This is a genomic window from Shinella yambaruensis, assembly GCF_022899355.1.
GTDB classification, from domain to species: domain Bacteria; phylum Pseudomonadota; class Alphaproteobacteria; order Rhizobiales; family Rhizobiaceae; genus Shinella; species Shinella yambaruensis.
Genome location: NZ_JALJCK010000010.1, coordinates 223,573 through 279,990, shown reverse-complemented (window position 1 = coordinate 279,990; position 56,418 = coordinate 223,573). Strand labels below are relative to the sequence as shown.

General features: G+C 66.6%; 50 protein-coding genes and 1 riboswitch (2 of these 51 cut by a window edge). Of the genes, 22 read left to right on the top strand and 28 right to left on the bottom strand.

The window, feature by feature from the left end; genetic code table 11:
* On the bottom strand, nt 1-1,076 hold the 5' portion of the coding sequence (locus tag MUU56_RS23335; RefSeq protein WP_244769656.1) for an ABC transporter permease. 109 nt of this gene lie to the left of the window's left edge; 1,076 of the gene's 1,185 nt are visible here — the first part of the coding sequence; it begins with the start codon at nt 1,074-1,076; the stop codon falls past the left edge of the window.
* Between the two features lie 98 nt (nt 1,077-1,174).
* Here MUU56_RS23335 and dgcA point away from each other — a divergent pair, with 98 nt between their 5' ends.
* Nucleotides 1,175-2,158 (top strand): N-acetyl-D-Glu racemase DgcA, encoded by a 984-nt coding sequence (dgcA, locus tag MUU56_RS23330; protein WP_244769655.1) that lies wholly within the window; start codon nt 1,175-1,177, stop codon nt 2,156-2,158.
* On the opposite strand, the gene MUU56_RS23325 is transcribed toward dgcA, so the two are convergent.
* Together MUU56_RS23325 and MUU56_RS23320 are read right to left on the bottom strand one after the other, a co-directional pair.
* A complete protein-coding gene (locus MUU56_RS23325) occupies nt 2,128-3,345 on the bottom strand; it encodes an MFS transporter (protein ID WP_244769654.1) in 1,218 nt (405 codons plus the stop codon). The two genes, dgcA and MUU56_RS23325, sit on opposite strands and share 31 nt — an antisense overlap.
* A 107-nt stretch (nt 3,346-3,452) precedes the next feature.
* Nucleotides 3,453-4,289, bottom strand: a complete 837-nt coding sequence (locus MUU56_RS23320; RefSeq protein WP_244769653.1) for a UDP-2,3-diacylglucosamine diphosphatase — start codon at nt 4,287-4,289, stop codon at nt 3,453-3,455.
* Nucleotides 4,290-4,524: 235 nt separating this feature from the next.
* On the opposite strand from MUU56_RS23320, the gene MUU56_RS23315 reads away from it, so the two are divergent.
* Nucleotides 4,525-6,837 carry an NADP-dependent malic enzyme gene (locus MUU56_RS23315; RefSeq protein WP_244769652.1) on the top strand — a complete coding sequence of 771 codons (2,313 nt, stop codon included), beginning with the start codon at nt 4,525-4,527 and terminating at the stop codon, nt 6,835-6,837.
* Nucleotides 6,838-6,950: 113 nt separating this feature from the next.
* Here the strand turns inward: MUU56_RS23315 and MUU56_RS23310 are convergent, their stop codons facing one another.
* The gene (locus MUU56_RS23310) at nt 6,951-7,313 is read right to left on the bottom strand and encodes a winged helix-turn-helix transcriptional regulator (RefSeq protein ID WP_244769651.1); all 363 of its coding nucleotides are present in this window, start codon (nt 7,311-7,313) and stop codon (nt 6,951-6,953) included.
* Between the two features lie 110 nt (nt 7,314-7,423).
* On the opposite strand from MUU56_RS23310, the gene MUU56_RS23305 reads away from it, so the two are divergent.
* Complete coding sequence (locus MUU56_RS23305; RefSeq protein WP_244769650.1) at nt 7,424-8,131, top strand: glutathione S-transferase family protein; 708 nt, start codon at nt 7,424-7,426, stop codon at nt 8,129-8,131.
* Nucleotides 8,132-8,290: 159 nt separating this feature from the next.
* On the opposite strand, the gene MUU56_RS23300 is transcribed toward MUU56_RS23305, so the two are convergent.
* Both MUU56_RS23300 and MUU56_RS23295 read right to left on the bottom strand, forming a co-directional pair.
* Nucleotides 8,291-9,877 (bottom strand): ABC-F family ATP-binding cassette domain-containing protein, encoded by a 1,587-nt coding sequence (locus MUU56_RS23300; protein ID WP_244769649.1) that lies wholly within the window; start codon nt 9,875-9,877, stop codon nt 8,291-8,293.
* 151 nt (nt 9,878-10,028) lie between these two features.
* Entirely contained in the window at nt 10,029-11,090 is a 1,062-nt protein-coding gene (locus tag MUU56_RS23295; RefSeq protein ID WP_244769648.1) for a phytanoyl-CoA dioxygenase family protein, read from the bottom strand.
* A 267-nt stretch (nt 11,091-11,357) separates the two neighbouring features.
* On the opposite strand from MUU56_RS23295, the gene MUU56_RS23290 reads away from it, so the two are divergent.
* Nucleotides 11,358-12,464 carry a DUF2865 domain-containing protein gene (locus MUU56_RS23290; RefSeq protein WP_244769647.1) on the top strand — a complete coding sequence of 369 codons (1,107 nt, stop codon included), beginning with the start codon at nt 11,358-11,360 and terminating at the stop codon, nt 12,462-12,464.
* On the opposite strand, the gene bluB is transcribed toward MUU56_RS23290, so the two are convergent.
* From bluB to MUU56_RS23265, 5 genes are all read right to left on the bottom strand, one after another.
* Nucleotides 12,457-13,149, bottom strand: coding sequence for a 5,6-dimethylbenzimidazole synthase (gene bluB / locus MUU56_RS23285; protein WP_244769646.1), 693 nt, complete (start codon nt 13,147-13,149; stop codon nt 12,457-12,459). The two genes, MUU56_RS23290 and bluB, sit on opposite strands and share 8 nt — an antisense overlap.
* A gap of 46 nt (nt 13,150-13,195) precedes the next feature.
* Nucleotides 13,196-13,416, bottom strand: a riboswitch (cobalamin riboswitch).
* A 56-nt stretch (nt 13,417-13,472) separates the two neighbouring features.
* A complete protein-coding gene (locus MUU56_RS23280; RefSeq protein WP_244769645.1) occupies nt 13,473-14,291 on the bottom strand; it encodes an SDR family oxidoreductase in 819 nt (272 codons plus the stop codon).
* A 231-nt stretch (nt 14,292-14,522) separates the two neighbouring features.
* On the bottom strand, nt 14,523-15,983 hold the full coding sequence (locus MUU56_RS23275) for a sensor domain-containing diguanylate cyclase (protein ID WP_244769644.1): 1,461 nt from the start codon (nt 15,981-15,983) through the stop codon (nt 14,523-14,525).
* A 150-nt stretch (nt 15,984-16,133) separates the two neighbouring features.
* Nucleotides 16,134-16,481 carry a hypothetical protein gene (locus tag MUU56_RS23270; RefSeq protein WP_244769643.1) on the bottom strand — a complete coding sequence of 116 codons (348 nt, stop codon included), beginning with the start codon at nt 16,479-16,481 and terminating at the stop codon, nt 16,134-16,136.
* A gap of 3 nt (nt 16,482-16,484) precedes the next feature.
* Nucleotides 16,485-18,164 carry an NAD+ synthase gene (locus tag MUU56_RS23265; protein WP_244769642.1) on the bottom strand — a complete coding sequence of 560 codons (1,680 nt, stop codon included), beginning with the start codon at nt 18,162-18,164 and terminating at the stop codon, nt 16,485-16,487.
* A 313-nt stretch (nt 18,165-18,477) separates the two neighbouring features.
* On the opposite strand from MUU56_RS23265, the gene MUU56_RS23260 reads away from it, so the two are divergent.
* Complete coding sequence (locus MUU56_RS23260; protein WP_398431432.1) at nt 18,478-20,406, top strand: LTA synthase family protein; 1,929 nt, start codon at nt 18,478-18,480, stop codon at nt 20,404-20,406.
* Nucleotides 20,407-20,518: 112 nt separating this feature from the next.
* Here MUU56_RS23260 and MUU56_RS23255 read toward each other — a convergent pair whose 3' ends face one another.
* Entirely contained in the window at nt 20,519-22,393 is a 1,875-nt protein-coding gene (locus MUU56_RS23255; RefSeq protein ID WP_244769641.1) for a L,D-transpeptidase family protein, read from the bottom strand.
* Nucleotides 22,394-22,866: 473 nt separating this feature from the next.
* On the opposite strand from MUU56_RS23255, the gene fumC reads away from it, so the two are divergent.
* The 3 genes from fumC (at nt 22,867) to MUU56_RS23240 (ending at nt 26,505) form a co-directional block, all read left to right on the top strand.
* Nucleotides 22,867-24,315 carry a class II fumarate hydratase gene (gene fumC / locus MUU56_RS23250; protein WP_317633302.1) on the top strand — a complete coding sequence of 483 codons (1,449 nt, stop codon included), beginning with the start codon at nt 22,867-22,869 and terminating at the stop codon, nt 24,313-24,315.
* 167 nt (nt 24,316-24,482) lie between these two features.
* A complete protein-coding gene (locus tag MUU56_RS23245) occupies nt 24,483-25,553 on the top strand; it encodes a GGDEF domain-containing protein (RefSeq protein WP_244769639.1) in 1,071 nt (356 codons plus the stop codon).
* Nucleotides 25,554-25,857: 304 nt separating this feature from the next.
* The gene (locus tag MUU56_RS23240; protein ID WP_244769638.1) at nt 25,858-26,505 is read left to right on the top strand and encodes a L,D-transpeptidase; all 648 of its coding nucleotides are present in this window, start codon (nt 25,858-25,860) and stop codon (nt 26,503-26,505) included.
* A gap of 35 nt (nt 26,506-26,540) precedes the next feature.
* On the opposite strand, the gene MUU56_RS23235 is transcribed toward MUU56_RS23240, so the two are convergent.
* The 4 genes from MUU56_RS23235 to MUU56_RS23220 form a co-directional block, all read right to left on the bottom strand.
* On the bottom strand, nt 26,541-27,302 hold the full coding sequence (locus MUU56_RS23235) for a M15 family metallopeptidase (protein ID WP_244769637.1): 762 nt from the start codon (nt 27,300-27,302) through the stop codon (nt 26,541-26,543).
* 121 nt (nt 27,303-27,423) lie between these two features.
* The gene (locus tag MUU56_RS23230; RefSeq protein ID WP_244769636.1) at nt 27,424-27,810 is read right to left on the bottom strand and encodes a hypothetical protein; all 387 of its coding nucleotides are present in this window, start codon (nt 27,808-27,810) and stop codon (nt 27,424-27,426) included.
* A gap of 78 nt (nt 27,811-27,888) precedes the next feature.
* Nucleotides 27,889-28,497: a pyridoxamine 5'-phosphate oxidase family protein gene (locus tag MUU56_RS23225; protein ID WP_244769635.1), complete on the bottom strand. Its 609-nt coding sequence runs from the start codon at nt 28,495-28,497 to the stop codon at nt 27,889-27,891.
* Nucleotides 28,498-28,570: 73 nt separating this feature from the next.
* Nucleotides 28,571-29,479 carry an alpha/beta hydrolase gene (locus MUU56_RS23220; protein ID WP_244769634.1) on the bottom strand — a complete coding sequence of 303 codons (909 nt, stop codon included), beginning with the start codon at nt 29,477-29,479 and terminating at the stop codon, nt 28,571-28,573.
* A 47-nt stretch (nt 29,480-29,526) separates the two neighbouring features.
* Between MUU56_RS23220 and MUU56_RS23215 the strand changes: the two genes are divergently transcribed.
* On the top strand, nt 29,527-30,006 hold the full coding sequence (locus MUU56_RS23215) for a MarR family winged helix-turn-helix transcriptional regulator (RefSeq protein ID WP_244769633.1): 480 nt from the start codon (nt 29,527-29,529) through the stop codon (nt 30,004-30,006).
* A gap of 99 nt (nt 30,007-30,105) precedes the next feature.
* Here the strand turns inward: MUU56_RS23215 and MUU56_RS23210 are convergent, their stop codons facing one another.
* The 3 genes from MUU56_RS23210 to MUU56_RS23200 form a co-directional block, all read right to left on the bottom strand.
* Nucleotides 30,106-31,317, bottom strand: coding sequence for a low temperature requirement protein A (locus tag MUU56_RS23210; RefSeq protein ID WP_244769632.1), 1,212 nt, complete (start codon nt 31,315-31,317; stop codon nt 30,106-30,108).
* Nucleotides 31,318-31,501: 184 nt separating this feature from the next.
* The gene (locus tag MUU56_RS23205; protein ID WP_244769631.1) at nt 31,502-33,328 is read right to left on the bottom strand and encodes a monovalent cation:proton antiporter-2 (CPA2) family protein; all 1,827 of its coding nucleotides are present in this window, start codon (nt 33,326-33,328) and stop codon (nt 31,502-31,504) included.
* Between the two features lie 57 nt (nt 33,329-33,385).
* Nucleotides 33,386-33,760: a gamma-butyrobetaine hydroxylase family protein gene (locus tag MUU56_RS23200; RefSeq protein ID WP_244769630.1), complete on the bottom strand. Its 375-nt coding sequence runs from the start codon at nt 33,758-33,760 to the stop codon at nt 33,386-33,388.
* Between the two features lie 200 nt (nt 33,761-33,960).
* Here MUU56_RS23200 and moaA point away from each other — a divergent pair, with 200 nt between their 5' ends.
* Together moaA and MUU56_RS23190 are read left to right on the top strand one after the other, a co-directional pair.
* Nucleotides 33,961-34,947, top strand: coding sequence for a GTP 3',8-cyclase MoaA (moaA, locus tag MUU56_RS23195; RefSeq protein ID WP_244769682.1), 987 nt, complete (start codon nt 33,961-33,963; stop codon nt 34,945-34,947).
* A 22-nt stretch (nt 34,948-34,969) separates the two neighbouring features.
* Entirely contained in the window at nt 34,970-35,617 is a 648-nt protein-coding gene (locus MUU56_RS23190) for a DUF1176 domain-containing protein (protein ID WP_244769629.1), read from the top strand.
* Between the two features lie 333 nt (nt 35,618-35,950).
* Here MUU56_RS23190 and MUU56_RS23185 read toward each other — a convergent pair whose 3' ends face one another.
* Nucleotides 35,951-38,494, bottom strand: coding sequence for a methyl-accepting chemotaxis protein (locus tag MUU56_RS23185; RefSeq protein ID WP_244769628.1), 2,544 nt, complete (start codon nt 38,492-38,494; stop codon nt 35,951-35,953).
* A 384-nt stretch (nt 38,495-38,878) separates the two neighbouring features.
* Between MUU56_RS23185 and MUU56_RS23180 the strand changes: the two genes are divergently transcribed.
* The 3 genes from MUU56_RS23180 to mobB all read left to right on the top strand — a co-directional run bounded on the left by MUU56_RS23180 (nt 38,879) and on the right by mobB (nt 41,004).
* Nucleotides 38,879-39,787: a DMT family transporter gene (locus MUU56_RS23180; protein ID WP_244769627.1), complete on the top strand. Its 909-nt coding sequence runs from the start codon at nt 38,879-38,881 to the stop codon at nt 39,785-39,787.
* 63 nt (nt 39,788-39,850) lie between these two features.
* Entirely contained in the window at nt 39,851-40,486 is a 636-nt protein-coding gene (gene mobA / locus MUU56_RS23175; protein WP_244769626.1) for a molybdenum cofactor guanylyltransferase MobA, read from the top strand.
* Complete coding sequence (gene mobB / locus MUU56_RS23170) at nt 40,483-41,004, top strand: molybdopterin-guanine dinucleotide biosynthesis protein B (RefSeq protein ID WP_244769625.1); 522 nt, start codon at nt 40,483-40,485, stop codon at nt 41,002-41,004. Before mobA ends, mobB begins: the two co-directional genes overlap by 4 nt.
* Nucleotides 41,005-41,063: 59 nt before the next feature.
* On the opposite strand, the gene MUU56_RS23165 is transcribed toward mobB, so the two are convergent.
* On the bottom strand, nt 41,064-43,040 hold the full coding sequence (locus tag MUU56_RS23165; RefSeq protein ID WP_244769624.1) for an OmpA family protein: 1,977 nt from the start codon (nt 43,038-43,040) through the stop codon (nt 41,064-41,066).
* 183 nt (nt 43,041-43,223) lie between these two features.
* Nucleotides 43,224-45,371 carry an OmpA family protein gene (locus tag MUU56_RS23160; RefSeq protein WP_244769623.1) on the bottom strand — a complete coding sequence of 716 codons (2,148 nt, stop codon included), beginning with the start codon at nt 45,369-45,371 and terminating at the stop codon, nt 43,224-43,226.
* Nucleotides 45,372-45,710: 339 nt separating this feature from the next.
* Between MUU56_RS23160 and MUU56_RS23155 the strand changes: the two genes are divergently transcribed.
* From MUU56_RS23155 to MUU56_RS23140, 4 genes are all read left to right on the top strand, one after another.
* Nucleotides 45,711-46,493: an ABC transporter substrate-binding protein gene (locus tag MUU56_RS23155; protein WP_244769622.1), complete on the top strand. Its 783-nt coding sequence runs from the start codon at nt 45,711-45,713 to the stop codon at nt 46,491-46,493.
* A 169-nt stretch (nt 46,494-46,662) separates the two neighbouring features.
* Nucleotides 46,663-47,466 (top strand): ABC transporter permease, encoded by an 804-nt coding sequence (locus tag MUU56_RS23150; RefSeq protein WP_244769621.1) that lies wholly within the window; start codon nt 46,663-46,665, stop codon nt 47,464-47,466.
* On the top strand, nt 47,463-48,293 hold the full coding sequence (locus tag MUU56_RS23145) for an ABC transporter permease (protein WP_244769620.1): 831 nt from the start codon (nt 47,463-47,465) through the stop codon (nt 48,291-48,293). Before MUU56_RS23150 ends, MUU56_RS23145 begins: the two co-directional genes overlap by 4 nt.
* 144 nt (nt 48,294-48,437) lie before the next feature.
* Nucleotides 48,438-48,704: an usg protein gene (locus tag MUU56_RS23140; RefSeq protein WP_244769619.1), complete on the top strand. Its 267-nt coding sequence runs from the start codon at nt 48,438-48,440 to the stop codon at nt 48,702-48,704.
* A 13-nt stretch (nt 48,705-48,717) separates the two neighbouring features.
* Here MUU56_RS23140 and MUU56_RS23135 read toward each other — a convergent pair whose 3' ends face one another.
* Nucleotides 48,718-49,446, bottom strand: coding sequence for a DUF2270 domain-containing protein (locus MUU56_RS23135; protein ID WP_398431444.1), 729 nt, complete (start codon nt 49,444-49,446; stop codon nt 48,718-48,720).
* A 131-nt stretch (nt 49,447-49,577) separates the two neighbouring features.
* Between MUU56_RS23135 and MUU56_RS23130 the strand changes: the two genes are divergently transcribed.
* From MUU56_RS23130 to MUU56_RS23120, 3 genes are all read left to right on the top strand, one after another.
* On the top strand, nt 49,578-50,393 hold the full coding sequence (locus tag MUU56_RS23130) for a class I SAM-dependent methyltransferase (RefSeq protein WP_244769618.1): 816 nt from the start codon (nt 49,578-49,580) through the stop codon (nt 50,391-50,393).
* 164 nt (nt 50,394-50,557) lie between these two features.
* On the top strand, nt 50,558-51,448 hold the full coding sequence (locus MUU56_RS23125) for an NAD(P)-dependent oxidoreductase (RefSeq protein WP_263193708.1): 891 nt from the start codon (nt 50,558-50,560) through the stop codon (nt 51,446-51,448).
* Between the two features lies 1 nt (nt 51,449).
* Nucleotides 51,450-51,824 carry a hypothetical protein gene (locus MUU56_RS23120; RefSeq protein ID WP_244769616.1) on the top strand — a complete coding sequence of 125 codons (375 nt, stop codon included), beginning with the start codon at nt 51,450-51,452 and terminating at the stop codon, nt 51,822-51,824.
* Between the two features lie 27 nt (nt 51,825-51,851).
* Here the strand turns inward: MUU56_RS23120 and MUU56_RS23115 are convergent, their stop codons facing one another.
* From MUU56_RS23115 to MUU56_RS23105, 3 genes are all read right to left on the bottom strand, one after another.
* A complete protein-coding gene (locus MUU56_RS23115) occupies nt 51,852-52,340 on the bottom strand; it encodes an Lrp/AsnC family transcriptional regulator (RefSeq protein ID WP_064329937.1) in 489 nt (162 codons plus the stop codon).
* Nucleotides 52,341-52,406: 66 nt separating this feature from the next.
* The gene (locus tag MUU56_RS23110) at nt 52,407-53,051 is read right to left on the bottom strand and encodes a uracil-DNA glycosylase family protein (RefSeq protein ID WP_244769615.1); all 645 of its coding nucleotides are present in this window, start codon (nt 53,049-53,051) and stop codon (nt 52,407-52,409) included.
* A gap of 81 nt (nt 53,052-53,132) precedes the next feature.
* Entirely contained in the window at nt 53,133-53,696 is a 564-nt protein-coding gene (locus tag MUU56_RS23105) for a thermonuclease family protein (protein ID WP_244769614.1), read from the bottom strand.
* Nucleotides 53,697-53,968: 272 nt separating this feature from the next.
* Between MUU56_RS23105 and MUU56_RS23100 the strand changes: the two genes are divergently transcribed.
* A complete protein-coding gene (locus tag MUU56_RS23100) occupies nt 53,969-55,504 on the top strand; it encodes a sensor histidine kinase (protein ID WP_244769613.1) in 1,536 nt (511 codons plus the stop codon).
* A 181-nt stretch (nt 55,505-55,685) separates the two neighbouring features.
* Here MUU56_RS23100 and MUU56_RS23095 read toward each other — a convergent pair whose 3' ends face one another.
* Nucleotides 55,686-56,063: a diacylglycerol kinase gene (locus MUU56_RS23095; protein ID WP_244769612.1), complete on the bottom strand. Its 378-nt coding sequence runs from the start codon at nt 56,061-56,063 to the stop codon at nt 55,686-55,688.
* A 100-nt stretch (nt 56,064-56,163) separates the two neighbouring features.
* Nucleotides 56,164-56,418, bottom strand: the 3' end of a protein-coding gene (cobT, locus tag MUU56_RS23090; RefSeq protein WP_244769611.1) for a nicotinate-nucleotide--dimethylbenzimidazole phosphoribosyltransferase. Its footprint extends 762 nt past the window's final position; the window shows 255 of its 1,017 coding nt (coding positions 763-1,017); its start codon lies off the right edge, out of view; its stop codon occupies nt 56,164-56,166.

Sequence of the window (56,418 nt, the reverse complement as noted above, 5' to 3'; positions counted from 1 at the left end):
CTGCCGCCCACCTTCAGCCCCTCGACCGAGGCGACGATGCCGATGATCAGCGCCATGAACGGCGCCTTGATCATGCCGGACACCACGGTAGACAGGTCGATCGCCTCGCGAAGGCGCGACAGGAACGTGTCGAAGGTGATGCCGGAATAGGACCAGGCGACGAAGGCTGCGCCGCCGAGGGCCGCGAAGTTGGCGATGATGGTGAGGAGCGGCAGCGCGACGGTCAGCGCCACGAGCCGCGGGAAGACGAGGACGCCGACCGGGCTGAGGCCCATGACCTTCAGCGCGTCGATCTCCTCGCGCATCTTCATCGAGCCGATCTCGGCCGTGATCGCGCTGCCCGAGCGGCCGGCGATCATGATGGCGGTGAGCAGCACGCCGACCTCGCGCAGCTGGAGAATGCCGACGAGATCGACGACGAAGACTTCCGCGCCGAAATAGCGCAGCTGGAAGGCGCCCTGCTGGGCGATGATCGCGCCGATGAGGAAGGACATCAGGAGGATGATCGGCACGGCGCGCACGCCCATATGGTCGATCTGGTGCACGATCGCCGAGGGCGACACGCCGCTGCGCCGCCCGAGCTTCAGTTGCGCGCCGCGCACCGCCGAGCCGAGGATGAACATGGCGGCGACCGCATCGTCCCAGATCTCCATCACGTTGCGGCCGATCGGCTCGAAGACGCGCTCGAACAGCGTGCCTTTCCCGCCGCTCTCGTCGCGCGGCTCGGCAAGCTTTTCCGGCAATGCCGAAATCAGGTCGGCATAGTGCGTCCCCTCGCGGTCGGTGAAACTCACCGCGCCGCCCTCGCCCTGCCGCTCGGTGATGGCCCGGCGCAGCAGCCAGGCGCCGGCCGTATCCATGGCCGCGACGCCGCCGAGGTCGATTTCCAGCGCGCCGCCCTGCCCGCGGCCGATATCCGCAAGCCGCTTGCTCGCGGCAACCGCGGTCGTGTTCACCCATTCGCCGGAAAGGCGCCAGACCTCCCCGTCCTTGCCGGGCAGCGTTTCGATCGCGATGTCGAGGGGGGAACGGGCGCCGGTCAAGTCTCTTGCATCTTCCCGTGCTTGGGCCAACATGCGCCTGTCTTACCGGCTCGCCGCCCGTCTGTCACCGAACGAACCCGCAAAAGCGGCCTTCCCGCCTCGATTTTTTCAAGCCTGCCAGGATCACTCCCATGCGCCGCACATTGCTTGCCACCACCGAAAGCTTCCCGATTGCCGGCACTTTCACCATTTCCCGCGGCGCCAAGACGACGGCGGAGGTGGTGACCTGCACGATCGGCGGTTCCGGCCTTTCCGGGCGCGGCGAGTGCGTTCCCTATGCGCGCTACGGCGAATCGGTCGCCGGCGTGCTTGCCGCCATCGAGGACATGCGCGGCGCCGTGGAGGACGGCATGGGCCGCGAGGAACTGGCGCGGATCATGCCCGCGGGCGCGGCGCGCAACGCCATCGACTGCGCGCTGTGGGACCTCGAAGCGAAGCTTTCCGGCGTGCCGACCTCACAGGTGATCAACGCCGCGCCGCCGCGGGAGCTCATCACCGCCTACACGCTCTCCCTCGGCGAGCCCGAGGCGATGCAGCGGCAGGCGGCGCAGGAGGCCGCCCGCCCCCTGCTCAAGGTCAAGGTCGGCACGGCGGACGACGCCGCCCGCATCCGCGCGGTGCGCGCCGGTGCGCCGGAAAGCGCCATCATCCTCGATGCCAACGAGGGTTGGACCCTGGAAAACCTCGCCCGTCACTTCGCCATCTGTGCCGAGGCGCGCATCGCCCTCGTCGAGCAGCCGCTTCCGGCGGGCAACGATTCGGCGCTGCGGGGCGCGGCCCGCCCCGTCCCAGTGTGTGCCGACGAGAGCGTGCACCAGGCGCAGGACGTCCGGGAACTTGCCGACCGCTACGACGCCATCAACATCAAGCTCGACAAGGCCGGCGGACTGACGGAGGCGCTGGCGCTGCGCGAGGCGGCGAAGGAGAACGGGCTGAAGATCATGGTGGGCTGCATGGTCGGCACGTCGCTCGGCATGGCGCCGGCCGTTCTGCTGGCGCAGGGCGCCGATTTCGTCGATCTCGACGGCCCGCTTTTGCTCGCCCGCGACCGGGAGCCGGGCCTCACCTACGAGGGCTCGACCGTCTATCCGCCGGATGCCGCGCTCTGGGGCTGAGCGCGCGGCGCGACGATGCGGCCGGCGACGACCGAGACGAGGCCGGCCGCGGCGACGAACGACATCAGGTAGAAGCCGTGAACGCCGTACCAGCTGAAGGCATAGCCCGAAACGAAGGTGGCGAGCGCCGTGAAGACGCCGGTATAGAAGAAATAGAGCCCCTGCGCCGCCGCTTCCTGCTCCTCCGCCACGCGCTCCACCAGCCGGCTCTGCGCGCTCATGTGGATGAGCGCATAGGTGAAGGCGTGCAGACATTGCAGCGCGAAATAGCCGGAAAAGGACATCTCCATCGGGAAGAGGATCCAGCGGCCGACCGCCACGGCACAGCCGACCGTCATCATGGACCAGAGATTGAAGCGCCGCCGCAACTGGACGGCGAAGAGGAAGAAGACCACCTCGGCAAGCACGCCGGCGCTCCACAGGATGCCGACGTCCACGCCGCTGAAACCCATCTTCTGCCAGTAGATCGCCGAGAAGGCGAACAGCATGGCGTGGCTCGCATTGACGAGCGAGACGCCGATCAGCATGAGTTGCACATCCGCCTGCCGCAGCGTGCTCTTCGTCGGCATGGTGGCGATCGCGGCGATCGGCGACGGGCGGCGCGGCTTGCCGATCCTGGGGGCGATCACCGCGCCGAGCACCGTCAGCACGAAGGCCACCGCCATCGCCGGCAGCACCATGGCACCCCCGTAGAGACCGGCAAGCCAGCCGCCGATCATCGTCGCGACGATGAAGGCGAGCGAGCCCCACAGGCGCATCTTGCCGTAATCGAAATTCCAGCGCCGCACGCCCGAGAGCATGATCGCCTCGGTGATAGGCACATAGGGCGAATAGACCGCGCCCTGCAGCGTGTAGAGCAGCAGCACCGGCCAGAAGGACCCGGTCGCAAAGAGCGCGAGCGCCGTCGAAAGCGACAGCAGCGCCGACCAGAGCAGCACGATCGAACGCTCGCCGATCCGGTCCGCGATGATGCCGGCCACCGGCGCGGTGAAGACGCGCACGAACATCGGCACGGCAAGGACGATGCCGATCTGGAAATCGCTCATCGACAGCGTTTCCAGCCAGACCGGGAAGAACGGCAGCGCAATGCCGTTGACCATCATCGGCGCGCAGAAGACGAGAGCGATGCGCGCGGCGAAGAACGGCGGCGCGCCGGCGGTCACGGTAAACCCGGAGGGGGCATTCATTGGCGGGGAACCTGCGTTGGAACGCCCCGGCTCTAGCATGCCGACGTACGTACGCCAATGCGCTATTTCTGCCCGCGGGCCGGAAGGCCGAACAGGTGAAAGCCGGCTTACGCCGCCTCCGGCTCCCGGGCTTCGATCGCCAGCATCCGGCGCGAGACCGGAACCACCTCGGCAGGGCTCGATGCGAGCATCTGCCAGGTGATCAGCTCCATCTCGCCGTCGTGATGCTCGGCGATCGCCGTGCAGCTCTCCACCCAGTCGCCGCTGTTGATGTAGCGGATGCCGTCGATCTCGATGATGACGGCGTGGTGGATGTGGCCGCAGATCACGCCGTCGGCATCGTGGCGCCGCGCCTCCTCGACCACCACCTTCTGGAACTCGCCGATGAAGTTCACCGCCGTCTTCACCTGCTGCTTGGCCCAGGAGGAGAAGGACCAGTACGGCAGGCCGAGCCGGCGGCGGATGGCGGCGAAGACGACGTTGATGGCGATGGCCGCGTCATAGGCCCAGTCGCCGAGATAGGCGACGACGCGGGCATGGCGCACGACGACGTCGAACTCGTCGCCATGCAGCACGAGGTAGCGCTTGCCGTCGGCAGCCTCGTGGATGATGCGGTCGGCCACTTCCACGCCGCCGAAATGGGTGCCCGGGAAGTCGCGCAGGAACTCGTCGTGGTTGCCGGGAATGTAGATGATGCGCGTGCCCTTGCGCGCCTTGCGCAGAAGCTTCTGCGTGACGTCGTTGAAGGCCTGCGGCCAGTACCAGTTGCGCTTCAGGCGCCAGCCGTCGACGATGTCGCCGACGAGCACGATCGTCTCGGCTTCGTGATGCCGCAGGAAGTCGATCAGGAAGTCCGCCTTGGCCGCCTTCGATCCCAGATGCACGTCCGAGATGAACAACGTGCGGAAATGGCGGACATTCGGGTCGGCGAGGGTCGCGGTCATGCGTCTGTCTCCGGGTGGCCGGCCGCCGCGGTGGTCGTCGTAAGGGGCGGCTTTCACCCCGTTGAAAACCAGACTCCTGTTTCAGATTGATGACACACCTATGCCTTTTTCGATGGCAAATAGGCATTGCACAGACCGCTGATTGCGGCTTTATGGAAGACTCGGAAAACCTCACGTCGCGGCGGTTTCGTGCAAAGAAGGGCCGCAACGAAAACAGCATATGGCAGGGAGCATCATGAGCACGGGTGACAAATCGCGGACGCAGGACGGTCCGGCAAGCGGCGACATCGACCAGCAGGCCCTCTTCTTCCACCGTCACCCCCGCCCCGGCAAGCTCGAGATCAACCCGACCAAGCCGCTCGGCAACCAGCGCGACCTGGCGCTCGCCTATTCGCCCGGCGTCGCCGCGCCCTGCCTCGCCATCCGCGACGACGCCAACACGGCCGCCGACTACACGGCGCGCGCCAACCTCGTCGCCGTCGTCTCCAACGGCACGGCCGTGCTCGGCCTCGGCAATATCGGCCCGCTCGCCTCCAAGCCCGTGATGGAAGGCAAGGCGGTGCTCTTCAAGAAGTTCGCCGGCATCGACGTCTTCGACATCGAGATCGACGCCCCGACCGTGGACGAGATGGTCAATGTCGTCTCCGCGCTGGAGCCGACCTTCGGCGGCATCAACCTGGAAGACATCAAGGCGCCGGAATGTTTCGAGGTGGAGCGCCAGCTGCGCGAGAAGATGGACATCCCCGTCTTCCACGACGACCAGCACGGCACGGCGATCATCGTCGCCGCCGCGGTCCTCAACGGCCTGGAGCTCGCCGGCAAGGCGCTTTCCGACGCCAAGATCGTCGCCTCGGGCGCGGGCGCGGCCGCGCTTGCCTGTCTCAACCAGCTCGTCTCGCTCGGCGCGAAGGTCGAGAACATCTGGGTGCACGACATCGAGGGCCTCGTCTACAAGGGCCGCGAGGCCCTGATGGACCAGTGGAAGAGCGTCTATGCGCAGGAGACGGACAAGCGCCAGCTCTCCGAGACCATCGACGGCGCCGACGTCTTCCTCGGCCTTTCGGCCGCCGGCGTCCTGAAGCCGGAACTGCTCGCCCGCATGGCGGAGAAGCCGCTGATCATGGCGCTCGCCAACCCGACGCCGGAGATCATGCCCGAGGAGGCGCGCGCCGCTCGCCCGGACGCGATGATCTGCACCGGCCGCTCGGACTTCCCCAACCAGGTCAACAACGTCCTCTGCTTCCCCTACATCTTCCGCGGCGCGCTCGATTGCGGCGCGCGCACGATCAACGAGGAGATGAAGATGGCCGCCGTGCGCGCCATCGCCTCCCTCGCCCGCGAGGAAGTGTCCGACGTCGCCGCCCGCGCCTATTCCGGCGATACGCCGAGCTTCGGCCCGAACTACCTCATCCCCTCGCCCTTCGACCAGCGCCTCATCCTGCGCATCGCGCCGGCCGTCGCGCGCGCGGCGGCCGAAACCGGCGTGGCGATGCGCCCGATCACCGATTTCGACGCCTATCTCGACCAGCTCAACCGCTTCGTCTGGCGTTCGGGCTTCATCATGAAGCCGATCTTCGCCGCCGCGAAGAACGCTGCCCGCAAGCGCGTGATCTTCGCCGAAGGCGAGGACGAGCGCGTGCTGCGCGCCGCCCAGGTGCTGCTGGAGGAGGACATCGCCAAGCCGATCCTCATCGGCCGCCCGCAGATCATCGAGACGCGCCTCAAGCGCTACGGCCTGCGCATCCGCCCGCAGACCGACTTCGAGGTCGTTAACCCCGAGGACGATCCGCGCTACCGCGACTATGTGGACGACTATTTCCGCATCGTCGGCCGCCGCGGCGTCATCCCGGAAGCCGCGCGCACCATCGTGCGCACCAACCAGACGGTCATCGGCGCGCTGGCCCTCAAGCGTGGCGAGGCCGATGCGCTGATCTGCGGCGTCGAGGGGCGTTATGCCAAGCACCTGCGCGACGTCAGCCAGATCATCGGCAAGAAGGAGGGCGTGCTCGACTTCTCCGGGCTCAGCCTGCTGATCTCGCAGCGCGGCGCCACCTTCTTCACCGACACCTATGTCACCTTCGACCCGACGGCCGAGGAAGTGGCGCAGATGACGGTGATGGCCGCGCAGGAAATCCGCCGCTTCGGCATCACGCCGCGCGCCGCCCTCGTCTCCCATTCGAACTTCGGCTCGCGCGATTCCGACAGCGCCTTCAAGATGCGCCGCGCCATGGAGATGGTGCACGAGATGGACCCGACGCTCGAGGCGGACGGCGAGATGCACGGAGACGCCGCGATCTCCGAGGCCCTGCGCCAGCGCGTCATGCCGAATTCGACGCTGTCCGGCGAAGCCAACCTCCTGGTCTTCCCCAATCTCGACGCCGCCAACATCACGCTCGGCGTGGTCAAGACCATGACGGACAGCCTGCACGTCGGCCCGATCCTGCTCGGCGCCGCCATGCCCGCCCATATCCTCTCGCCGTCGGTCACCTCGCGCGGCGTGGTGAACATGGCCGCGCTTGCCGTGGTGGAAGCCTCCAACCCGGCCTGACCGATCTAGAGCAATTCCAGCAGAAGTGCGTAGCGGTTTTGCGTCCGGAATTGCGTAAAAACAAACAGATAGATCGTTTTCGCGATTCGAAGAAAAGCGGAAATGCTCCAGCCTTACGAAACGGTCGCCGCCTCGGCGGCCGTTTTCGTTTGCGGCGCCGGGCGCCCGGCATCCCGCGCCTCCCACCAGTCGCCGAGCGCGTCGACCAGCGGCAGCAGCGTCAGGCCGGATGGCGTGAGGTCGTATTCGACCCGCAGCGGATAGCCGTCGAAGACCGTCCGCCGCACGATGCCCGCCTTTTCCAGCTTGCGCAGTTCCAGCGTCAGGATGCGGTGCGAGACGGTCGGGTTGTCGCGCCTGAGGTCGCTGAAGCGCTTCGTGCCGTCCTTCAGGTAGTAGATCAGCAGGGTCGGCCAGCGGCCGCTCAGCACCTGCATGACCTCCTCGATCGGGCAGCGGGAAACGAGATCCTTCATGGCGGGCTCCGGCATGGTGACAAAAATGTGCGTAATTTACATGGGGGCAGGCAAGGCTTAGGTCCAGTGTCGCTGCGCAGCGTGGTCAACAGAAATCACGGAGAAGAACATTGGAACCGATCCTCGTCTACGGCTTCCCCGCCGGAAGCTCCATGGGCCTCGTCGCCGCGCTGGAATGGCTGGGAAAACCCTACCGCCTCTGCCGCGTCGACATGCTGGGCGAAATGCGCGACCCGTCCTATGCCCGCCTCAACGCCCGGCACGAAACGCCGGCCCTCGTCACCGATGACGGCCGGGTGATCACCGAGACCATGGCCATCGCCCACTGGATCGCCGCGCGCGACACCGAACGGCGCATCAGCTTCGATCCCGCAACGCCGGAGGCCGACCGCATGGTCCAGCTGATGGCCTATCTCAACACCGGATTCACCGGTGCCTTCAGCCCGCTCTGGGCGGCGCTCGAACTGGAGACGCCGGACCCGGTGCTGGAGGAGTCGCTCCGCCGCTGGGGCCACGAGGGCGTCATCGAGCGGCACGACAAGCTGGAGGCGATGCTCGGCGACACGCCCTACCTTGTCGGCGACCGCCCGACGCTTGCGGACGGCGTGCTCATCGGCGTCGCCCGGTGGCTCGATTACCACGCGGTCGCGCCGGCAAGCCGCTGGCCCCGCATCGCGGCCATCCGCGGCCGGCTGGAGGCCGACCCCGCCGTCGCGTTCGCCACCGCAGTGGAAAGCGGCGAGACACCAGCCGGCTCAGGCGCCTTCAAGGGCCACGTGCCGCTTGCCGAGGTCATTGCGCGTTTCGGCCGGAGCTAGGCGGAACGCGACTCGAGACCGGGTTGAGGACTGCAAGGCCTTCCCCCGCACGCCTTCGTCATCCTCGGGCTTGCCCCGAGGATCCACGCTCCGGGTGCGGCGTGGATGGCCGGGTGAGAACCGACCTGACGGAGGAATGGGCGGCGGCCCGGCATCATCTCATATCGCCGAAAGCGCCAGCCGGCGCGTCATGCCGATCGCCGCAAGAAACGCCTCGTCGTGGCTGACGACGAGGAGCGCGCCGTCATAGGCCCGCAGCCCCGCCTCCACCGCCTCGATCGAATCGATGTCCAGATGGTTCGTCGGCTCGTCGAGGATCAGCAGCGCCGGCGGCCTGTCGCCGCCGAGGACGCAAGCAAGGCCGGCGCGCAGCAGCTGCCCGCCCGAAAGGCTGCCGGTGGCCTGCAGGGCGGCATCCGCGCGGAACATGAACCGCGCCAGCGCCGCCCGACAGGCATTCTCGCCGGCCTCGGGATTGATCCGGCGAAAGTTGTCGCGGATCGACAGGGCCGGATCGAGCAGGCTCACCTTCTGGTCGAGCATGGCGGCGTCCGCAAGGAGGCGCACGCTGCCCTGCCAGGGGTCAAGCGCGCCGGTGACGAGCGCCAGAAAGGTCGTCTTGCCCGCCCCGTTCGGCCCCGTCACGGCCACCCGCTCCGGCCCGGTCATGGTGAAGGACAGGTCGCGGATGACCGGGTGATCCGCCCGGTAGCCGGCGGTGACGCCGTCCATCCGGAGCACCGTCCTGCCGGCGGAAAGATGCGTCGGCGGCACGGCGACGGTCAGCGGCTGGAGGATCTCGATGCGCTCGCGCGCCGCCGCCACCGCCTCGCCCGCCTGCGCCTGCCGGTTTTCCGCCAGCCGCGCATTGGCGCCGCCCGTCAGCTCGCTGCGCTCCTTCATGGCGCCCAGCATGATGCGCGGAATGTCGCCGCGCGCCCTCTTGCGGCGGCCGGCGCGGTCCTTGCGCGCCTTGCGCTCGGCGACGACCTGCATGGTGCGCGCCACCTCGGCGGCGTGCTTTTCCGCATCCGCAAGGTCGCGATGGGCGGCGGCAAGCTCCAGCGCCTTGCGTTCTCGATAGGCGCTCCAGTTGCCGCCATAGCGGGTCGCGCCGAGTGTCGTCAGCTCGACGATGGCATCCATGGTCTCCAGCAGCGCGCGGTCGTGGCTGACGACGATCGCCCCCGCCCGCCAGCCGGCAAGGAGATCGATGACCGCCTGCCGCCCGTCGCGGTCGAGATTGTTCGTCGGCTCGTCAAGCAGCAGGAAGTCGGGCTCGCGGAAGATGAGGGCGGCGAGCGCCGCACGGGTGCGCTGTCCGCCGGAAAGGGCGGCAAGCGGCGTCTGCGGCTCCGCCTCCAGCCCGACGCGGGCAAGTGCGGCGGCAAGCCGCGCCTCCAGCGTCCAGTCCGCATCGGCAAGGGCGTCGGCATCCGCCTCCCCGCGCGCGGCGCGGGAAAGCAGGTCGAGCGCCCCGGCGATGCCGAACAGGCTGGCGACGGTTTCCTGCGGGCTGACCTGCACGCTCTGGCGCAGGAGCCCGAGCGTGCCGTTCACGGTGACGCTGCCGGCCTGCGGCACCAGCGCGCCGGTCACGAGCTTCAGCAGCGTCGTCTTGCCGACGCCGTTGCGGCCGATGAGGCCGGCGCGCTCGGCGCCGAAGGTCAGGTCGAGATCGGAAAGGAGGGCGTGGCCGTCAGGCGTGGACCACCGGATTTTCGAGAGGGTGATGGAATGCGGCATGGATACGGATTTCCCCGAGGACAAAACGAAGTCGGTTTGCGGTCGGGTTGAAATCCATGGTGCACCATCCGGTCGGCATTGCGTTGCCGGAAATCTAGGGACGAACCGGCCGCGTTGCAAGGGCGGCGGCCGGGTCGTCCGGTCTCGAGGCTCAGGCCGAGGGCTGCTTCAGCCGCTTCGACCACTCATCGGCCTTGCCCTGGCCGGCATCCTTCCAGGGCGAGCCCTTGAGGCCGAGCTTTGCGCGAAAACCCATGGCGGAGATGATCAGCCGGTTCATGCCGGAGGCGATGAAGGGCAGCGAAGCGATGTGCAGGCCGGTGAACGGCAGGAAGGGGTTGCGGCGCAGCGAGCCGTAGATCTCGATGCGCGTCGTCGTCTTGTAGCTCGGGCTGCGGGCATGGAAGCCGTGCGTGTCGGCGACGACCAGGGTGTTCGCCTTCACCGTCATCTTGACTGGCTGGCCATAACCCAGCGCCGTCAGCTCGTCCGGCATGATGCGCAGCGAGCCGCGCGCGGAATACTTGTTCTCGATCGCATCGGCATTCTCGCTGATGCGGCGCTCCCAGGCGAGGCGCTGCGGTGTCATCTCGTGCGAGCCCGGCACATAGGCGAACGGACCGTCCTCCTCGCCGACATCGCGCAGGAAGAGCCATGCCTTGGCCGTCGGCTGGAACGTGTCGCTGTGCAGCGCGGTCTGCGGATCGGTCGAGCCCTGCGTGACGACGGACGGCAGCGCCATCACCACCTGCACGACGAGCAGCGGCTGGCCGGCATGGGACGAGACGTAGCGCAGGAGGTTTGTGATGCGCGGGTCGTTGCGCGCCGCCTTGAAGCCCGGCAGGCTTTCGAGGTCGCTGTCGTCGATGATCGCGCGGCGCGTGACGGTATCGCCCTGCAACATGTCGTAGCGCTCGAAATCCCGCTCGGCGATCTCGCGGATGACCGCCTCGAAGACCTCCGGCGACAGGAAGTTCTCGATCTTCACGAACCCGTTCTCGGCATATTGCCGGCGGTATTCCGGGGCGACGAGGTTCTCCAGCTTCCTGCGGCGCCAGGCGGCCATGCGCATGGCGAGCGAGACGCGCTTTTCGTGCAGGCCCTTCCGGTTCAGCCATTTGCTGCCGATGATGGGATTGTCCGCGAAGGATTTTGCGCCGGACGCGAGCTGGAGCGCGTACCAGGGGCTGAGCAAGATGGACGAAATGCGCATGATGACCTGCCTGCAAGGGCCGGTTTCCGCCAGGGGCGGTTGCGCGGCAAGGGCGCAGACCGGCTGTTGAGTTTGACGAGAGTGCTACACCAAGGCCCAGGGGAGATCAATTGCGGGGCACGACCAAAAAGATGAATACGCAACTCATATTTTATGACCGGCGTTAATCACAAATCCGGGAGCGCGTTGCGCTTCCCCCGCCACGGCCTATGATAGGGTCGTACGTGCGGCCGATCGCGGCCCATCCACATTCACGGGATCGATGATTTGAAAGGGTCTGTCCGCCTCCTCCTTGCCATTGCGACCGGGCTGACGCTCGCCTTTTCGGGCGGCACGGCGGCGGCGGGCGTGTGCGAGCGGCTTCAGGCGGAGCTTGCCAACCTGCCCAAGGTGGTGGTCGACACCGCAAGCGCCCGCAAATATGCCGGCGCCATCGCCCGCCAGAACATCCAGCTGCGCAAGGCCAGGAGCGACCAGCGCCGTCTCGGCTGCTCGAGCGGCAGCATCATCGTCATCGGCGGCGCGAATGCGGAGGCCTGCGGCACGCTCGCGACGGTCATCGGCAAGATGGTGCGCAACCTCGAAATCCTCGACAAGAAGCGCCGCGAATTTGCCGGCGGTACGTCCTCGCAGGGCAAGCGCAACCGCCTCACCGCCCTCCTGGAAAGCAATGGCTGCGGCGACGAGGCAAGGGTCATGCCGGTCGCGGCGACGGAAACGCTGCGCACGCTCGACGACAGGCGCACCCTGCCGCTCGGCACCGCCCCGGAAGGCAGCGAGCGCCTGCAGCTGCGCACGCAAGGCGGCAGCAACGGCCATGGCAACCTGCGCACCGTCTGCGTGCGCACCTGCGACGGCGGTTTCTTCCCGATCTCCTCCGGCGCGACGCCGCTCGACTTCCGGCGTGACCAGAAGGTCTGCGCGATGATGTGCCCGCAGACCGAGACGGAATTGTTCTACCAGTCGATGACCAGCGGCCAGGAAACCGAGCAGATGACCTCCACCGTCACCGGCCGGCCCTATTACGAGATGCCGAACGCCTTCTCCTACCGCACGCGCGACCTCTCCAAGCCCGGCACCTGCGGCTGCAATCTTTCTGCCTATTACCAGGAGATGATCAAGCGCGAGAAAGCGCTGAAGGGCGAGGGCGAGACGGCCCGCGCCGGCGCGGGAGACGAGGCGGAGACCGGCTCGATCACCACCATCCGCACCCTGCCCAAGAAGGTGGAAACCCCGGTCAAGGTGCCGGCGAAGGTCGAGGAACGCGACTACGACCCGGCGAACAGCAAGGTGCGCACGGTCGGCCCGGTCTTCCTGCCGGCCAACGAATCCGCCATCGACCTCGGCCGCCCGGTGGATGCCGGCGTCAACTGACGCCCTCCCCCGGCCAGCGCTCCTCGAACACCAGCTCTTCCAGCGGCAGGCGCTGCCGCCATCCCTTCACCGCCAGTTCCGGCTCGCCATAGAGCCGGTCGACGAAGCCGACGCAGAGCCAGGCGACGATCTCGACATGGGCGGGGATGCCGAGGATCGAACGGATGTCGCTGTCGTGGAAGATGCTGACCCAGCCGACGCCCACGCCTTCCGCCCGCGCCGCCAGCCACAGGTTCTGCACGGCGCAGACGGTGGAATAGACATCCATGCGCGGATTGTGCGTGCGGCCGAGCACCACGCCGCCGCCGCGGGTCGGATCGCAGGTGACGCAGATCGACAGCGGCGCCTTCAGGATGCCCTCGAGCTTCAGCGCGCGATACTGCGCCTGCCGCTCCCCTTGGAACATCGCCGCCGCCTCGCCATTGGCCTTCAGGAAGGCCGCATGCACCGCCCGCCGTGTCTCAGCGCCACGCACCAGAAGGAAGTTCCACGGCTGCATGAAGCCGACGGACGGGGCGTTGTGGGCGGCCTGCAGCAGGCGGCCGACGAGATCGTCCGGCAGCGGATCGGGCAGGAACTGGTCGCGCACGTCGCGGCGCGTTTCGATGGCACGGTAGACGGCCTGCCTTTCCTCGCGGGAAAAGGCGCCCGCCCGGACCAGAGGGTCCAAGGGTTCGCTTCGCATCGTCATCTCCCCAACAATGCGTCACGACCTGCCGCCGTCCGCGCGGTTCGGTCTATCGTGCCAGGCCGGTCTTCTGACTTCGGGTCACGCGGCCGACGCCTGCCTTCCCGGTTGAACAACCAGTGGCAAAAGCTTGAATCGATTCAAGCTTTCATGGCGCAGACCATCCCCGTCACAGCGTTGGGCACGTTCCGGACCTGGGCCTTCCGCCCGCACCGGATTCCCGATTCTCCCGCCGGAGCGGGCACCTGACGCGAAGGATATGCGCACGACGCGCGGGCGCGATCAAGCCCGTCCGCGCCACACGTCGCCGCGTCTGCGCCTCAGAGCGGGGCCTCCGGATGGGGCGAGCCGTCATAGGCGCCCCAGACCGACTGGTCGAAGCAAATCACCGAGCCGGTCATCAGACCGGATTCCGGCGAGGAGAGATAGGCGCAGGCCCGCGCCACCTCGGCCGGATCGACGAGCCGCCCGAAGGGCTGGCTTGCCGCGGCCTTGGCCAGCCAGTCGTCGGCCGCGCCGTGGAATTCGCGCTGGATGCGGTCCTCGCCCTCCGAGGCCATCCAGCCGATATTGAGGCCGTTGACACGGATGCGGTTGCGCAGCACGGCATAGGCCGTGTTCTTGGTCAGCGTCTCCAGCGCGCCCTTGGAGGCGCAATAGGCGGAAATGAAAGGCTGGCCGGCCTTGGCCGACATCGAGCCGATATTGACGATGGTGCCCTCGGTCTTCTCGCGCCGCATCACCTTGATCGCCTCCTGCATCAGGAAGAACGGCGCTCGCACATTGACCGCGAACATGCGGTCGAAGAGCTCGGGGCTCGTATCGAGGATCGTGCCGCGGTCTGTGATGGCGGCGGCATTGACCAGCGCATCCACGCGGCCGAAGGCCTCGTCGCAGGCGGCAATGACCGCGCGCGCATCCTCGACCGCGCCGAGGTCGGCCTTCACATAGAGCGTCGCCACACCCGTCGCGCCGGAGATCTCCTTCGCCTTCGCCTCGCCCTTGGCGGCATTGCGCCCGCAGATGACGAGGCCCGCCGCGCCCCGCTCGGCAAAGAGCCGGGCGATCGTCGCGCCCAGTCCCTGCGTTCCTCCCGTGACGACGGCGATCTTGCCGTCCAGCCGCGCACCCTCGCTCATGCCATGCCTCCCTTGCAAACCGGCCGGCGCTTCCCGGCGAACCGCAAGAAGCCGACCGGCACCTGACTCACTCAGCAAGCAAAGCCTCTATCCAACTGTTTCTCAACTCATTTCTGGAGGCCGAAGCGAACCGGCCCGATTGCCCTTGCCGAAGGTCAGCCGCAATGTGAGACACCCCTGACCAGAAAACCTGTGGAAACAAGGCGCTAGGGAGCTTCAGCACAAGCGGCCTCAAGCCGCGCGCGCCGTGCCGGCCTCGGCAACCGCATCGCGGCCCATATCGCCCGCATGCACGGCGCGATTGCGCCCGCCATTCTTGGCCGCATAGAGCGCGGCATCCGCCATCACCATCACGTCATGCAGGCTGCCGCCGTGGTCGGGGAACTGGGCGATGCCGGCGCTGCCGCCGATCGCCAGAAGCTGCCCGTCATGCGCGATCGGCGTCTGCGCATCCCGCACGAGGCTTTCGGCGAGATCGAGGAGCGCCTCCCGGCTGAAGGCGCCGGTGAGCAGCACGGAAAACTCGTCGCCACCGAGGCGCACCACCGAGCCGAGCGTGCCGATGCGCTCGGAAAAGCGCCGGGCGACGGTCTGCAGCACCGCATCGCCCGCCGCATGGCCGTACCGGTCGTTGACGGCCTTGAACCGGTCGAGGTCGAGCGCGAGGATCGAGAAGGGCCGGCTCTCGCCCTTGCGGATCGCGCGGCGCACCTCCTCGTCGAAGCCGCTGCGGTTCTTCAGCCCCGTCAGCGGATCGTGCCGCGCGAGGAAGGCGTTCTGCGCCTCGCTGCGCTGCAGCGCCTTGACGAGCGCGGAAAAGCGCAGCGTGACGAAGAGCATGACGCCGGCAAAGACCAGCACGAACATCGCGATCTGCGGCAGCGCCGATTTCCACACGAAGGTGCCGGGCATATTCGGCCGCCAGGAGGCGACCATCGGATTATAGGTGTCGGCGCCGACCGGCGTCATCACCAGCCCCGGCTCCTGCGTCACGATGGGCGTGAAGCCGAGATCGTGCACGCCGAGCCGCCGCTCGGTGTTCAGAAGCATCTTCTGCGAGACGGGCTTGACCGTGATCAGCAGCGTCGGCTGCATCCGGCTTGCGGGAATGTAAAGCGACTTCGGAATGACCGCCTGCACGACGACGATGCTCATGACCCGGTCGATGAGGCGCATGCCGGAGACGTGGATTTGCGGCAGCGCCGGCGTCAGGAGGTCGGGATCCTCCTTGGCGCCCTCGACCTGCCAGCCGCCGCGATCGGGCGACAGTGCCTCCCGGTAGGCCCGCTCCGCCTTCAGCGTGAGGTCGCTCACCCAGTGCAGCTTCTCGCGTGCCTTGCGTTCGGAGACCTTGTCGCCGCGATGGACGCCGAGCACCTTCTCGCCGCCCGGCGTGGTGAAGATCATCCAGGAGAACCCGAAGTCGGCCCACATCCAGTCGCGGATCTGGTCGCGCACGAAGGCATCGCCCGGCATGCCGTCCTTCAGTTCGTCGAAGGTCTTGTCCCAGAAGGAAATCTGGCTCTGGTACTGCACCACCTGGTCGATCTGGTGGCTGAACTCGTTGCGCACCAGCGTGCGTTCCGTCTCGGCGACGAAGCTGTCGGCCCGCTCGATCGCATAGTCGAGCACGAGATAATTGGCGGCCCCGAAGAGCAGGACGATCATCACCGCCGCCGTGCGGATCGCCAAACCAACCCCGCGTCGCCGCGTCGCGCGGCCCCCTTGCGCCTTGCCCGTCATTGTTTCCCTGCCTGTCCCCCGCCGGTTTGCCCGGCTTTGTTGAACGAAGGCTAGCTGACAGACGGCAAAATTCGCTTAAGCGGGCTGGTGAGCGAAAACTTAACTCCGGCTGGCCGGATCTGGGAAGCCCTCAGGCCCCCTCTCCTCGCCCGCCGAGAGTTTCCGGCAGATCGACTGCATCAGGACGAGGTTGCGCTGGTCGCGCCAGGTGGTGACGAACCCCCAGGCGAGGAGAAGCAGGATGGAGAGGAAGGCGACGCCGAGGACGACGAGGCCGCCGGTCGCAAGGCCGTAGAGGCCGAAAACCGCCGGCGTCGCGAAATAGGCGATCTGCGCCAAAAGCTGCCGTCCGGCTGAAAGGTCGCTCAGCGACCACAGCCGGATCAGCCGGATTTCCTCCTCGGTGAAGGCCGGGCGAGCGGCCGGCGCGTCGGCAGGCCCGTCCACGCCCTACCCCCGGTCGCGATAGCGGTTGGTGATCGGGTAGCGCCGGTCGCGGCCGAAATTCTTCTTGGTAATCTTCACGCCTGGGGCGGACTGGCGGCGCTTGTATTCGGCGATGTAGAGCAGGTGCTCGATCCGGTGCACGGTCGCCGCGTCATGCCCGCGTGCGACGATCTCCTCGGTGCTCATCTCCAGCTCCACCAGGCATTCGAGGATGTCGTCGAGCACCGGATAGGGCGGCAGCGAATCCTGGTCGGTCTGGTTGGGGCGCAGCTCCGCGGACGGTGCCTTGTCGATGATGTTCTTCGGGATCACCTCTCCCGTCGGCCCGAGCGCGCCCGGCGGCACATGTGCGTTGCGCCAGCGCGAAATGGCGTAGACCTGCATCTTGTAGAGGTCCTTGATCGGGTTGAAGCCGCCGTTCATGTCGCCGTAGAGCGTCGCATAGCCGACCGACATCTCCGACTTGTTGCCGGTCGTGACGACCATCGAGCCGAACTTGTTGGAGACCGCCATGAGGATGGTTCCGCGCGCGCGGCTCTGGAGGTTCTCCTCGGTAATGCCTTCCTCGGTGCCCTCGAAGAGCTCCGAAAGCGAGGAGAGGAAGCCGGTCACCGGCGCCTCGATCGGCACGATGTCGTAGCGGCAGCCGAGCAGCCGGGCGCAATCGGCCGCGTCCTTCAGCGAATCCCTCGACGTATAGCGATAGGGCATCATGATGCAGCGCACCCGTTCCTCGCCGAGCGCATCGACGGCGATCGCCGCGCAGATCGCCGAATCGATGCCGCCGGACAGGCCGAGCACGACGTTCTTGAAGCCGTTCTTGTTGACGTAGTCGCGAAAGCCGAGCAGGCAGGCGCGGTAGTCCGCCTCCTCCTTCTCGGGAATGCGCGACGTCGGCCCGCCGTCGCAGACCCAGCCGTCCGCACGCTTCTTCCAGGTGGTCAGCGCGATCGTCTCCTCGAACTGGCTCATCTGGAAGGCGAGCGACTTGTCGGCGTTGAAGGCGAAGCTGGCGCCGTCGAAGACCAGCTCGTCCTGGCCGCCGAGCTGGTTGGCGTAGATGAGCGGCAGGCCGGTCTCGATGACCTGCTTCAGGGCGACCTGGTGGCGGATGTCGACCTTGCCGCGATAGTAGGGCGAGCCGTTCGGCGACAGCAGGATTTCCGCGCCGCTCTCGGCCAGCGTCTCGCAGACGCCGAGATCGCCCCAGATGTCCTCGCAGATCGGGATGCCGAGGCGCACGCCACGGAAATTGACGGGACCCGGCATCGCGCCCTGGTCGAAGACGCGTTTTTCGTCGAATTCGCCGTAGTTCGGCAGGTCCACCTTGTCGCGCACCGCGATCACCTTGCCGCCGTCGATGACGGCGACCGCGTTGTAGCGCCCCGTCTCGTCCTGCCTTGGAAAGCCGATGATGACGCCGGGGCCGCCCCTGGCGGTATCGGCAGCGAGATCGTCGACGGCGCGCCGGCAGGCCTTCAGGAAGGCGGGCTTCAGCACGAGGTCTTCCGGCGGATAGCCGGAGATGAAGAGTTCGGTCAGGAGCAGCAGGTCGGCGCCCTGCCGGGCGGCATCCTCGCGGGCAGCGCGCGCCTTGGCGAGGTTGCCGGCGACGTCGCCGACGGTCGGGTTCAATTGCGCAACCGCGATGCGCAGCGTCGCCCTGCCCTGATCTGAGGTCATGTCTTGATCGGAAGTCATGTCTGCGGACCCATCTCCTGCTGGTGCCCGAGCCTGCGGCCGCGCGTCGCTGTCGCACTCTCGAACGGTCGACAAGCTCTTTAGAGCATGGCGGGCGTTTTGGGAATGAAGGGCGGAACCTTTGCCGGCGCTTTCGGCGGAAATGTCCGGTTTTCAAGGGGTTCGGCGCGCCACCGCAGCCCTGCGGCGCAGGAACCAAAACAGGGGAAGAACGTTGCAGAAAACGTTCATCTCCTGTTCAAGATGACAACCGTATGACAGATACACGAAACTTTCATGAAATCTGGAGACGGCCTTGGCCCTGCTCACCTCCGCCACCGTGGCGATCAATGCAAACGAAGAGATCGCCGCCGAGGCAGGCTTCTTCGCGCGTCACGCCAAGGCGCTCGCCGTCCTGCGTTCGCTTGCCGTTTCCGGGCTTCTCGCGCTCCTCACCGTCGTCGTCGTCGAATTCGTCACGCGCGGCTCGCTCGACCAGACATGGAGTTATTTCACCAATCCCGGACAGCCGGCCTGGACGACGACCGGCGTCTTCTTCCTGCTCTATCTCGCCATCGACGCGCTGATCGGCCGCCAGCACAAGGCCGTCCTGCTCGTCTCGCCGCTCGTCGTGCTGATGGGCGTGATCTCCCAGCAGAAGCAGGTCTTCCTCACCGATCCGCTCTATCCGACGGACCTTCTCTTCGGCCGCCAGATCCTGGAGCTGATGCCGGTGCTGGTGCAGGACCGGCCGTGGACGGCCGCCCTCCTCGCGCTCGCCGTGCTTGCCTCGGTCGTCGGCCTTGTCAGCCTCTGGGTCTTCGCCTGGCGCCGTTTCCGGCCGCTGACGAAGAAGGAGCGCCTGACGCGGCTTGCCGTCGCGCTGCCGCTTCTGGTCGGCTTCGTCTCCGTCATGGACTACAACGAGTTCTCCTGGGTCCGCGACCGGCTGAAGGTCTTCCCGATCATGTGGGACCAGGCGGAGAACTATCGCCACAACGGCTTCGTCATGGCCTTCGCCATCAACCTGCCGATGGCCAACGTGCAGACTCCTGCCGGCTACATGACCGAGGCGATCGACAAGATCCCGTCCAAGCCCATGCCGGTCGGCACGAGCCACCGCGGCAAGCCTGACGTCATCGTCGTCATGAGCGAATCGCTGTGGGACCCGACACGCCTTGAAAGCGTGAAGCTCTCGGCCGACCCGATGCCGGTGATCCGCGAGAACCAGGGCGGCGGCGTCTTCTCCCCGGAATTCGGCGGGCTGACCGCCAATGTCGAGTTCGAGGCGCTGACGGGCTTTTCCAACGCCTTCCTGCCGATGGGCTCGATCCCCTACCAGCAATATGTGCGCAAGCCGATCCCTTCGCTCGCTACCTTCTTCCGGGCGGAAGGCTATACCGCGCGCGCCATCCACCCGTTCTCCGGCTGGTTCTGGAACCGCACGAGCGTCTACAAGGCCTTCGGCTTCGAGACCTTCAAGGACGTCGAGAAGATGCCTCCGCTGGAAAAGCGCGGCAACTTCACCTCCGACGAGGCGCTGACGAAGGAGCTCATCCGCCAGGCGGACATGCAGGATGACCCGTTCTTCTTCTTCACCGTCACCCTGCAGGGCCACGGCCCCTATGACGACGGCCGCTACGCGAAGACCGACATCAAGGTCGACGGCAGGCTCGACGCCCGCGACAACCGCATGCTGGCAAGCTACGCCCAGGGCGTCAAGGAAGCCGACAGCAGCCTGAAGATGCTGATGGACTGGGCGAAGCAACGCGACCGCGAGACGATCATCGTCGTCTTCGGCGACCATCTTCCGCCGCTCAACACGGTCTACAGGAATTCCGGCTACATGAAGGGCATCACCGCCTCGCGCAAGGGGTCTCCCGAGCAGATGAAGAAGGAGCACGAGACCCCGCTCGTCATCTGGTCGAACAAATCCGGCGCGCAAAAGGAGATCGGCACGATCAGTCCGGCCTTCCTGTCCTACTACATCCTCAAGGAAGCCGGCTTCGAGCATCCCTACTACACCGGCTTCCTCGGCGCGGTGCACGACAAGCTGCGCGTCATCGACCGCTACATGCTGATCGACGCCAAGGGCAACGGCACGGCCGGCTGGGCCCGCAAGAAGGCGATCGACCCGCTGGTGCGCGACTTCCGCTTCCTGCAGCACGACATCATGTTCGGCAAGCAGTACGGCCTCGAGCGCTTCTTCAATTCCCATGCGGAACTGATGGCGGCAGGCTCCTGATTTCCCGGCCAATCGGCTTTCAGGACGATCGCTCAACGAAAGAGGCGCCCGATGAGGGCGCCTCACATTCCATTGCCGGGAAGGATCCGCTGAGCTGAAGCGGAGGGCTCGGTCAGCCCTCCCCCTGCCGCGCCTTCTGCGTGGCGGTGAAGGCCTTGCGCATGTAGCTGTCGCGGTCATAGACGTCGTCGAAATACTCGACCACGCCGTCCTTGTTCGGCCAGGCGGTGAAATAGGCGATGTAGATCGGGATATCCGCCTTGACGTTCAGCGCCTTGTTGCGGCCGGCGGCGATTTCCTTGCCGACCTCCGCCTCGCTGATGCCCAGCACGGCGGCCGCCATCTTGCGGGGCTCGGCAAGGCGCACGCAGCCATGGCTCAACGCCCGCATGTCCCTCTTGAAGAAGCTCTTCGACGGCGTGTCGTGCATGTAGATGGCATGGCTGTTCGGGAACAGGATCTTCAGTTCCCCCAGCGCATTGTCGCCGCTCGGCGGCTGGCGAACGGAAACGCCGGCGGTCGATCCGTACCAGTTGACCGAGGACGACGCCACCGCGCGGCCGCCGACGGCAACCTCGTAGCCCATGCGGTCGAGATAGGACGGATCGTTCCGGAGCTTCGGCAGCATCTCGTTGATGATGATCGACTGCGGCACGCCCCAATAGGGGTTCACCTCGACGGTCTGCACCTTGTCCTCGAAGAAATAGGTCTGGTTCGATTTCGAGCCGACCACCGTGCGCATCGAGAACTTCTCCGCGCCGTCCTCATGGTAATAGACCTGGAAGGCCGGCTGGTTGATGAAGACGTGGCGGGCGCCGAGATCGACCGGCAGCCAGCGCGCCTGTTCCAGCGCCACTTCCAGCTTGGCGATCTTGTCGGCGACCGAATCGCCGCCCGTGAGCTTGCGGATCGATGCCTTGCCGACGACGCCGTCCGGCTTCAGCCCGTTCTCCTTCTGGAAGGCCTCGACGAGCGCGACCAGCTCGGGCGTGTATTCCGGCGTGTCCTTGTAGGTGGCGATGGCAAGCGAATGATCGGTCTTCAGCGCATCCGAGCCGTGCTTGACGATGCCCTTGACGACATTGGCAAGCTCCGGGTTGCTCTGGCCCGGCTTCAGCAGCGTGTCCTCGGCGATGACGACGCGGTCCTCGCCCGACGTCTCGGCCCTCAGCTTGGCGAGCTCCGCCTTCAGCGCCCGGAAATCGCCGCTCGCCGGCGAGCGGCTTTCGAGATAGCCCCTGACATTGCTGCTCATCGCCACGTTCTTCAGCGCCGCGACGAGGTTGACCTCCTTGCGCTTGAAGTCGTGGTAGCCGGAAATCCGGTTCGGATCGATGCGGCCGCGCACGGCGTCCTGCACATAGGTGGCGACGGCGGCGGAAAGGCCGACCTCGAAGGCGGCGAGCTCGCTGTAGCGCGCATTCATGTCGGCGCCGTCGAAGCTTTCCGCCGGAATCTTGACCGCATAGTCCCAGGGGTCGAGGCCCACGGACGCCGCATCGGCCAGCACCGCGATGGCGGTCTTCGCCTTGTCGTTGATGCCGGTGCCGTCGATCCAGACGAATTTCCTCTGCGTACCGTAGAAGGTCTCGACCGCCTTGGCGGCATCCGGCGTCGCACGCACGTCGACGGTGGAGAAGGCGGCGCGCACGCCCGCATCGCCGGCCGGCGCCACATCGGCCGAAATGGAGCTGGTGACGACCGGGTCGGCGAGCGTATCGACGGCGACGCGCTTCAGGGCGTCCGCCTTGTAGGTGTAGTAGCGCGGGCCGGTGACGCGCGGCAGCGGCTTTGCCGCCTGCTTCGTCTCGGCGCCGGGCAGCGCCACGCCGGTCGTGACGCCGGGGAGCGGCTCGGCCTTCTGCTTCTTCTTGCCGTTCAGCCATTCCATGACGGTAAGGGCGTTGGCGGGTGTCGCATGGAGCGAAATGGTGGCGCAGGAGAGAGCCAGCGTGGCGGCCAGCATGGCAGTCTTGGTAAGCTTCATCTGTATTCCATTCCCCGAATGAACCGTACGTCACGGTCTCTGGCGGCGCCCGAACCAGCAGGCCGGTAAGTTATAGGAAAGGATGGTTGATGAAAAGGAAACGCCCCTTCCCGCCCTCTCCGCAAAACCTCACGAATCCGTGACGCCTGACCTGGCAAGCCAGACGGATGAGGCCCGGTAAAAATTTGAATTGCCGGCGATTTTTTCCGCGGGAAGCGCAAATCCCCGAGGACGCGCCCGGAGCGCGAAAAAAAACGAGCGGACGATTGTGATGGAAAAGGCACAGCGCCGGAAGCCCCGGCCGGGCCTGCCGGCGACCGCGCGCCGGCCTAATCGATTTTAACCCAAAGTCTCGTCCCGCACGGTCATTCCGCCCCTTGCAACCCCGTCGCAGATGGGCCAGAGATTTGCGCGATTTTTTCGCGCCAGCGCGGGGCCTTGGGGGCACGCGCGTGCCCGGCCTGCCGCCTCCCATGCGGCGGCATCGCCGGCGGCTCACCGAAGCGCATGGGTATTTAGCGGGAAGCACAATGACATCGACGCGCACGGAAACGGATACATTCGGCCCCATCGAAGTGGAGAACAGCCGCTATTGGGGCGCGCAGGCCCAGCGCTCGCTCGGCAACTTCAAGATCGGCTGGGAAAAGCAGCCGCTGTCGGTCGTGCGTGCGCTCGGCATCGTCAAGCAGGCCGCCGCCCGCGCCAACATGGAGCTGAACCGCCTCGACCCCGCCATCGGCAAGGCGATCACGGAAGCGGCCCAGGAAGTCATCGACGGCAAGCTCAACGATCATTTCCCGCTCGTCGTCTGGCAGACGGGCTCGGGCACCCAGTCGAACATGAACGCCAACGAGGTGATCTCCAACCGGGCGATCGAGATGCTCGGCGGCGTCATGGGCTCGAAGAAGCCGGTCCATCCGAACGACCACGTCAATATGAGCCAGTCGTCGAACGACACCTATCCGACGGCCATGCACATCGCCTGCGCCGAGCGCATAGTCCATGACCTGCTGCCGGCGCTGAAGCACCTGCATGCGGCCCTCGAAGCCAAGGTGAAGGCCTTCGACCACATCATCAAGATCGGCCGCACGCACACGCAGGACGCCACCCCGCTGACGCTCGGCCAGGAATTCTCCGGCTACGCCGCGCAGGTCGCCTCCTCCATCAAGCGCGTCGAGATGACGCTGCCGGGCCTGTGCGAGCTCGCCCAGGGCGGCACCGCCGTCGGCACCGGCCTCAACGCCCCGGTCGGCTTCGCCGAAAAGGTCGCCGCGCACATCACCGCGATCACCGGCATCGACTTCAAGACCGCGCCGAACAAGTTCGAGGCGCTGGCCGCCCACGATTCTATGGTGTTCTCGCACGGCGCGATCAATGCGGCCGCCGCCGCGCTGTTCAAGATCGCCAACGACATCCGCTTCCTCGGCTCCGGCCCGCGCTCGGGCCTCGGCGAGCTGGCGCTGCCGGAAAACGAACCCGGCTCGTCCATCATGCCCGGCAAGGTCAACCCGACCCAGTGCGAGGCCCTCACCCAGGTCTGCGCCCAGGTCTTCGGCAATCACGCCTCCCTCACCTTCGCCGGCAGCCAGGGCCATTTCGAGCTGAACGTCTTCAACCCGCTGATGGCCTACAACTTCCTGCAGTCCGTCCAGCTCCTCTCCGACGCCGCAATCTCCTTCACGGACAATTGCGTCGTGGGCATCGAGGCCCGCGAGGACAACATCAAGGCCGCGCTCGACCGTTCGCTGATGCTCGTCACCGCGCTCGCCCCGAAGATCGGCTACGACAACGCCGCCAAGATCGCCAAGACCGCGCACAAGAACGGCACCACGCTGCGCGAGGAAGCCGTGGGCGGCGGCTATGTCACGAACGAGGAATTCGACGCGGTTGTACGCCCGGAAAAAATGATTATGCCGGGTTGAGGCAGAATTTTCGAAAATTCTTCTACAAGGGCCGCAGATCATTGAATCTGCGGCCTTTTTTGATGTCCGCCTGCCGTTGCGGCACCTGCAACCGTTAATCATTCCCAAAGCATTTATGTCTAATTTTGCGGGTCGGGAGCCAACGAAGGAAATCAGGAGCAGCCGACATGAACACGGCCGTTGCGCAAAAGGTCCAGGTGCCGGATATCGCCGCGCAAGTGACCTATGCGATGCGCATAATGGGGGTCTCTCCCATCCCGCGGAACTACGAGCTGTTCTATGAGGCCTACATCGGTTCCAACCCCAAGCTGACGCGGGAGCTCGCCGCGCTCGGCAGCAAGGCCTCGCAGGAGGAACTGGACGAGATCGGCGCCCAGTATTTCGGCCATCACCACGGCGCCACCGCCATCGACGGCGTGCACACGCGGATCGCCGGCGAGCTCGAGGGCCTGCTGCGCCTCCTCAAGCAGGAGCAGACCTCGCTCGAAAGCTACAACAGGCTGCTCGACGAGACCTTCGTGCGCATCAGCGGCAAGAGCGCCACCAGCGTCGACATCATCAAGAGCGTCATCGGCGTGCTGACGGAGGCGACCGGCGACACCATCAGCCAGGGCAAGGAGATGGTGCAGAACGTCGCGCAGAAGTCGATCGAGATGGACATCGTGCGCAAGGAACTCGACGAGTACAAGCGCATCGCCAACACGGATTCCCTGACGCAGCTTTCCAACCGCCGCGCCTTCGACGACAAGCTCTCCGCCATCTACAACTCGACCTTGTCGCGCAACGTCACCGCGCTGATCCTCGCCGATATCGACCATTTCAAGAAGATCAACGACACCTATGGCCATCCCGTCGGCGACAAGATCCTCGCCTCCGTCGGCAGCCTGATCCGCGCGAACGTGCGCAAGGACATCCTCGTCGCCCGCACCGGCGGGGAGGAATTCGCGATGATCGTCGAGGGCAATACCGAGGAAGAGGCCATGGCGATCGCCGAGCGCATCCGCATCGCGCTGGAGCACACGCCCTTCAAGAACTCCAAGACCGGCGTCAACTACGGCCCGATCACCATCTCGCTCGGCTTCTGCATGGCCTCCTGGGCGGAAGGCCCGGGCGAGCTCTATTCCAAGGCCGACATCGCCCTCTATTGCGCCAAGAACGGCGGGCGCAACCGCACCATGCCCTTCGAGGACGGCATGAAGAAGGATTTCACCAAGAGCTGGCTGATCTACCGCAAGTAGGCGGCCCGCACTTCCCGAAAACGGCGCCTGCGGGCGCCGTTCCGCATTCTGGCCTCCCGGGTGGAACCGCCGCGCCCGCCACGCGTTCCAGACGCGGGAGGAACACGCCATGTAGACCGGATTTTTCGAACTGACGATGCTGACCGTCCTGATGCTGAGCAGCCTCATCTGGATCCAGCCCTTCTGACAGGGCGAGAGGCCTGTTCCCGCCGGAACATCGCGGCCGGCACCGCTGTCCTACAACGTCCCCATCAGAACAAGGCGCCGGGCATAAAGCCGCCGGCCGGAAACAGGGACCAGGACAATGAAAACGCTCGCCATCGCACTCTTCGCAGGCCTCCTTTCCACCGCAGGCGCAGCCGTCGCCGCCGACAGGGCGGTCGATCCGGTCGAGGTCGCCTCGCTCTCCTCCTCCACCCAGAAGACGGGCTGGCTGCAGGTCCTTTCGGGCGGCAAGCCGGTGAAGTCGGAGAAGAAGATCGCCGCCGTCTCCCGCGCGCCGATCGCCCGCGAGCTCGTCGCATTCGGCGAGAAGGTCGCGCCGGGCACGATCATCATCGACAATTCGGAGCGCCGCCTCTATCATGTGCTCGGTTCCGGCCTCGCCATGAAATATGCCGTCAGCGTCGGCCGCGAAGGCTTCCTGTGGACCGGCTCGGAAAAGGTGACGCGCAAGGCCGAATGGCCGATCTGGACGCCGCCGGAGGACATGCGCGCCCGCGAGGCGAAGAAGGGCAAGATCCTGCCGGTCTCGATGAAGGGCGGCCTCGAAAACCCGCTCGGCTCGCGCGCCATCTATCTCGGCTCGACCATCTACCGCATCCACGGCACCAACCAGCCCTCCTCGCTCGGCAAGGCGCAGTCGTCCGGCTGCATCCGCATGGCGAACGAGGATGTCGAGCACCTCTATGCCCAGGTCACGACGGGCACGACGGTCATCGTCCGCGATTGATGTCCCGGAAGAGGTGGGCGGCCCCCACGACCCCCTCAGCGGCAGGCGGAAGCGCCTGCCGCTTTCGCGATGGCGATGAGGTCCGGGCGATATTCGAAGTGCATCGTATCGTAGTGATACCAGCGCCCGCCCCAGACGAAGCCGTGCCGCTCGAAGATCTCGACGATCTCGAGCGGATATTTGTTGGCGTATCCCGGCACCTTGCCGGGCTTGCCGCCCGACCAGACCCAGTAGTCCGCGAATTTCGTGTTGAGATCGAGCGCCGCGCCGAAACTGTGCACGGACATGTTCTTCGCGCCGGAAACCTTGCGCCAGTTGAAGACGCCCGCCGAGGGCGAGAGATAGCGCTTCAGCTCCGGCCTTGCGGCAAGCGCGTCGCGCACCTTTTCCAGCGCCGCCGCGGCCCCCTGGCGCTTCGTCACGCGCAGCGTCTCGCCGAACCATTCCACCGGCACGAGATCGGCCGAGACCGCCCTCGCCGAGGCCCCGTAGAGCCGCATCATCAGCGCATCGCTGCGGATGCGGCCGGGGTCGAAATCGACCTCCGGCGTCCTCTCGCAGGCGCCGAGCGGGTAGATCTGCCGAAGGCTGTCCTCGACGTCGCCGGTGGCCAGCGCGGTCTGGTGGTCCTTCGTCCTGCCGTCGTCGATCTGAAGCGGCGGGCCGCCGTCCTTGAAGAGGAGCGTGTTTCCCTCGACCCCGGCAAGGCTTTCCGGATAGGCGGCCACCAGCAGCTCCAGGCGGGCCGCAAGATCGGGCTCCGCCGCACCGGCCGGCGACGCGGCCAGCAGGAGCACGGCCGCAGCGAGGCGGCGGCTGGAGCATTTCCAGCAAAAGTGCGAAGCGGCTTTGCGTCCGGAAATGCGGAAAAACAAAGGGTTAGAGCGTTTTCGCGATTCGGAGAGAAGCGGAAATGCTCTAGTTGACCGAGATGTTGATATAGTCGCCTCCCGCGCCGCGCCAGATTTCGACATGGATCTGCACATCGCCGTCGAGCAGCCGGCGGGCGGCGCTGCGCTCGATGCGGCCGGCGCGGATCATGCGCTCGGCAAGCTCGCGGTTGCGCGGGGACGCGAAGAAGCTGTCGAGGTCGTCGCCCGGCTGGCGCACGCCGAAGCGGTGCACGTTGGCGCGGTCCTGGCGGATGACCTGCCAGGGCTGCGTCAGCCGCTCGTTGCTGGAATTGTAGAGATCGTCCTGGCCGATATAGGCGCCGTAGCTCTCGATCAGCTCATCCGCCCTGGCCGCGCCGGCCGAAACCGCAAGCACAGCGGCAAAAGCCGCCGCAAGAAGTCCTTTTCGCATTCCCTGCTCCACTTTCCGGCCGAGGCCGATCATTGTCGAAGACAAGACGGGCGACGACGGCTGGATATTCGCCGGCGTTCACCACATGGACTTGGCGGCGCGGCCCGGCCATTCCCGGTCATAGGCAGCGCCGTCAAAACCCTTCCTGGCCGACGCGAGCATCTGCCCGACCGTCGGCAGGCACGCCGTATCGCGGAACTTTTCCGGATTCCAGAGGTCGGCGCGCAGCACGGCGCGGGCGCATTGCGAATAGACCTCCTCGATGGTGATGACGACGACGGAGCGCGGATGTTTCCCGTCCATCACGAAGCGCCCGGTGATCTCCGCATCGATGCGCACCACGGCGCGGCCGTTGAGGCGCATGGTCGTGTTGGAGCCGGGAATGAGGAACATCAGCGCGACGCGCGGATCGCGCACGATGTTGGAGAGCGAATCGATCCGGTTGTTGCCGCGCCAGTCGGGCAGCATCAGCGTGCGCTCGTCCTCGATATGGATGACGGCGCCGGCATCGCCGCGCGGCGAGCAATCGAGCCCTTCCGGCCCGACGGTGGCGAGCGCCATGAAGGGTGAAGCCTCGATCATCGCGCGGTATTCCGGCAGCAGGTAGTCCGTCACCTTGACGAGCGAGGCCTCGCCCGGCGCGCCGTAAAGCGCGTTCAGTTCCTCGACCGAAGTGACGATGCTCATGCCTGTCTCCCGTGCTGTGCGCCCGCTGCGGCGCTTCGCACCCTTGCATGACAGGCGCGTGACGGAAAGCCCGTCAGGCGGCGATGCGCGCCGCATCCTCGGCAAGGAATTGCACGATGCGGTCGATCACCGGCTCGGCGGAGACGATGCGGCGATGGCCGAAACCGTTCGCCCATTCGAGCGTGACATTCGGGCCGGAGGCGGCGTAGCGCCGGGCGTGCAGCGCCGGCACCTCCTTGTCGTCCTCCGCATGGAGGACCAGCATGGGGGATTTCAGCCGCCCTGCCCCGTTGGCCGCGTCGAAGGCCGAAAGCGGCGCACCGGCGATGCGCTCCACATGGTTCTCCAGCGCGACCTGCGCCTTCGGCCCGAGCTTCAGGAAACGGCCGAGGTCCTTGAACAGCCAGGTCATCTCGCTCGGCGAGCCGATCGTCACCAGCCGGCGCGGCCGGTGCGCCGGCACCGACGGCACGAGGCCGCTCGCCGCACAGGCGAGCGAGGCCCCGCCGAAGGAATGGCCGCAGAAATAGTCGAAGCCGCCGAACCGTTGCCAGGCCGCGTCGATCGCCCGGACGGCCATCGGCAGCGTCAGCGTGCGCCCGCGCGCGGCACCGTGCCCCGGCAGGTCGAGCGCCACGACCTCGTGGCCGGCGGCCACGAGCGCTTCCGTCAGCGCCGAAAGATAGGCCGCGCGCGAGCCCCAGCCGTGCACCACGAGCACCCGGCCGGAAAAGCTCTGGCACGGGCGCGCGGCGAAGCGGTGCGCAATCGCCCTGCCGCCGGCAAAGGCGAGCGGCACGCGCTCCGCCTGCCGCATCCACCCCTCGGAACGCGCGAAAAGCTCCTTCTCCTTCGCCGTGCGCGGCCGGCGGCCGGGCGTCGTCGCAAAGAGGCGGAAAGCGGCGCGGCCGGCCGCATCCGGGGAAAACCGGGCGACGCCGGACAGCGCCAGGCGGATGACCTTCAATCCAAAGGATGCCATAGTGGGAATCCATAAAAATGTTCAATACTGAACAATAAAGTACAATGATGAACAAAAATCAAGCCTTCCCCTGGGATCATCCGCGCTTTCGCAGCTGGATCGGCGTGGCGCGCGCCTGCCAGCTCATGCAGCAGGCGATGAGCCGGGCGATCGCCGGTCTCGGCATCAAGCCGCCGCATCTCGACATCCTGGTCAACCTCTACCGCTTCGACGGCATTTCCCAGCAGGAATTGGCGCGAAAGCTGCTTGTCGGCCGCTCCAACATGAGCATGCTGCTGCCGCATCTCGAAAAGCGCGGCCTGATCGAGCGCAGGGCCGATGCGAAGGACAAGCGCGTGCTGCGCCTGTCGCTGACAGAGGCCGGCCGCAGCCTCACCGAGGAGGCGATGGCCATCCAGACCGGGCTGATCGAGCGCGCCCTCTCCCCGACCCCGGCGGAGCGCTGCCTGCAGGTGGCCGAAGCGATGGAAGACCTCATCCACATCCTCCAGACGATGGATGCGGACGACGAGCCGGACGATGCCTAGAGCAATTCCAGCAAAAGTGCGAAGCGGTTTTGCGTCCGGAATTGCGTAAAAAACAAACAGATGGAGCGTTTTCGGGATTGGAAGAAAAGCGGAAATGTCCTAGACCGTCGCGACGTCGTCCGCAGGCGTCGATTTCAGCGACAGGAACTCCCAGAGCGCGACGCCGAGCAACACCGCGGCAGCGGCCATGAAGAGCTGGTAGGGCTCGACGAAGGGCACGATCGCCGAGAGCGCGAGCAGCACGCCGATGCCGGCGAGATGCGACAGCGGCCAGCGGCCGCGGATCGCCGCCTTGAACCAGATGTTGCCCGAAAGGAAGACGACCGGCCCGCCGATGATGGCGCTCGCCGTCTTGGCGTCGGTGGCGCCGTGCGGATGGGCGAGCGCGAACTCCTCGGCCACCGCCGACAGGATGATGCCGGCGACGATAGGGATGTGGGCATAGGTGAAGGCCATGCGCGCGATGCGGCCCGGCGTTGCCGAATGCTCGATGAGATGCGCCGCCTCGCCATGGCCGAAGCGGAAATAGATCCACCACATGGTGGCGGTCGAAAGGAAGGCCGTCGCGAGCAGGATGATGGTGAAACCGTCGAGCAGTTCCATCCCCGCGACCGTGCGGCCGGTGACGAGGATCGTCTCGCCAAGGCAGATGATGACGAAGAGCGCGCAGCGCTCCGCCATGTGCTCGCCGGAGACCTGCCAGTCGCCGAAGGCCGAGCGCCCGAGGCCCGGCACGACGAAGCCGAGTGCCGGCGAGACATATTCGATGCCGAGCGCGATCAGCCAGAGGACGAGCCGCGCCTCCTGCCCGGCAAGGCCGCCCGCCAGCCAGAACACGGCGGAAAGCGCCGTCCAGACGGTGATCCGCGTGAAGTTGAGGCTGTTTTCCGGCCAGTCGCGCCGCATCGCGAAGGCCGTGAAGGCCGAGCGGCCGACTTGCATGGCGACATAGGTGAGCGCGAAGAGCAGGCCGCCGGCGCCGAAGGCGGTGGGGATGGCGATGGACAGCATCAGGCCGAGGAACATCAGGGCGAAGAGCAGGAGGCGTACCGGCGCCTTGTCCGGGTCCAGCCAGTTCGTCGCCCAGGTCGTGTAGATCCATACCCACCAGACCGCCAGCGTCAGCATCGCCGCCTCGGCAAGGCCCAGCAGCGAATAGTGCGCCGCCAGCGAATGGGAGAGCTGGATGATCGTCAGCACGAAGACGAGGTCGAAGAAGAGCTCGGCGAAAGCCACCTTTCCTTCCTGCGCGGTGCCGCGCGCCCGCAGGAAGGCGGAATGGGCGAAACGGTCGTCGGTCGTCGCCGTCATGGCGGCGGTTCCTTTCGCTCGAGGCGTGAAGACAAAGAACTAGAGCGTTTTCGCGATTCGCGGAAAAGCAAAAACGCTGCCGGCAGACGTCACCCGTAAAGACCGGAATGCCCGGCCTCGACGCAGCGCCGCCATCCGCGTCATGGCCCCGCGGCAGGCATCGGCAAGCCGAACCGGCAGCCTCTCAGCCGGCCTCTTCCTGCTCGTGGCGATGCCGCTCTTCTTCCGCCGCTGCGCGTTCGCGCGCGGTGCGCGCCGCGACGATGTCGGCCGGCTGGGCGTTGCCGCGGATGAGCTGGCGGCCGGCATAGATGCCGCCGACCATTTCCAGCTCCAGCCGCTCGCGGTCGACGTCGCGGAATTCCTCCACCACCTCGGCGGCAATATCCTCGTCCTCGCCCAGCGCCTTCAGCGTCTCGCGGCTGAACACCAGCGCCGATTCGAAGGTCTCGCGGATCTGGAAGTCGACGCCGGCATGGACGAGGTCGACGGCATGGCCGCGGTCGTAGGCGCGCGCCAGGATCGGCACGAGCGGGAACTCCTCGCGCACCACCTCGGCGATCTTCACCGCCGCCTCCTTGTCGTCGAGGCAGATGAGGATCGCCTTGGCGGTCGAGGCGCCGGCGGCATGCAGGATGTCGATGCGCGCGCCGTCGCCGTAATAGACCTTGAAGCCGAAATCGGCGGCGTCGCGCACGAACTCGGCATCCTTGTCGATCAGCGAGAGCGTGTAGCCGCGGGCGAGCAGCGGCTGGCTGACGATCTGGCCGAAACGCCCGAAGCCGATCATCAGCACCGTGCCCTCGACATTCTCCGGCAGGGTAAGCCCCTCGGTGGACGGCTGCTGCTTGGGCACGATGCGGTCGTGCAGGATGACCATCAGCGGCGTCAGGACCATCGAGATGATGATCGTCGCCGTCAGGATGGCGTTCTCCTCGCCGTTGAGGATGCCGGCGGAAACGGCCGCGGCATAGAGCACGAAGGCGAACTCGCCGCCCTGCGCCATCAGCACGGCGCGCTCCAGGCTTTCGGCATGGCAGGTGCCGAGAAGGCGCGCGACCACATAGATCAGGAGGAGCTTCGCGATCATGTAGCCGACGACGCTCGCCACCACGAGCTGCCAGTTGGCGGCGATCACGCCAAGGTCGATCGCCATGCCGACGCCGAGGAAGAAGAGGCCGAGCAGGATGCCGCGGAACGGCTCGATATCGGCCTCCAGCTGGTGGCGGAAGCTCGATTCGGAGAGCAGCACCCCGGCAAGGAACGCCCCCATGGCCATGGACAGGCCGGAGACCTGCATGGCGAGCGCCGAGCCGAGCACCACGAGCAGCGCCGCCGCCGTCATCACCTCGCGCGCGCCGGAGGCCGCCAGCACCCGGAAGAGCGGGTTGAGCAGGTAGCGCCCCGCCAGCACCAGCGCCACGATGGCGCCGATGGCGATGCCGATGGAAAGCCAGCGGTCGGAGGCATCCGTCGCCGCCGCCCCCGTGCCGAGCAGGGTGACGATCGCCAGCAGCGGCACGATGGCGAGGTCCTCGAAGAGCAGGATCGCGATGATGCGCTGGCCCTTCAGCGTCGACATCGTGCCGCGCTCCTGCAGCATCTGCATGACGATGGCGGTGGAGGTGAGGACGAAGCCGGTGCCGGCGACGAAGGAGGGAACGAGCGGAAAGCCCATCGACACGCCGATGCCCGTCAGCGCCGCCATGGCGCCCATGACCTGGATCGCGCCGAGCCCGAATATGTCCTTGCGCATGCCCCAGAGCCGGGAGGGCTGCATTTCAAGCCCGATGATGAAGAGGAACATCACCACGCCGAGTTCGGCGACATGGATGATCGCCTGCGGATCGGCGAAGAACCCGAGCCCGAAGGGGCCGATCACCAGCCCGGCGGCCAGATAGCCGAGCACCGAGCCGAGGCCGATCTTCTTGAAGACCGGCACGGCCGCCACGCCTGCTGCCAGGAGCACGACGACCTGGGTGAGATCATTTGCATTCGCTTCGCCTGCCAAGGGGCATCTCCCGTTCGTTTGGGGGTGGACGCTACCTTCGCCAGGCAGTCCGACATGTTACCGCGGTTTCTCCGAAATATCGCGGCTCATGCCTTTCTCCGCAAGCTCGCGCTCATAGGCGGCGAACAGTTCCGCGCCTTTTTCCCCGAGTTCCCGGAGATAGGACCACGTATAGATGCCGGTATCGTGAAGGTCGTCGAAGCCGATGCGCACGGCATAGTTGCCGGTCGGCGTCATCGAGATGATCGCGACATTGCGCTTTCCCGGCACCGTCACCTTCTGGCCCGGCCCGTGGCCCTGCACTTCCGCCGAGGGCGAGAGCACGCGCAGGAGCTCGGCGGAAAGATCGAAGCTCAAGCCGTCGTTGAAGGTCACGACGAGGCGCTGGCGGTCCTTCGAAACGCGCAGCTCGGTCGGCCACAGATCGCTCATCTCGTTTCCTTTCCATCTGTTTTCGCGAAGGACTATGCGCCAGATCAAGGATGCGCAAGGCGCAAAATGCTGTCATAATCGCCGCACCGGCTTGACGCCGCGCCCCCGGCGCACGACATGTCGGCAATGGAGGACGTGTTTTGAATTCGTATGCAGGCCCGCTGGGTGGCGCGAACCCGATCGCGCAGTCCGACGCACCGATGATCGACCCCTTCGGGCGCGCCATCACCTATCTGCGCGTATCGGTGACCGACCGCTGCGATTTCCGCTGCACCTATTGCATGGCGGAGAACATGACCTTCCTGCCGAAGAAGGACCTGCTGACGCTGGAAGAGCTGAACCGGCTCTGTTCCACCTTCATCGCCAAGGGCGTGAGAAAACTCCGGCTGACCGGCGGCGAGCCGCTGGTGCGCAAGAACATCATGCATCTCGTGCGCGAACTCGGCCGCCAGGTGCATGACGGGCGCCTCGACGAACTGACGCTGACGACCAACGGCTCGCAGCTCGCCCGGCACGCGGCCGAGCTTGCCGATTGCGGCGTGCGCCGCATCAACGTCTCCCTCGACACGCTCGACGCGCAGAAGTTCCGGACCATCACCCGCTGGGGCGACCTCTCCAAGGTTCTGGAAGGCATCGACGCCGCGCAGGCCGCCGGCCTCCATATCAAGATCAACGCCGTGGCGCTGAAGGATTTCAACGACCGCGAGATCCCCGATCTGATGCGCTGGGCGCATGGCCGCGGCATGGACCTCACCCTCATCGAGACCATGCCGATGGGCGAGATCGAGGAAGACCGCACGGATCGCTACATGCCGCTGTCGGAGATGCGCGCCCGCCTCGAAGACGGCTTCACCCTGACGGAGAACGCCTACCGCACCGGTGGCCCGGCGCGCTACGTCACGGTCGCCGAGACCGGCGGCCGCCTCGGCTTCATCACGCCGATGACGCACAATTTCTGCGAAAGCTGCAACCGCGTGCGCCTCACCTGCACCGGCACGCTCTACATGTGCCTCGGCCAGAACGATGCGGCGGACCTGCGCCTGCCGCTGCGCGCCTCCGACGACGACGCCCTGCTCTCGCAGGCGATCGACGAGGCAATCACCCGCAAGCCGAAGGGCCACGATTTCGTCATCGACCGCCGCAACCGTCCGGCCGTCGCCCGCCACATGAGCGTCACCGGCGGCTGACCCCGCCAAAAGCGAGGTTTTGGTGAACGTCCCGGCCCTCCTCCCCGCCCTCCTCCTTGTCGCCGCCCTACCCTCTCTCGCCCTTGCCGCCGAGCGGCCGGAGGGCATCGCCGCCGCCGAGGCGATCGCCAGGGCCGCCCTCGGCGCGGATTGCGACATGAACGGCATGGAGGACGTGCCGATGGCCGGGCCGGAGGCGGAAGGGTTCGGCCACGCCCTCTACCGCTTCGCCTACAAGCCCGGCTACGACCCGAACGGACCCGACATCGAGGCCGAGATCTACCAGCTATTCTGCGGCTCGGGCGCCTACAACATCCGCAACGCCTTCGTCCTGAAGACCGGCGACAGCGACACGCCGAAGCTCATCGCCTTCGCCACGCCGCACCTTGCCTATGAATATGCGAACGAGGAGAACAGCCGGCTGGCCGCCGACCCCAGGATCGACGGCTTCCGCGCCACCGCCCTGCTGGTCAATGCCAGCTTCGACGAGAAGACCCGGACCATCACCAGCCACACCGCCTGGCGCGGCATCGGCGACGCCTGGGACAGTGGCGAATGGGTCTTCCGCAACGGCGATTTCAGGCTGACCCGCTTCGAGTTCGACCCGACCTACGGCGACCCGGACCCGACGGTGCCCAAAAGCTACGTGGTCTACGAGGCCGGCAAGTAAGGGAATGGCGCAAACGAAAACGGCCGGGCCCCCACCGGCCCGTGAGACTGCCGAGAAAGTCCCGCAAACCTCTCCTCCGTAAGGCTAGGGCCTGACCCGGGTGCGGCTGAGGATCCTCGGCTCAAGGCCGAGGATGACGTCGGTGGGTGGGAAAAGGTTTGCCGACCCGTTGAAAGAGCCGAACGACCCTCTTTGCTCACCGGCAGGACCACCGCCCTCTCCCCGTCATGGTCGGGCTTGACCCGACCATCCACGCTCCGGGTCCGGCGACGGATCCTCGGCTTACGGCCGAGGCGACGGAGGGCGTTTGTCGTCAAACGGAAAGCGTGCCCGTCACGCCGCGTCGTGCTGTCCGTAATAGCCGCCCTCGCGCGTATCGAGGTCCCGCGTCTTGAAGTGGTCGATCTTCTGGTTGAGGACTTCGACGCGGTGGCGCAGGCCGTGGATCTCGGCCGTGTTCTCCTCCACCATCGCCGCGTTCTGCTGCGTGATGAGCTCGACCTGGTGCACCGCCTGGTTCACCTCGTTGATGCCGTCATACTGGGCGGCGGCGGCCGCCTCGATCTGGCCGACCAGCGCATGGATCGAGGAGATGTGCTCGTTGATGACGGTCAGCGCCTCGCCGGTCTCGGTGACGAGCGCGACGCCGTTCCTGACCTGCGCCGAACTGTCGGAGATCAGGCCCTTGATCTCGCGGGCGGCACCGGCGCAACGCTGGGCAAGCTCGCGAACCTCCTGCGCGACGACGGCAAAGCCGCGGCCCGCCTCGCCGGCCCGCGCCGCCTCGACGCCGGCATTGAGCGCAAGCAGGTTGGTCTGGAAGGCGATCTCGTCGATGACACCGATGATCGTGCTGATCTTCTCCGACGACCGGTTGATCTCGCCCATGGCGTCCACCGCCTTGGCCACGACCTCGCCGGAGCGTTTCGCATAGCTGTGCGTCTCGTCGACGGACACCGCCGTCTTCTGGGCGCTTTCGGCCGTCGAGCGCACGATGTCGGTGAGCTGGCGCAGCGCGCGCGAGCTCTCCTCCAGCGCCGCCGCCTGCTGTTCGGTGCGGCGGGCGAGATCGTCGGCGGAGGTGGCGAGGTTGCCCGTGCCGCCGTTGATCTCCATCGTCGTCGCGCGCACGTCCGACAAGGTGACGCGCAGGGCCTCGACCGCATTGTTGTAGGTGCGCGCCATCGCGACATATTCGGCGGCGAGCGCCTCCGTCATGCTTTCCTCCAGGTTGCCCGCGGCAAGCTGGCCGAGCACGTCCGACAGGGCCGTCAGCGCCTCGGTCTGCTCCGCCTCGATGCGGGCCTGCTCGCTGGCGCGGCGCGCCTGCTCCTCGGCCGTCATCTGGCGCTGGGCCTCGGCCTCCTGCTCCAGCCGGATGTTTTCCCGCGCCGCATCGCGGAAGACGGCGACCGAGCGCACCATGTCGCCGATCTCGTCGCCGCGGTTGCGGCCGTCGATGCTGATGTCGAGGTCGCCGCTCGCCAGCCGCGACATGGCTTCCGTCACCCGCTTCAGCGGGCCGCGCAGGGTTTCGACGAGCATCAGGCCGCCGATGATGGCGAGCAGCGTGCCGGCGACCATGGCGATGATCGAGACGTTGGCGGAGCGCTGGCTGTCCTTCTTGCCCGCCTCCTGGGCGCTGGAGACGAACTGCTCCAGCGTCTGGCTGGCATCGGCGACGGAGGCATAGGCGGCGACGCGCGCGGCCTGCCACTTCTCGCCGACGGAGATGAGGTCCTGGGTGCCCTGCTCGATCCTTGCGAGCGACGGCGCGAGCTTCTGCGAGAGGTCGCGCAGGGCGGCGTTCTTCGTGCCGAGCTTGGCAAGCTCGGCGGCGCTGCCGGCAACGGCCTTCACGTCCGCCAGCACCGCGTCGCGGCTCGGCTGGTCGAGCTTGCGGTGCAGCTCGCTGATGTGCAGGCGCGTCTCGTCGATGCCCTTGAACGTGTCGCCCATCAGCGTGATCAGCGTCTTCAGCAACGCGATCTCCGCATCCATGCCGACGAAGCGCTTTGCCGCCGTGTCGGAATTCTTGCCCGCCTCCTTGAGGAAGTCGGCGTCGAACTTGGCGAGCTTGCCGAGCACCGGCACGAACTTCGCCTTCTTGGCGTCCGCGTCGTCGCTGCCGGCAAGGATATCCTTGATCGCGGCCACCTCCGCCTCGAAGGGCTTGATCTGCTCCAGCGCCTTCGGCGAGGCGATCGCCTTGGATTCGTCGAGCTGCTTGAGGAGCTGCGGCAGGTAGGTCGTCGCCGCCTTGACCTTGTCCTCCGCCTTCATCGCCAGCGCGACGGGCTTGCGGAACTTGCCGATGCGCTCGGCAAGCCCCTGGTAGGCGGCGGCGTCGAACAGCAGCGCCTTGGCGAAGGCTTCCTTCTCGCCCGATTCGTTGCGGATGACGCCGATCTGCTTTTCGGCGAAGGCCCCGTCCCTGGCCATCGTCGCCAGCGCCTCCTCCAGCCCCGCCGTCACGGCGTTGCGCTCCTGGTCGATCGACCAGAGCGTTTCGCTCTGCCCGCGCATGGTGCCGGCCAGCGCCACGACCGAGGCGATCTTCGCCTTCTCGGCCGCATCGGGCAGAAGGGCGTCAAGATCGTTGATGCCGGCCTCCTGCTCGTCGATCCGCACCCCGAGCGCCGCCCGCGTCTCCTCGCCCGGCTTGTCGACGAAGTCCTGCAGGCCGGTTCGGAGGTTCTGGAAATGCGACAGACTGTTGATCGTCTCGCGCGTCACCGTCATGTGGCCGTTCAGCGTGCTCGCGGTGAAATAACCGACGAGGCCGATGCCCGCGATCAGCGCGACGAGAGGAATGACGAACAGCAGCACCTTGGTGACGATGCGGCGCTGCTGGAGCAGGCGGTCGATGAAGGACATGGGTTCCCCGACGTTTTATGACGACCAAGATCCCGTCGGGTGTTCCTCAAAGCCGAAGCGGCCGCTCGGGCTCGCAACGCGAGCGCGGCCGGCATCCGATACCGGGGCTTCGGCCGATCTTGCATCAGGCGGCCCGCCCCCACCCGTCGCATCATGCGATCGCTCATTGGGATGACGCAACGATAGGTGGGGAAGCTTAATGAATTCCTTCGGCAAAGCGGCAGAAATTCAAGCTGTTGCGCCGGAATCATCATACTTTCTGCCCAATTTTCATCCAGTCGCCGCTTCGTGCGGCAATCACCCCGTTTGTTCCACCCTCCATGGTGGTGGAATGCGGCGGACAATCCGCCTAAGAAGAACGAAGACACGCCTAGAATCACCTGCATGACCCCCACCGCCAACGCCAAGGGCGCCCTGTTCATGGCCATCGCCATGGCCGGCTTCACCTGCAACGACGCGCTCGTCAAGTCCGTCACCGGCGCCATGAACACCGGCCAGATCCTCTTCGTGCGCGGCCTGATGACGACGGTGCTCGTCGTCGCCATCGCGCGCTGGATGGGGGCGCTCGGCTCCTGGCGGGTCGTGCTGCAGCCGGCCGTCGCCCTGCGCATGGCCGCCGAGATCATCGCCTCCCTCGCCTATGTCTCGGCGCTCGGCGCCATGCCGCTCGCCAACACGGCCTCGATCCTCCAGGCCCTGCCGCTCGCCGTCACGCTCGGCGCGGCGCTCTTTCTCAACGAGAAGGTCGGCTGGCGGCGGTGGCTGGCCATCATCGCCGGCTTTGCCGGCGTGCTCATCGTCATCCGCCCCGGCCCGGAGGGCTTTTCGCTCGCGGCGGTCTACGTCATCGCCTCGGTCGTCGGCGCTGCCGCGCGGGACCTCTGTACCCGCCGGATCGACCGCGCCGTGCCCTCACTGTTCATCAGCGTCATCACGGCGGTGTCGATCACCGTCACCGGCGCCGTGATGATCGTGCCCATGGGGGGCTGGCAGCCGGTCTCCGGCGAGGCCTTCGTCCGTCTCGCCGCCGCCAGCGTGCTGCTGCTCGTCGGCTACCAGACCATCGTCATCGCCATGCGCACCGGCGAGATCTCCTTCATCGCGCCCTTCCGCTATACGAGCCTCATCTGGGCGATCGCCATCGGTTTCCTGTTCTTCGGTGAAGTGCCGGACTTCTGGATGACCGTCGGCGTCATGATCATCGTCGCCTCCGGCCTCTACACCTTCTCGCGCGAGAACCGCCGCCAGGTGGCGGAGGCCGTGGCGCAGGAGTCCAAACCCGAATCCCCCTGACAGGGTTGCGGCCCGCAGCCGCACCGACTAGACCGGAAAGGCGAAACGGACGGCGGGAGCGAGATGACAGCGGCGCATGCGATAGTGGGCGTGATCCTTGCCGGCGGCCTGTCTTCCCGCATGGGACAGGACAAGGCGCGCATCCGCCTCGGCGGCGCCGCCCTCATCGACCGCGCGGCCCGGCGCCTCAAGCCGCAGGTCTCGGCCATTGCCGTCAATGCCAACGGCCCGGTGCTCTTCGAGCGCGGCGAGGAGCTGCCGGTCTTCGCCGATCTCGACGCCGCCCGCGCCGGCCCGCTTGGCGGCGTGCTCGCCGCCCTCGACTATGCCAGGCGCCACCACCCCGAGGCGAGCCACGTCGCCACCGTGCCGACGGACAGCCCCTTCTTCCCGACCGATCTCGTCGCCCGCCTGTCGCGCGTCGTCGACACGCCGGAGCGCATGGCGGTCGCGCGCTCGGTCAGCGGCCTTCACCCGGTCTTCGCCCTCTGGCCCGTGACGCTCGCCGCGGACCTTGCCGAATGGCTGGCCGGCGGCGGGGCACTGCGCGTGCGCAGCTATCTCGAGCGCCACCAGGCCCGGGAAATCACCTTCCCGCTGATCGAGACCCCGCGCGGCGAGTTCGACCCCTTCTTCAACATCAACACGCCGGACGATCTCGACGAGGCGGAAAACTGGCTCTGGGTGCTGGAACGATGACGCGACCGAAGATCTTCGGCATTGCCGGATGGAAGAATTCCGGCAAGACGGGCCTTGCCGTGCGCCTGGTGAGCGAGCTCGTCTCGCGCGGCTACCGCGTCTCCACCATCAAGCACGCCCATCACGACTTCGACATCGACAAGGTCGGCGCCGACAGTTACCGCCACCGCCAGGCCGGCGCGCACGAGGTCACCATCGTCTCCGGCACGCGCTACGCCATCATGCACGAGCTGCGCGGCGCCCCGGAGCCGAGCTTCGGGGAAATCCTCGCGCGCCTCGCGCCCTGCGACCTCGTGCTCATCGAAGGCTACAAGCGCGAGCCGATCCCCAAGATCGAGGCCCGGCGGCTGGAGGCCGCCAACCGCACGCCGCTCGCCCCCGAAGATCCCCACATCGCCGCCATCGCCGCCGACCACCCCGTCCCGGACACGACCCTGCCCGTCTTCGACCTCGACGACACGGTGACGATCGCCGACTTCGTCGTGGCGGTGACGGGGTTGAAGAAACCGGAAAACTGAGCCGCAACGAAAAAGGCCGCGGGCAAACCCGCGGCCTTGCGTTCGTCAGGGCCGGCCGATCACTCGGCCATCGCCACCGGCTTCACCAGCGGGGTGACGCGGCGGATGGTGACGCGGCGGTTGAGCTGTTCGGCGGCGTCCGTGTCGATCTTCAGGAAGCGCTCGCCGTACCCCTGCGTGGCGAGGTTCTCCGGCGGGATCTCGTAGACGTCGGTCAGGACGTTGGCGACGGCCTCGGCGCGCTCGTCGGAGAGCACGAGGTTCGATTCGTCCGAGCCGACCGCATCCGTGTGGCCCTCGATCAGGAAGGTCTCGCCGGGATCCTTGTCGAGGATCTCGTTCATCGCCTCGGCCACCCTGCGCAGCGTCGAGGCCTGGTTCATCGAGATCTCCGCCGAGCCCGTGGCGAAGGTGATCGTGTCGAGGTCGATACGGCGCACCTTGTCGCGGATGCGGGCCGAATACTTCACCTCGTCGAGCGAATAGACACGCTCGACCGGCTCGACCGGGGGCCGTCCCAGGAAGTCGCGATAGTCGATGCTGTCTTCCGCGGACGTGTCGACGATATATTCATCGACCGGGATGGTCAGGCGCATCGGCGGCAGCCGCTCGCCGGGATCGACGAAGGTCGGCCGGCTGTCGCGGTCGATTTCCGGCGCGTAGAACATCACATATTCCCGGCCCCGGCGGTCGATGCGCGAGCGCTGGATGATTTCGCCGTAGCGGTTGCGGATGGTGACGACGCGGTCACCGTTCGGCCGCTCGATGACCTCGCGCACGCGGCCGTTCGGCAGATCCTCGTAATAGGTCTCCGTGGCGCGGCGCGACAGGCGGCGGCCGTCGTCGGAACGCACGATGATGCGGTCGCCGAAATTGATCACGAAGCGGTCGTCGACCTCGCGCTGGACGCGCCAGCCGTCACGGTCCTCGTAGCGCGGCCGGCGGTCGCGGCGCTCGCCCCGCTCCCGGTCGCCCGGCTCGTAGCGGACGCGGTCACGCCCTTCCCAGCCGACCTGCGCATCGCGGTCGGATTCGGGAACGCGCACGCGCACGTCGCGGCGCTTCTCCTCGCGTTCGCGGCGCAGTTCCTCGCGCGAGCGGTCGCGGCGGTTGTCCCAGTCCTTGTCGCTGTCGAGAACCGCGGCGCCGTCGATGAACGGCAGCTCGATCGTCCCGGTCGTGCGCGACGGGTCGCGGGCGATGCGCTCGCGCTCCTTGTCGCGCTCGCGGCGAGGACGCCCCGCCGTCTCGTCCGGGCGCTTGCGCTCCCGTTCGGCCTCGCGCTGGCGCTCCTCGCGGTTGCGCTGCCGCTCCTCGCCCTGGCGCTGCTCGTCGCGTTCGGCATCACGCTGGCGCTGGCGGCGTTCCTCGCGCGCCTTCTGCTGGTCGTCCTGCCGGCGCTGTTCCTCCCGCTCGGTGTCGCGCTGCTGCTTGCGGCGTTCCTCACGGGCGCGCTGCTGGTTCTCTTCCTGGCGCTGCTGGTCGCGCTCCGCATCGCGCTGACGCTGGCGGCGCTCCTCGCGCGTCTTCTGCTGGTCGTCCTGCCGGCGCTGCTCCTCCCGCTCGGCGTCACGCTGCTTCTTGCGGCGTTCCTCGCGGTTGCGCTGCTGGTTCTCCTCCTGGCGCTGCTGGTCACGCTCGGCGTCACGCTGGCGCTGGCGACGTTCCTCGCGCGCCTTCTGCTGGTCGTCCTGCTGGCGCTGTTCATCGCGCTTGCGCTCGCGGCGCTCCTGGCGGGCACGGTCGAGCTGTTCCTTGGCTTCGCGGTTGTTCTTGCCGCCACCGTCATCCTCGCGGTTGCGCTTGCGCTCCTGCCGGCCCTCGTTGCCGTTGCCCTGGTCCTCGCGGTTGCGGCGCTTGGGAATGAGCAGGTCGTCGCCGAACTGCCCTTCCTCGGCCTGCACCGGAACGACACGCGCCGGACCGGCCAGCGGCAGCACGGGCCGCATCATGGCGGCCTCGACCGGCTGCCAAATAAACGACAGCGAAGCGATGGGCAGGGCCACCGTTGCCAGAAGTCTTGTTCTCTTAAGCATTGGCGTTTCCTCGTTTGCCAGCGTTCGACGCTATTGCATCAGGGTTTGGGGCGAATTTGTGTTTCCGCGCAAGTCGCCCGCCTTCGTTATCAGACGCTAATTCATGTGAGATGAATCTGCGCTGAATGCGTGAGGGCCGCCGGCGGCTGCCGGCGGCCCTCACCTAAACGCATGAAGATGCGATCAGTTCGCCCGCGCCATGGGGCGCACCAGCGTCGTGACGCGGCGGATGGTGACGCGGCGGTTCTGCTGCTCGGCAATCTGCGTCTTCACCTTCAGGAAGCGCTCGCCATAACCCTGCGTCTGCAGGTTTTCCGGCGGAATGCCGTAGACGTCCGTCAGGAGGCTCGCGACCGATTCGGCCCGCTCGTCGGAGAGGACCAGGTTGGACTTGTCGGACCCCACGGCATCCGTATGGCCCTCGATCAGGAAGGTCTCGCCCGGATCCTTGTCCAGCACCTTCTGCATGGCTTCGGCGACGGAGCGCAGCGTGCGGGCCTGCGACATCGGCACGTCGGCGCTGCCGGTGGCGAAGGTGATCGTGTCGAGGTCGATGCGGCGCACCTTGTCGCGCAGGCGCGCGGAATGCTTCACCTCGTCGATCGTGTAGACCCGCTCGACGCGCTCGACCGGCGGCTCCGCGAGGAAGTCGTAATAATCCCGGTCCGGATTGCTCGACGTGTCGATGATGTAGTCGCTGACGGGAATGCGCAGGCGCATCGGCGGCAGCTCGTAGCCGACGTCGATGAGGCCCGGACGCGGTGCGTCGCCCTCCAGCTCCGGCGCATAGACGAGGATGTATTCCCGTCCGTCACGGCCGACGCGCGAGCGCTGGATGATGTCGCCGTAGCGGTTGTAGATCGTCACGATCTGGACGCCGCCGGGACGCACGATCGTCTCGCGCACGCGCCCGCGGGCGAGGTTGTCATAATAGACCTCTTCCGAATCACGGCGCAGGCGCGGACGATCGTCGCCGCGCACGATCAGCCGGTCTCCGGCCTCCAGCACCGTGCGGTTCTCGAAGCGCTCGACGACATTCACCTCGGTGACGCTGTTGTCGATCGTCGTGTTGTTGATGGTGTTGTTGTTGATGACCGTGTTGTTGATCACGGTGGTGTTGATGATGTTGGTCGTCTCCGGCACCGCGAAGTCGGGCGCCTCCTTCACGCGCTTGCCTTCTTCCTTGATCGCGGCCTCGATCCTGCCGGGCACGGCCTCGCGCACCTCCTCGGAAATCGTCGCCTGGGCCGCGTCGTCGGTATCGGGAACCGGCACGTCCTCCTCCTGCGCGCGCAGTTCCTCGCGCTTCTTGCGGCGCTCCTCGCGGCTGGCCTTGCCGCCGGCATTGTCGGCGTCCTTGTCGCTGTCGAGCACGGCGGCCCCGTTCTCCACCGGCAGCACCACCGTCTCGTCGGTCGTGGCCGGATCCTCGGCGATTTCCTGCTTCTCCTCCTCGGTCATCGTCTCGACGACCTCCGGCACCGGCTCGGCCGCGGGCGTCTCGCCGGTCTCGGCCGTGGCGGGCTGGTCCGTGCCGGTTTCGGCCGGGCTTTGCTCGCCGGCGACCGCCGGCTGCTCCCCCTCGCCCGTCGTCGGCTGGTCGCTTTCCCCGGTCGTCGCCTGATCGCTTTCACCGCTCGTCGGCTGGCCGCTTTCTCCGGTCATCGGCTGGTCGCCGGCCGTCGTTTCGGAGGTGCCGCCGTCCTGCTGCGCGGGCTGTTCGGCCTGCTCCTCCCCGGCCGGCTTCTGCTCGTCCTGCGCCTTCTGCTCTTCGGCGGCCTTGCCGTCGTCGGCCTGTCGCTGCTGTTCTTCCTCGGCGGTGCGCCGGGCCTCGTCCTCGGCAGCCTTCTCTTCGGCCGCGGCCTTCTCCGCCTCTTCGGCCGCCTTCTGCCCTTCGGCCTGGCGCTGCTCTTCTTCCGCGGCCGAGCGTTGGGCTTCCTCTTCGGCCGCCTTCTCTTCGGCTGCGGCCTTCTCGGCGTCTTCAGCCGCCTTCTGCTCCTCCGCGCGGCGCTGCTCCTCGTCCGCCGCCGCGCGCTGGGCGTCCTCGTCCGCGGCCTTCTGTTCGGCGGCGGCGCGTTCCGCCTCCTCGGCGGCCTTCTGTTCCTCGGCCTGGCGCTGCTGCTCCTCCTCGGCGGCGCGCTGCGCCTCGTCCTGCTGCTGCTGTTGCTGCTGGAGCAGCAGCTCCTCTTCGCTCGGCTGGCCTTCGCCGGTGCTTTCCTGGGCAACCTCGAACGGCTTCATCAGGGCATCGGCCAGTGCCGGCGTCGCGATCAGCGCGGTCGACAGGACCGGCAGCGCCACGGTTGCGAAAAGTCTGGAGCGGAAAGTCATCGTTTTGTCCTCACGGTGTCCCGTCTTGTTCTCTGGAGAGGGCCGCCCGGCGCTTCCGGCCGTTTACGTGCCCGTCACAGTCTTCAAAGGCGTAGCCATCGCCGCCTTAACCCCGCCTGAACGGCGCGCGGTGAGACGCGAGATAGGCCGCGCCCGCCGTCCGGCCAGAGGGGGCCTGCGAAATTGTCGGGGAAACCGGGCGGAAAGACGGCGCGAATCCAGTTGATTTTTGGGCGAAAACCGGTCGATTATCGGCGCCAAGCGGGCAACCCTTGCCCGCTTCACTTCAAGGCCCGGACAACAAGAAAAACCCGAGCGCCTTCAACAGAGAGGATCAACATGCGTATTTCCAAACGTTTCACGCTCGCAGCCTCGGCTGCGGTCATCGCCCTCTTCGCGTCCTCCGCGATGGCTGAAGGCGAGAAGATCGTGATCGGCACGGAAGGCGCCTACCCGCCCTTCAACAATCTCGAATCCGACGGCACGCTGACCGGCTTCGACATCGACATCGCCAAGGCGCTGTGCGAGGAGATGAAGGCCGAGTGCACCTTCGTCACGCAGGACTGGGACGGCATCATTCCGGCGCTCATCGCCAAGAAGTTCGACGCGATCATCGCCTCCATGTCGATCACCGCCGAGCGCAAGGAGAAGGTCGACTTCTCCAAGAAGTACTACAACACGCCGCCGGCCATCGTCGTGCCGAAGGATAGCGAGATCACGGAAGCCACCCCGGAAGCCCTTGCCGGCAAGACGCTCGGCGCGCAGGGCTCGACGACCCACTCCAACTATGCCGAAGCGCATATGAAGGATGCCGAGGTCAAGATGTATCCGACGGCCGACGAGTACAAGCTCGACATCGCCAACGGCCGCATCGACGCCGTCATCGACGACGTGGTGGTGCTCTCCGAATGGCTGAAGACCGATGACGGCGCCTGCTGCAAGCTGCTCGGCACGCTGCCGGTCGACCCGGTCATCAACGGCGAGGGCGCCGGCATCGCGGTGCGCAAGGGCGAAACGGCGCTGGCCGACAAGTTCACCGCGGCGATCGCGGCGATCCGCGCCAGCGGCAAGTACCAGGAAATCAACGCCAAGTACTTCCCGTTCGACGTCTACGGCGACTGATCCGCGGCGCATCCCTGTCATGCGGGTTTTTTCTGAACCCATCACCAGAATGCACGGGCGGGAGGGCTTGCTCTCCCGCTCCTTTTGTTTGAGAACGTGCAGATAAGAAAAGACGGATGCATCAAGCAGCCGGACAACAAGCGCAAGGCGCATCGGGGGTTCTTCTGGCATGAGCGGGTTCTTCGCCGCCATCGTCGAGGCGGTATCCGCATTTCTCGGGATCATCGATCCCCTCTGCGGACCGGTCGGCATCTTCAACCTTTTTGCGGGCGACACGCTGCTCGCCTGCGGCAACGCCGGATGGGGCGACGAGATCGCCTTCGGCTTCCTGGTGACGGCGAGCCTTGCCATCGCCACCCTGCCCGTCGGCCTCGTCATCGGCTTCTTCATCGCGCTGGCCAAGCAGTCGGAGGAAAAGTCGCTGCGGCTGTCGGCCAACATCTACACGACGCTGTTCCGCGGCCTGCCGGAGCTCCTGACGCTCTTCATCGTCTATTACGGCCTGCAGATCCTCGTGCAGAACCTGGCGGCCGCGCTCGGCTATGGCGGCGCGGTCGAGATCAACGCCTTCTTCGCCGGCATGATCGCGCTCGGCGTCGTCTTCTCCGCCTATTGCTCGGAAGTGCTGCTGTCGGCCTTCAAGGCCATTCCGCGCGGCCAGTACGAGGCGGGCTACGCGCTCGGCCTGCACCATGGCCGCACCATGCGCCTCATCGTGCTGCCGCAGCTCATCCGCGTCGCCCTGCCCGGCCTCGGCAATCTCTGGATGGCGCTCCTGAAGGACACCGCGCTCGTCTCGGTCATCGGCCTGCCGGATATCCTGCGCCAGACCGGCGTCGCCGCGCGCGTCACGAAGGAAGCCTTCCAGTTCTACGCCATCGCCTGCCTGCTCTTCCTCGTCCTCGCCTTCCTCTCCTCGCTGGTCTTCTCGGCGATCGAAGGCTGGGCAAAACGTTCGGAGGTCGCCCGATGAGCGTCGTCACCACCCTCATCCCGCCGCAGGCCCCGCCGGAAGCCCCGCCAAAGCCCTTCACCGCCGGCCGCTTCTTCGGCAACATCTTCATGGGCGTCTGGCTGGCGCTCACCGTCGGCGTCTTCCTGATGATCGTCGGCGGCTGGGATCCGGAAAAGTTCACCCGTTACGGGCCGAGCTACCTCTCCGGCCTTGGCGTGACGCTGCTGCTCGTCGGCCTCTCCGTCGTGCTCGGCGGCCTTATCTCGCTGCCGCTCGCCTTCGCGCGCATGTCGAAGAACCCGGTCTTCTCGTGGCTCGCCTACGGCTATGTCTACTTCTTCCGCGGCACCCCGCTGCTGACGCAGCTCTTCCTCGTCTATTACGGCCTCGGCAGCTTCTCCGCCGAATTGAAGGCCTGGGGCCTGTGGTGGTTCTTCCGCGACGCCTGGAACTGCGCGCTCCTGACCTTCACGCTCAACACCGCCGCCTACCAGGCCGAAATCCTGCGCGGCGCCATCGAGAGCGTGCCGCGCGGCCAGCACGAGGGCGCCGCCGCGCTCGGCCTGCCCAAGAAGATCGCCTTCTTCAAGGTCGTCCTGCCGCAGGCGCTCATCGTCGCGCTGCGCCCCTATGGCAACGAGATCATCCTGATGATCAAGGGCTCGGCCATCGTCGCCATCGTCACGGTCTTCGACCTGATGGGCGAGACCCGCCGCGCCTTCTCGCGCACCTTCGACTACCAGGCCTATCTCTGGGCCGCGCTGCTCTATCTCCTCATGGTGGAGCTGCTGCGCAACCTCTGGGCCTGGCTGGAACTGCGCCTGACGCGCCACCTGAAGCGCTGAAACACCTGGCAGCACTCGCGCAAGAGTGCTGCCAACACGCTGATTTCAAAGAAATATTCCCGCCTTGGGTCAAATTTAAACCTTTCATTAACCCTGCAGGCGCTCAATCATAGGGACCATCATTCATCACGCGATGAGGTCGCTATGACGAACGACATGGCAATGCAGCTCAAGGGCTACGGCATGACCACGGCCCAGATCCTCTACCGCATGCCGGATCATCCGCAGCTCCTGCAGACCTATATCTGGCAGCACTACGATCTCGCCCCGGAGTTCCCGGAGATGAAGAGCTTCCTGAAATTCTGGCAGGAGAAGCTGGACGGGCCGCTGCACTCGGTGCGTTACGTCCACCGCCGGCTGATCTCGGCGACGGAATGGCGTGCGCTGAAGGGCGAGTTCATTCTCAACTGAGGCGCAGCCATGATCAGACGTGCACGGACCCGTGCGCCAGCTCGCTGTCGGACATGTCCACCTTGAGCGAGAAGTAGAGGATGGCGACATAGAACAGCAGCACGAGGGCGATCACCACGCCGCCGGGCACCGGCCCGAGCGCCGCATTGGCGACCACGTGCTCGAAGGCGAGCGTCATGTCCTTGCCCGCCGTCGCCGGCCGCTGCATCATCGAGGACGAGATCTTCAGCGCCCAGGCGAGCAGCAGGATGAGGTAGAGCCAACAGTAGTTGCGCCGCAGCCGCCGGCAGGCCGCATCGCGGTAGCTGATCAGGAATTCCGGCTTGCGCAGGCTCTTGGCGATCGGCGCGGCCCAGTCGAGGTCCAGCGCGGCGCGCGGATTGAGGATCTCGGCGAAATAGAAGCGCTCGAGCTGGCGCACCCGCGCCCGGTAGACGTCGAAGAACCGGTAGCGCCGCGCCTCGATCATCAGGAGCAGCGAGACCAGCAGCATCGCGAAGAGCAGCACGCCATGGTGGGAGGTCGGCGTCGAGAGCGAGACCGACAACAGCGCCGCCACCACCGTGATCGCCCAGTTCGAGGTGCGGTCGATGCGGTCGCGCCAGCCGGCCATGCGCCCGAGCTCACCGCGATAGTAGTGCACCATCGTGTTGATCGTCTCCATCGGCGTTGCGGGCAGCGCCGGACTGCCGGTCCGTTTCGTTTCGGTGGAGAGCGGGAAAGGGGGCGTATCGGCGGGCATGTCATTCCTCCCAATGGTCTTTTTGGTTTTGGGAAGAAGATCATGCGCCTCTTTCGGCAATTGATAAATGCCTATTTGCGCCCGAAAGGCGCCATTGCCAAAGCCCTGCCCGGGCCGTAAGAGACGCCTCCATGAAGAAGATCGACGAAGACGCGCTCGCGGAAGCCTACAACCGCGCCCTTTCGCTGGAGAAATCCGGCGATTTCGATGCCGCCGCCAAGGCCTATGCCGAGGTTCTGGCGCTCGATCCGGAAGACCATGGCGGCGCCGCCGTGCGCCTTGCCGCGATGGGCCTCGGCGACACGCCGGAAAAGGCGCCCGACGCCTATGTCACCACGCTCTTCGACCAGCATGCCGAGGTCTTCGACAACGTGCTCGTCGACCAGCTCGGCTATTGCGTGCCGCTCACCGTGCGCCAGCGCTTCCAGGCGCTGGGAATGGGTCCGTTCAAGCGCGTGCTCGACCTCGGCTGCGGCACGGGGCTGACCGGCGGCGCGCTGCGCGACATGGCGGAGGACATCACCGGCATCGACCTCTCGGAGAACATGGTCGAGATCGCGCACGACAAGGATCTCTACGAGACGCTCTATGTCGCCGAGGCCGTCGATTTCCTCGACGACAACGACGACGAGCCCTTCGACCTCATCACCGCGACGGACGTGCTGCCCTATCTCGGCGCGCTCGAACCGCTGTTCTTCGGCGCGGCCGAAAACCTCGTGCCCGGCGGCCATTTCATCTTCTCCTCCGAGACCCTGCCCGACGAGACCTTCGCCGGCCGCCCCTTCATGGTCGGCCCGCACCAGCGCTTCGCCCATGCCGCCGCCTATGTCCGCCAGCGCTTAGAGGAGACCGGCTTCGACATCGTCGAGACCACCGACATCACGGTGCGCCTGGAAGAAGGCGAGCCCATCCCCGGCCATCTCGTGCTGGCGAAATACCGCGGCTGACGCGGCCGTTTGCGGATGACGACCGATCCTCGGGTCGAGCCCGAGCAGCATCACCCTCCCTCCGTCATCCTCGGGCTCGACCCGAGGATCCACCGCCGCACCCGCCGCATCCGACGAGAAGCACTTTCCCAAAAACCGTTGATCCGCTACACCTCCTGCCAAGGATTGCAGGAGGTTACAGCATGGCAAAGGTTGCATTCATCGGTCTCGGCGTCATGGGCTATCCCATGGCGGGGCACCTCAAGGTCAAGGGCGGCCATGAGGTCGCGGTCTACAATCGCACCTTCGCCAAGGCGGAGAAATGGGCCGCCGAATTCGGCGGCAAGGCCTTCCGTACCCCGGCGGAAGCCGCCGAGGGTGCCGATTTCGTCTTCACCTGCGTCGGCAACGACGACGACCTGCGCTCCGTCACCATCGCCGAGGGCGGCGTTTTCGACGGCATGAAGCCCGGTGCCATCCTCATCGACAACACCACCGCCTCCGCCGAGGTCGCGCGCGAGCTCGACGCCGCGGCCCGCGAAAAGGGCTTCGCCTTCGTCGACGCGCCCGTCTCCGGCGGCCAGGCCGGCGCGGAAAACGGCGTCCTGACGGTCATGTGCGGCGGCGAGAAGGACACGTTCGACAAGGCGCGGCCGATCATCGACGCCTATGCCCGCATGGTCGGCCTGATGGGCCCGGCGGGGGCCGGCCAGCTTGCCAAGATGGTCAACCAGATCTGCGTCGCCGGCGTCGTGCAGGGGCTTGCCGAGGGCATCCATTTCGGCATGAAGGCCGGGCTCGACATGGAGGCGGTCATCGAGGTCATCTCCAAGGGCGCGGCCGGCTCCTGGCAGATGGACAACCGCCACAAGACGATGATCGCCGGCAAGTACGACTTCGGCTTCGCCATCGACTGGATGCGCAAGGACCTCGGCATCGTGCTTTCGGAAGCCCGCCTCAACGGTGCGAAACTGCCCGTCACCGCGCTGATCGACCAGTTCTACGGCGACGTGCAGGACATGGGCGGCAACCGCTGGGACACGTCCTCGCTGCTCGCGCGCCTTCAGGGGAAATGACGTGGCGCTCCGCCGCGCCCTCCTCGCCCTGACCGCCGGGGCCGCGCTTGCCGCCCCGGCGCTGGCGGACGACGCGGGCCGGCAGGCGCTCGCCGCCGCCCTGCACGGCAAGATCGCCGCGTGCTGGCTGCTGCCCGCGGACCTGCCGGACCATGTGCAGGCGGTCCGGGTGAAATTCTCGCTGACGGAGGCGGGCGAACTCGACGGCTCGCCGGCAATCGACGGCCCGGTCGGCGGCGATGCCGCGACAAAAACCTTCGCCGCCAGCGCGGTGCGCGCGGTCGTGCGCTGCGCGCCCTTTGCCGGGCTGGCGGAGCTTGCGCCCTATGGCGCCTGGAAGACGGTGGTCGTGACCTTCAAGCGGCCGGATTCCTGAAAGCCCGGCCGCAGCGGCGCAAAGCGCCTATTCCTCGCCGCTCTTCTGGTTGTCCACGACCATGTAGTCGAGCGGCAGCTCGGTCGTGTACTTGATCTGCTCCATCGCGAAGGCCGAGGAGACGTCGCGGATCTCGATACGGGCGATCATGCGCTTGTAGAAGGCGTCATAGGCGGCGATATCGGGCACGACGACGCGCAGCAGGTAATCCACCTCGCCGCTCATGCGGTAGAATTCCACCACTTCGGGGAATTCGACGATCACCTCGGAAAAGCGCTTCAGCCATTCCGTGGAATGGGCGTTGGTGCGGATCGACACGAAGACCGTGACCTTGGTGTTGATCTTGACCGGATCGAGCAGCGCGACGCGCTTGCGGATCACGCCGTCCTCTTCCATCTTCTGGATGCGCCGCCAGCAAGGTGTGGTCGAGAGCCCCACCTTCTTGGCGAGATCGGCCACGGCGAGCGTGGAATCTTCCTGCAAGAGGCGCAGGATTTTGCGGTCCAGACGGTCCATTGACTTCCCCTACGAAATTTAATTCCCTCATATACCGCGATTGCAGCAAATTGAAAGAATTGCATTTCATTCCGTAAGGGTTTTCACCCGCTTTCGCAACTCGGGCAGAACCTCCGCCTCGAACCACGGATTGCGCTTCAGCCAGCCGGTGTTGCGCCAGCTCGGATGCGGCAGCGGCAGCACGGCGGGCCCCGCGTTGCGGTGGAGGTGCCGGCGCCAGTCGCGCACCGTCTCCGTCATGCTGGCGGCCTTCGCCGCCCCCAGATGCCAGGCCTGGGCATATTGGCCGATCGCCAGCACCAGGTCGATCTGCGGCATGGCGGCGATCGCGCGGGCGCGCCAGAGCGGCGCGCATTCGCGCCGCGGCGGCAGGTCGCTGCCATGGGCGTCGTAGCCCGGGAAACAGAGGCCCATCGGCACGATGGCGAATTTCCGCGGGTCGTAGAATTCTTCGCGCGTCACGCCGAGCCAGTCGCGCAGACGGTCGCCGGACGCGTCGTTGAACGGCAGGCCGCTTTCATGCACCCGCAGCCCCGGCGCCTGGCCGGCGATCAGGATGCGCGCGGCATCGGAGAGGACGGCGACGGGCCGCGGCTCGTGCGGCAGCCGGTCCCGGGGCCCCTTCGCCGGCGCGTCGCGACAGAGCCGACAGGCCGTAATCGCCGCGCCAAGGGCGGCAATCTCGCCGTCGGGTTCCGCATCGTCCATCATGCGTCCGTTCTAAAGCAATTCCCGCAAAGGTGGGAAACGGTTTTGCGCCCGGAATCGCGGCGAAACAAAAGGTTGGAATGCCTAAAGCCCGAAAACACGCAGAATCCCGTCGAGGATGCCCGGCTCCGCATCGTGCACATCTTCCTGCGGCCGGCCGTTCGTCCTGCGCCATTGCTGCGGCATGTCGAATTCCGCCCCCCACAGGCCCTTGCGCTCCGCCCGCGCGAACTGCTCCTCGTCCTCATAGCCGCCATAGGCGACCGCGAGCCCCTCGCGCACCATGCGCGCGCCGAGATCGCCCGCCGTGTTCTCGCAGCGCGCCAGCCAGCGGTCGTATTTGTCCGTGCCCTGCGTCCGGCAGGTGATCGGTCCTTCGCGCAGCAGCTCGGCAAGGCGCGAGCGCGCGGCGGCGCCGCAGCGCCAGTCCGCGCCGTCGCGCCGGCAGGTCTGCGTCAGCTCGGGCGAGTCCATGCCGACGAGCCGGATGCGGTGGCCGTCGAGCGTCAGCGTGTCGCCGTCCGCCGCCCGCGCCGCGCCGGTGAAGGTCTCGCCGCCACCACCGCCGACGCGCACCACGATCAGCGCCGTCAGCGCCAGGATCGCCATCGCCACGCCGACATCGCGCGCCCGCCTGGTAAGCCCCATGGAATTCCGTTCCTCGCGAAGGGCGGTTCCGGCAAAGGCGCGCGGGCAGCCAGCCTCCGGAACCGCGTAAAATGAAAGAGATAGGGTGTTTTCGCGATTCGGAGAAAGGCGCAAATACCCCGGCGTCATGCCGTTACGTCACGATGGTGGCGCGCTGCCGGCGGGCTGTTCCGGAAAATGCCGGAATGGTTCGCAAATGGTTTATGCGCGGCAGCATCTTCTTAAGGATTCCCCCCTAGAATTCAACGCCGTCCGCAACAGTTGCAATCGTGATGAGTACCGGCGTCAGTACATCGACCGACAAGATCATCGTCGACAAGTCGCGCAGCCATAGAAACAAGGCTGTTTCGCGCACCGTCCGCGCGACCCGGGAACGCCTGCAGACCGCCACGGGCATCGCGCCCGGCTTCGAGCGCGAGATGCTGCAGCTGCACGTCGCCTCCGCTGCCCAGAGCGCGCTCGCCATTCCCGTCGTGGTCATGCTGATCGCCGCCGTCGGCGTCTACCTCACGCAGGAAGTCGGCCTCGTCGCGTGGGGGATCCTGGCCCTCAGCGTGCACGCGCTCGGCATGATCGTCGCCCGCCGGGCGCGCGCGCAGGAGATCACCGCCGACAACACCCGCCGCTGGCAGCGCGTCTTCCTCGCCGCCCAGGTCGCCATGGGCCTCACCTGGGCCGCCTTCTCCCTGCAGACCTGCGGCCCGTGCGGCGAGGTCACCTTCGATTTCTACAAGGGCTCGGCCCTGCTCGTGGCGCTGGCCGTCACCGCCATCAGCACCTTGATGCTGCGCCATGCGGTGCTCTATGCCTTCCTGCCGACGGTCGTCGCGCTCTCCGTCTCGGCCCTGCTGCGCCCCGACCCCGCGACCTTCGGCATGGCGGCGATCATCTCCGCCGCGCTGATCTTCCTCATCTTCATGACGAACCGCCTGCGCCACACCAGCGCGCAGCTGCTTTCCTCGCAATCGGAGAAGGACGACCTGATCGCCGAGCTGGAAGTGGCCAAGTCCATGTCGGACGAGGCGCGCCGGCGCGCCGAAGAGGCGAACCTTGCCAAATCCCGCTTCCTCGCCTCCATGTCGCATGAGCTGCGCACGCCGCTGAACGCCATCCTCGGCTTCTCCGAGGTCATGTCGACCGAGGTGCTCGGGCCGCTCAGCAACCCGGTCTACAAGGAATACACCTCCGACATCCACCGCTCCGGCCAGCACCTGCTCAACCTCATCAACGAGATCCTCGACCTCTCGCGCATCGAGGCCGGCAAATACGACCTGTCGGAGGACAGCGTGCATCTCGTCGATATCGCCGAGGACTGCATCGGCATGGTGCAGCTGCGCGCGCGGGCGAAGAACATCACCATTTCCGAGCAGGTCGAAGGCGACATGCCGGCCGTCTGGGCGGACGAGAAGGCCCTGCGCCAGGTCATCCTGAACCTCTTATCGAATGCCGTGAAATTCACGCCCCAGGGCGGCGAGATCCTCGTCAAGGCGGGCTGGACTGCCGGCGGCGGCCAGTACATCTCGATCAAGGACAACGGCCCCGGCATCCCGGAGGAGGAGATCCCCGTCGTGCTCTCCGCCTTCGGCCAGGGCTCCATCGCCATCAAGAGCGCCGAACAGGGCACCGGCCTCGGCCTGCCGATCGTCCAGGCGATCCTCGCCAAGCACAATGGCGAGTTCATCCTGAAATCCAGGCTGCGCGAGGGCACCGAGGCCATCGCCATCCTGCCGGCCAAGCGCGTGCTGCAGAGCCTGCCCGCCGTCACCGAGACCCAGGCCGTCGCCCCGCGCAAGAAGAGTTTTGCCTGAGGTCAGCGGTGCGTCCGGATTGTGGATCCTCGGGTCAAGCCCAAGGATGACGGAGAGGAGGAGAGGCCGCGCGGCCTTGAAACCGATCAGCATGTGGAAGCGTTGCGACGGACGGCCTCCCCTCGCTTCTTTCGTCATCCTCGGGCTCGACCCGGGGAGCCTTGAGCCTGCCCGAAACCGCTCAGATGAACTGCGATACCACCACATAGCCGGCATAGACGGCATTGGCGGTGATCAGGCAGAAGACGGCGAAGGAGCCGAGGTCCTTCGAGTGCTTGCCCATCTCCGAGATTTCCGGCGAGACGCGGTCGACGATCTCCTCGATCGCCGTGTTGAGCGCCTCGAAGGCGATCATCAGGAGGAACAGGATCGCCATGGCGACATACTGGAAGAACGAGGCGCCGACCACGGTGAACAGCACCATGGCGACGCCGAAGGCGATCAGCTCGTGGCGGAAGGCGGATTCGCCGAGCAGCCGCCGCGCGCCGGCCGCCGAATAGGTCGCGGCCGCGAACAGGTGGCTGATGCCCGTCTTTTTCTCGATTGGTGCCTGACCCATTCCCGCAATCCCGTTGTCGCCGCTCTCATGAAACACGCCCGTGTGACGGGCGTGCCTCGAGGTCTCAATCCTGCCATTGAGGCTTTTTGCCGGCCGCCCGTTACGTCCGGTTGCTGACGCCCGCCTGAACGAAGGTCGCCATGCCCGAATGGCAGGCGGCCGCCGCCTTGACGATGCCGGCGGCAAGCGCCGCGCCGGTGCCCTCGCCGAGCCGCATGCCGAGCGCCAGCAGCGGCGTCTTGCCGAGCTTCTCGATCGACTTCAGGTGCCCCGGCTCGGCCGAGACATGGCCGATCAGGCAATGGTCGAGCGCCGCCGGATTGGCCGCGCGCAGGATCGCGCCGGCCGCCGTCGC

Bases quoted from the DNA above. Each gene is read 5' to 3' on its own strand.
- MUU56_RS23180 (WP_244769627.1), top strand. From the start codon at position 38,879: ATGACCCCCACCGCCAACGCCAAGGGCGCCCTGTTCATGGCCATCGCC.
- mobB (WP_244769625.1), top strand. From the start codon at position 40,483: ATGACGCGACCGAAGATCTTCGGCATTGCCGGATGGAAGAATTCCGGC.
- MUU56_RS23215 (WP_244769633.1), top strand. From the start codon at position 29,527: ATGAACAAAAATCAAGCCTTCCCCTGGGATCATCCGCGCTTTCGCAGC.
- MUU56_RS23160 (WP_244769623.1), bottom strand. From the start codon at position 45,371: ATGACTTTCCGCTCCAGACTTTTCGCAACCGTGGCGCTGCCGGTCCTG.
- MUU56_RS23325 (WP_244769654.1), bottom strand. From the start codon at position 3,345: ATGAATGCCCCCTCCGGGTTTACCGTGACCGCCGGCGCGCCGCCGTTC.
- MUU56_RS23280 (WP_244769645.1), bottom strand. From the start codon at position 14,291: ATGAGCGAGGGTGCGCGGCTGGACGGCAAGATCGCCGTCGTCACGGGA.
- MUU56_RS23265 (WP_244769642.1), bottom strand. From the start codon at position 18,164: ATGACCTCAGATCAGGGCAGGGCGACGCTGCGCATCGCGGTTGCGCAA.
- MUU56_RS23185 (WP_244769628.1), bottom strand. From the start codon at position 38,494: ATGTCCTTCATCGACCGCCTGCTCCAGCAGCGCCGCATCGTCACCAAG.
- MUU56_RS23140 (WP_244769619.1), top strand. From the start codon at position 48,438: ATGACGAACGACATGGCAATGCAGCTCAAGGGCTACGGCATGACCACG.
- MUU56_RS23320 (WP_244769653.1), bottom strand. From the start codon at position 4,289: ATGACCGCGACCCTCGCCGACCCGAATGTCCGCCATTTCCGCACGTTG.
- MUU56_RS23220 (WP_244769634.1), bottom strand. From the start codon at position 29,479: ATGGCATCCTTTGGATTGAAGGTCATCCGCCTGGCGCTGTCCGGCGTC.
- MUU56_RS23295 (WP_244769648.1), bottom strand. From the start codon at position 11,090: ATGCGCATTTCGTCCATCTTGCTCAGCCCCTGGTACGCGCTCCAGCTC.
- MUU56_RS23165 (WP_244769624.1), bottom strand. From the start codon at position 43,040: ATGCTTAAGAGAACAAGACTTCTGGCAACGGTGGCCCTGCCCATCGCT.
- MUU56_RS23110 (WP_244769615.1), bottom strand. From the start codon at position 53,051: ATGATGGACGATGCGGAACCCGACGGCGAGATTGCCGCCCTTGGCGCG.
- MUU56_RS23150 (WP_244769621.1), top strand. From the start codon at position 46,663: ATGAGCGGGTTCTTCGCCGCCATCGTCGAGGCGGTATCCGCATTTCTC.
- MUU56_RS23105 (WP_244769614.1), bottom strand. From the start codon at position 53,696: ATGGGGCTTACCAGGCGGGCGCGCGATGTCGGCGTGGCGATGGCGATC.
- MUU56_RS23255 (WP_244769641.1), bottom strand. From the start codon at position 22,393: ATGAAGCTTACCAAGACTGCCATGCTGGCCGCCACGCTGGCTCTCTCC.
- MUU56_RS23200 (WP_244769630.1), bottom strand. From the start codon at position 33,760: ATGAGCGATCTGTGGCCGACCGAGCTGCGCGTTTCGAAGGACCGCCAG.
- MUU56_RS23245 (WP_244769639.1), top strand. From the start codon at position 24,483: ATGAACACGGCCGTTGCGCAAAAGGTCCAGGTGCCGGATATCGCCGCG.
- MUU56_RS23300 (WP_244769649.1), bottom strand. From the start codon at position 9,877: ATGCCGCATTCCATCACCCTCTCGAAAATCCGGTGGTCCACGCCTGAC.
- fumC (WP_317633302.1), top strand. From the start codon at position 22,867: ATGCGGCGGCATCGCCGGCGGCTCACCGAAGCGCATGGGTATTTAGCG.
- MUU56_RS23100 (WP_244769613.1), top strand. From the start codon at position 53,969: ATGAGTACCGGCGTCAGTACATCGACCGACAAGATCATCGTCGACAAG.
- moaA (WP_244769682.1), top strand. From the start codon at position 33,961: ATGATCGACCCCTTCGGGCGCGCCATCACCTATCTGCGCGTATCGGTG.
- MUU56_RS23135 (WP_398431444.1), bottom strand. From the start codon at position 49,446: ATGCCCGCCGATACGCCCCCTTTCCCGCTCTCCACCGAAACGAAACGG.
- mobA (WP_244769626.1), top strand. From the start codon at position 39,851: ATGACAGCGGCGCATGCGATAGTGGGCGTGATCCTTGCCGGCGGCCTG.
- MUU56_RS23240 (WP_244769638.1), top strand. From the start codon at position 25,858: ATGAAAACGCTCGCCATCGCACTCTTCGCAGGCCTCCTTTCCACCGCA.
- MUU56_RS23210 (WP_244769632.1), bottom strand. From the start codon at position 31,317: ATGACGGCGACGACCGACGACCGTTTCGCCCATTCCGCCTTCCTGCGG.
- MUU56_RS23130 (WP_244769618.1), top strand. From the start codon at position 49,578: ATGAAGAAGATCGACGAAGACGCGCTCGCGGAAGCCTACAACCGCGCC.
- MUU56_RS23225 (WP_244769635.1), bottom strand. From the start codon at position 28,497: ATGAGCATCGTCACTTCGGTCGAGGAACTGAACGCGCTTTACGGCGCG.
- MUU56_RS23095 (WP_244769612.1), bottom strand. From the start codon at position 56,063: ATGGGTCAGGCACCAATCGAGAAAAAGACGGGCATCAGCCACCTGTTC.
- MUU56_RS23155 (WP_244769622.1), top strand. From the start codon at position 45,711: ATGCGTATTTCCAAACGTTTCACGCTCGCAGCCTCGGCTGCGGTCATC.
- bluB (WP_244769646.1), bottom strand. From the start codon at position 13,149: ATGCGAAGCGAACCCTTGGACCCTCTGGTCCGGGCGGGCGCCTTTTCC.
- MUU56_RS23145 (WP_244769620.1), top strand. From the start codon at position 47,463: ATGAGCGTCGTCACCACCCTCATCCCGCCGCAGGCCCCGCCGGAAGCC.
- MUU56_RS23230 (WP_244769636.1), bottom strand. From the start codon at position 27,810: ATGCGAAAAGGACTTCTTGCGGCGGCTTTTGCCGCTGTGCTTGCGGTT.
- dgcA (WP_244769655.1), top strand. From the start codon at position 1,175: ATGCGCCGCACATTGCTTGCCACCACCGAAAGCTTCCCGATTGCCGGC.
- MUU56_RS23115 (WP_064329937.1), bottom strand. From the start codon at position 52,340: ATGGACCGTCTGGACCGCAAAATCCTGCGCCTCTTGCAGGAAGATTCC.
- MUU56_RS23310 (WP_244769651.1), bottom strand. From the start codon at position 7,313: ATGAAGGATCTCGTTTCCCGCTGCCCGATCGAGGAGGTCATGCAGGTG.
- MUU56_RS23315 (WP_244769652.1), top strand. From the start codon at position 4,525: ATGAGCACGGGTGACAAATCGCGGACGCAGGACGGTCCGGCAAGCGGC.